The 51,220-nt window shown below is 67.6% G+C and carries 55 protein-coding genes and 2 tRNA genes; 12 read left to right on the top strand and 45 right to left on the bottom strand.

Translation table 11 applies throughout. The features are described 5' to 3' along the window. Together WB461_RS06215 and WB461_RS06210 are read right to left on the bottom strand one after the other, a co-directional pair. The coding region (locus WB461_RS06215; RefSeq protein WP_423851851.1) for a hypothetical protein at positions 1 to 429 on the bottom strand (429 nt) is incomplete at its 3' end. Positions 430 to 628: 199 nt separating this feature from the next. Continuing rightward, positions 629 to 1,099: a cupin domain-containing protein gene (locus tag WB461_RS06210; RefSeq protein ID WP_423851850.1), complete on the bottom strand. Its 471-nt coding sequence runs from the start codon at positions 1,097 to 1,099 to the stop codon at positions 629 to 631. Between the two features lie 63 nt (positions 1,100 to 1,162). Here WB461_RS06210 and WB461_RS06205 point away from each other — a divergent pair, with 63 nt between their 5' ends. Continuing rightward, positions 1,163 to 1,819, top strand: a complete 657-nt coding sequence (locus tag WB461_RS06205) for a TetR/AcrR family transcriptional regulator (RefSeq protein ID WP_423851856.1) — start codon at positions 1,163 to 1,165, stop codon at positions 1,817 to 1,819. Here the strand turns inward: WB461_RS06205 and WB461_RS06200 are convergent. After that, the gene (locus WB461_RS06200; RefSeq protein WP_423851849.1) at positions 1,785 to 3,185 is read right to left on the bottom strand and encodes a cytochrome P450; all 1,401 of its coding nucleotides are present in this window, start codon (positions 3,183 to 3,185) and stop codon (positions 1,785 to 1,787) included. The genes WB461_RS06205 and WB461_RS06200 overlap by 35 nt on opposite strands. A gap of 77 nt (positions 3,186 to 3,262) precedes the next feature. On the opposite strand from WB461_RS06200, the gene WB461_RS06195 reads away from it, so the two are divergent. Then, a complete protein-coding gene (locus tag WB461_RS06195) occupies positions 3,263 to 3,880 on the top strand; it encodes a TetR/AcrR family transcriptional regulator (protein ID WP_423851848.1) in 618 nt (205 codons plus the stop codon). Here the strand turns inward: WB461_RS06195 and WB461_RS06190 are convergent. The 4 genes from WB461_RS06190 to WB461_RS06175 all read right to left on the bottom strand — a co-directional run bounded on the left by WB461_RS06190 (position 3,877) and on the right by WB461_RS06175 (position 8,335). Next, positions 3,877 to 4,695 carry an SDR family NAD(P)-dependent oxidoreductase gene (locus WB461_RS06190; protein ID WP_423851847.1) on the bottom strand — a complete coding sequence of 273 codons (819 nt, stop codon included), beginning with the start codon at positions 4,693 to 4,695 and terminating at the stop codon, positions 3,877 to 3,879. The two genes, WB461_RS06195 and WB461_RS06190, sit on opposite strands and share 4 nt — an antisense overlap. A 62-nt stretch (positions 4,696 to 4,757) precedes the next feature. Continuing rightward, positions 4,758 to 6,701: an ABC transporter ATP-binding protein gene (locus tag WB461_RS06185; RefSeq protein WP_423851846.1), complete on the bottom strand. Its 1,944-nt coding sequence runs from the start codon at positions 6,699 to 6,701 to the stop codon at positions 4,758 to 4,760. Between the two features lie 30 nt (positions 6,702 to 6,731). Beyond that, positions 6,732 to 7,652, bottom strand: a complete 921-nt coding sequence (locus tag WB461_RS06180) for a pirin family protein (RefSeq protein WP_423851845.1) — start codon at positions 7,650 to 7,652, stop codon at positions 6,732 to 6,734. Then, a complete protein-coding gene (locus WB461_RS06175; RefSeq protein WP_423851844.1) occupies positions 7,649 to 8,335 on the bottom strand; it encodes a tyrosine-protein phosphatase in 687 nt (228 codons plus the stop codon). The genes WB461_RS06180 and WB461_RS06175 overlap by 4 nt, the downstream gene beginning before the upstream one ends. A gap of 85 nt (positions 8,336 to 8,420) precedes the next feature. On the opposite strand from WB461_RS06175, the gene WB461_RS06170 reads away from it, so the two are divergent. After that, the gene (locus tag WB461_RS06170) at positions 8,421 to 9,347 is read left to right on the top strand and encodes an SGNH/GDSL hydrolase family protein (protein ID WP_423851843.1); all 927 of its coding nucleotides are present in this window, start codon (positions 8,421 to 8,423) and stop codon (positions 9,345 to 9,347) included. Between the two features lie 88 nt (positions 9,348 to 9,435). Here the strand turns inward: WB461_RS06170 and WB461_RS06165 are convergent, their stop codons facing one another. The 6 genes from WB461_RS06165 to mobA form a co-directional block, all read right to left on the bottom strand. Beyond that, positions 9,436 to 10,275 carry a Bax inhibitor-1/YccA family protein gene (locus WB461_RS06165; RefSeq protein WP_423851842.1) on the bottom strand — a complete coding sequence of 280 codons (840 nt, stop codon included), beginning with the start codon at positions 10,273 to 10,275 and terminating at the stop codon, positions 9,436 to 9,438. 85 nt (positions 10,276 to 10,360) lie between these two features. Further along, a complete protein-coding gene (locus tag WB461_RS06160) occupies positions 10,361 to 10,558 on the bottom strand; it encodes a hypothetical protein (protein WP_423851841.1) in 198 nt (65 codons plus the stop codon). A gap of 189 nt (positions 10,559 to 10,747) precedes the next feature. Further along, entirely contained in the window at positions 10,748 to 11,137 is a 390-nt protein-coding gene (locus tag WB461_RS06155; RefSeq protein ID WP_423851840.1) for a hypothetical protein, read from the bottom strand. 256 nt (positions 11,138 to 11,393) lie between these two features. Beyond that, complete coding sequence (gene fdhD, locus WB461_RS06150) at positions 11,394 to 12,221, bottom strand: formate dehydrogenase accessory sulfurtransferase FdhD (protein WP_423851839.1); 828 nt, start codon at positions 12,219 to 12,221, stop codon at positions 11,394 to 11,396. Continuing rightward, positions 12,222 to 12,476 (bottom strand): DUF6457 domain-containing protein, encoded by a 255-nt coding sequence (locus WB461_RS06145; RefSeq protein WP_423851838.1) that lies wholly within the window; start codon positions 12,474 to 12,476, stop codon positions 12,222 to 12,224. It lies immediately after the preceding gene. Next, positions 12,430 to 13,026 carry a molybdenum cofactor guanylyltransferase gene (mobA, locus tag WB461_RS06140; RefSeq protein ID WP_423851837.1) on the bottom strand — a complete coding sequence of 199 codons (597 nt, stop codon included), beginning with the start codon at positions 13,024 to 13,026 and terminating at the stop codon, positions 12,430 to 12,432. The genes WB461_RS06145 and mobA overlap by 47 nt, the downstream gene beginning before the upstream one ends. 98 nt (positions 13,027 to 13,124) lie before the next feature. On the opposite strand from mobA, the gene trmB reads away from it, so the two are divergent. Then, entirely contained in the window at positions 13,125 to 13,835 is a 711-nt protein-coding gene (trmB, locus tag WB461_RS06135) for a tRNA (guanosine(46)-N7)-methyltransferase TrmB (protein WP_423851836.1), read from the top strand. 9 nt (positions 13,836 to 13,844) lie between these two features. Next, the gene (locus tag WB461_RS06130) at positions 13,845 to 14,231 is read left to right on the top strand and encodes a hypothetical protein (protein ID WP_423851835.1); all 387 of its coding nucleotides are present in this window, start codon (positions 13,845 to 13,847) and stop codon (positions 14,229 to 14,231) included. 3 nt (positions 14,232 to 14,234) lie between these two features. Here WB461_RS06130 and WB461_RS06125 read toward each other — a convergent pair whose 3' ends face one another. From WB461_RS06125 to WB461_RS06115, 3 genes are read right to left on the bottom strand one after another with little or no spacing between them, the layout of a single operon-like run. Next, positions 14,235 to 14,690, bottom strand: a complete 456-nt coding sequence (locus WB461_RS06125; RefSeq protein ID WP_423851834.1) for a GNAT family N-acetyltransferase — start codon at positions 14,688 to 14,690, stop codon at positions 14,235 to 14,237. Further along, a complete protein-coding gene (locus tag WB461_RS06120) occupies positions 14,687 to 15,025 on the bottom strand; it encodes a hypothetical protein (protein ID WP_423851833.1) in 339 nt (112 codons plus the stop codon). Before WB461_RS06120 ends, WB461_RS06125 begins: the two co-directional genes overlap by 4 nt. 22 nt (positions 15,026 to 15,047) lie before the next feature. Then, positions 15,048 to 17,420: an acetyl-CoA acetyltransferase gene (locus WB461_RS06115; protein WP_423851832.1), complete on the bottom strand. Its 2,373-nt coding sequence runs from the start codon at positions 17,418 to 17,420 to the stop codon at positions 15,048 to 15,050. An 88-nt stretch (positions 17,421 to 17,508) separates the two neighbouring features. Between WB461_RS06115 and WB461_RS06110 the strand changes: the two genes are divergently transcribed. Then, on the top strand, positions 17,509 to 18,087 hold the full coding sequence (locus WB461_RS06110; protein ID WP_423851831.1) for a TetR/AcrR family transcriptional regulator: 579 nt from the start codon (positions 17,509 to 17,511) through the stop codon (positions 18,085 to 18,087). On the opposite strand, the gene WB461_RS06105 is transcribed toward WB461_RS06110, so the two are convergent. From WB461_RS06105 to WB461_RS06065, 9 genes are all read right to left on the bottom strand, one after another. After that, a complete protein-coding gene (locus WB461_RS06105; protein ID WP_423851830.1) occupies positions 18,058 to 19,038 on the bottom strand; it encodes an aldo/keto reductase in 981 nt (326 codons plus the stop codon). The two genes, WB461_RS06110 and WB461_RS06105, sit on opposite strands and share 30 nt — an antisense overlap. Positions 19,039 to 19,063: 25 nt before the next feature. Next, positions 19,064 to 19,357 carry a putative quinol monooxygenase gene (locus WB461_RS06100; protein WP_423851829.1) on the bottom strand — a complete coding sequence of 98 codons (294 nt, stop codon included), beginning with the start codon at positions 19,355 to 19,357 and terminating at the stop codon, positions 19,064 to 19,066. 74 nt (positions 19,358 to 19,431) lie between these two features. Beyond that, a tRNA-Leu gene (locus WB461_RS06095) sits at positions 19,432 to 19,508 on the bottom strand. Between the two features lie 51 nt (positions 19,509 to 19,559). After that, a complete protein-coding gene (locus WB461_RS06090; RefSeq protein ID WP_423851828.1) occupies positions 19,560 to 20,486 on the bottom strand; it encodes an exopolyphosphatase in 927 nt (308 codons plus the stop codon). Positions 20,487 to 20,519: 33 nt separating this feature from the next. Next, complete coding sequence (locus tag WB461_RS06085; RefSeq protein ID WP_423851827.1) at positions 20,520 to 21,032, bottom strand: DUF501 domain-containing protein; 513 nt, start codon at positions 21,030 to 21,032, stop codon at positions 20,520 to 20,522. Next, entirely contained in the window at positions 21,029 to 21,433 is a 405-nt protein-coding gene (locus WB461_RS06080) for an FtsB family cell division protein (RefSeq protein WP_423851826.1), read from the bottom strand. Before WB461_RS06080 ends, WB461_RS06085 begins: the two co-directional genes overlap by 4 nt. A gap of 160 nt (positions 21,434 to 21,593) precedes the next feature. After that, entirely contained in the window at positions 21,594 to 22,871 is a 1,278-nt protein-coding gene (eno, locus tag WB461_RS06075; RefSeq protein WP_423851825.1) for a phosphopyruvate hydratase, read from the bottom strand. Positions 22,872 to 23,024: 153 nt separating this feature from the next. Next, a complete protein-coding gene (locus WB461_RS06070; protein WP_423851824.1) occupies positions 23,025 to 23,876 on the bottom strand; it encodes a MazG family protein in 852 nt (283 codons plus the stop codon). Continuing rightward, a complete protein-coding gene (locus tag WB461_RS06065; RefSeq protein ID WP_423851823.1) occupies positions 23,876 to 24,523 on the bottom strand; it encodes a hypothetical protein in 648 nt (215 codons plus the stop codon). The genes WB461_RS06070 and WB461_RS06065 overlap by 1 nt, the downstream gene beginning before the upstream one ends. 104 nt (positions 24,524 to 24,627) lie before the next feature. On the opposite strand from WB461_RS06065, the gene WB461_RS06060 reads away from it, so the two are divergent. Next, positions 24,628 to 25,188: a 1-acyl-sn-glycerol-3-phosphate acyltransferase gene (locus WB461_RS06060; RefSeq protein ID WP_423851822.1), complete on the top strand. Its 561-nt coding sequence runs from the start codon at positions 24,628 to 24,630 to the stop codon at positions 25,186 to 25,188. 10 nt (positions 25,189 to 25,198) lie between these two features. Here the strand turns inward: WB461_RS06060 and mfd are convergent, their stop codons facing one another. The 6 genes from mfd to WB461_RS06030 form a co-directional block, all read right to left on the bottom strand. Further along, positions 25,199 to 28,717 (bottom strand): transcription-repair coupling factor, encoded by a 3,519-nt coding sequence (mfd, locus tag WB461_RS06055; RefSeq protein ID WP_423851821.1) that lies wholly within the window; start codon positions 28,715 to 28,717, stop codon positions 25,199 to 25,201. A gap of 37 nt (positions 28,718 to 28,754) precedes the next feature. Then, positions 28,755 to 29,357: an aminoacyl-tRNA hydrolase gene (pth, locus tag WB461_RS06050; RefSeq protein ID WP_423851855.1), complete on the bottom strand. Its 603-nt coding sequence runs from the start codon at positions 29,355 to 29,357 to the stop codon at positions 28,755 to 28,757. Beyond that, positions 29,332 to 29,991, bottom strand: a complete 660-nt coding sequence (locus WB461_RS06045; protein WP_423851820.1) for a 50S ribosomal protein L25/general stress protein Ctc — start codon at positions 29,989 to 29,991, stop codon at positions 29,332 to 29,334. Before WB461_RS06045 ends, pth begins: the two co-directional genes overlap by 26 nt. A 199-nt stretch (positions 29,992 to 30,190) precedes the next feature. After that, on the bottom strand, positions 30,191 to 31,159 hold the full coding sequence (locus WB461_RS06040) for a ribose-phosphate diphosphokinase (protein ID WP_423851854.1): 969 nt from the start codon (positions 31,157 to 31,159) through the stop codon (positions 30,191 to 30,193). Between the two features lies 1 nt (position 31,160). Continuing rightward, entirely contained in the window at positions 31,161 to 32,624 is a 1,464-nt protein-coding gene (glmU, locus tag WB461_RS06035; RefSeq protein WP_423851819.1) for a bifunctional UDP-N-acetylglucosamine diphosphorylase/glucosamine-1-phosphate N-acetyltransferase GlmU, read from the bottom strand. 30 nt (positions 32,625 to 32,654) lie between these two features. After that, positions 32,655 to 32,736 (bottom strand) — tRNA-Gln (locus WB461_RS06030). A gap of 577 nt (positions 32,737 to 33,313) precedes the next feature. Between WB461_RS06030 and WB461_RS06025 the strand changes: the two genes are divergently transcribed. Together WB461_RS06025 and WB461_RS06020 are read left to right on the top strand one after the other, a co-directional pair. After that, positions 33,314 to 33,916 carry a hypothetical protein gene (locus tag WB461_RS06025; protein WP_423851818.1) on the top strand — a complete coding sequence of 201 codons (603 nt, stop codon included), beginning with the start codon at positions 33,314 to 33,316 and terminating at the stop codon, positions 33,914 to 33,916. Further along, positions 33,913 to 34,413, top strand: a complete 501-nt coding sequence (locus WB461_RS06020; protein WP_423851817.1) for an RNA polymerase sigma factor — start codon at positions 33,913 to 33,915, stop codon at positions 34,411 to 34,413. Before WB461_RS06025 ends, WB461_RS06020 begins: the two co-directional genes overlap by 4 nt. Positions 34,414 to 34,574: 161 nt before the next feature. On the opposite strand, the gene WB461_RS06015 is transcribed toward WB461_RS06020, so the two are convergent. Beyond that, positions 34,575 to 35,912 carry an amidase family protein gene (locus tag WB461_RS06015; protein ID WP_423851816.1) on the bottom strand — a complete coding sequence of 446 codons (1,338 nt, stop codon included), beginning with the start codon at positions 35,910 to 35,912 and terminating at the stop codon, positions 34,575 to 34,577. Positions 35,913 to 35,981: 69 nt separating this feature from the next. Here WB461_RS06015 and WB461_RS06010 point away from each other — a divergent pair, with 69 nt between their 5' ends. Then, positions 35,982 to 36,470 (top strand): MarR family winged helix-turn-helix transcriptional regulator, encoded by a 489-nt coding sequence (locus tag WB461_RS06010; protein WP_423851815.1) that lies wholly within the window; start codon positions 35,982 to 35,984, stop codon positions 36,468 to 36,470. A gap of 79 nt (positions 36,471 to 36,549) precedes the next feature. Then, positions 36,550 to 38,334, top strand: a complete 1,785-nt coding sequence (locus WB461_RS06005; RefSeq protein WP_423851814.1) for an ABC-F family ATP-binding cassette domain-containing protein — start codon at positions 36,550 to 36,552, stop codon at positions 38,332 to 38,334. Between the two features lie 13 nt (positions 38,335 to 38,347). On the opposite strand, the gene WB461_RS06000 is transcribed toward WB461_RS06005, so the two are convergent. The 6 genes from WB461_RS06000 to rsmI all read right to left on the bottom strand — a co-directional run bounded on the left by WB461_RS06000 (position 38,348) and on the right by rsmI (position 44,695). Beyond that, complete coding sequence (locus WB461_RS06000) at positions 38,348 to 39,265, bottom strand: 4-(cytidine 5'-diphospho)-2-C-methyl-D-erythritol kinase (protein WP_423851813.1); 918 nt, start codon at positions 39,263 to 39,265, stop codon at positions 38,348 to 38,350. Positions 39,266 to 39,333: 68 nt separating this feature from the next. Beyond that, the gene (gene rsmA / locus WB461_RS05995; RefSeq protein ID WP_423851853.1) at positions 39,334 to 40,227 is read right to left on the bottom strand and encodes a 16S rRNA (adenine(1518)-N(6)/adenine(1519)-N(6))-dimethyltransferase RsmA; all 894 of its coding nucleotides are present in this window, start codon (positions 40,225 to 40,227) and stop codon (positions 39,334 to 39,336) included. Beyond that, a complete protein-coding gene (locus WB461_RS05990; RefSeq protein WP_423851812.1) occupies positions 40,203 to 41,327 on the bottom strand; it encodes a transglycosylase family protein in 1,125 nt (374 codons plus the stop codon). Before WB461_RS05990 ends, rsmA begins: the two co-directional genes overlap by 25 nt. A gap of 61 nt (positions 41,328 to 41,388) precedes the next feature. Next, entirely contained in the window at positions 41,389 to 42,255 is an 867-nt protein-coding gene (locus tag WB461_RS05985; protein ID WP_423851852.1) for a TatD family hydrolase, read from the bottom strand. After that, positions 42,255 to 43,835, bottom strand: a complete 1,581-nt coding sequence (gene metG / locus WB461_RS05980) for a methionine--tRNA ligase (RefSeq protein WP_423851811.1) — start codon at positions 43,833 to 43,835, stop codon at positions 42,255 to 42,257. Before metG ends, WB461_RS05985 begins: the two co-directional genes overlap by 1 nt. A 32-nt stretch (positions 43,836 to 43,867) precedes the next feature. After that, entirely contained in the window at positions 43,868 to 44,695 is an 828-nt protein-coding gene (rsmI, locus tag WB461_RS05975) for a 16S rRNA (cytidine(1402)-2'-O)-methyltransferase (protein WP_423851810.1), read from the bottom strand. Between the two features lie 34 nt (positions 44,696 to 44,729). On the opposite strand from rsmI, the gene WB461_RS05970 reads away from it, so the two are divergent. Beyond that, a complete protein-coding gene (locus WB461_RS05970) occupies positions 44,730 to 46,292 on the top strand; it encodes a dolichyl-phosphate-mannose--protein mannosyltransferase (RefSeq protein ID WP_423851809.1) in 1,563 nt (520 codons plus the stop codon). Between the two features lie 6 nt (positions 46,293 to 46,298). Here WB461_RS05970 and WB461_RS05965 read toward each other — a convergent pair whose 3' ends face one another. From WB461_RS05965 to WB461_RS05935, 7 genes are all read right to left on the bottom strand, one after another. Next, positions 46,299 to 46,913, bottom strand: coding sequence for a TetR family transcriptional regulator (locus WB461_RS05965; protein ID WP_423851808.1), 615 nt, complete (start codon positions 46,911 to 46,913; stop codon positions 46,299 to 46,301). Next, a complete protein-coding gene (locus tag WB461_RS05960; RefSeq protein ID WP_423851807.1) occupies positions 46,910 to 48,121 on the bottom strand; it encodes an NAD(P)/FAD-dependent oxidoreductase in 1,212 nt (403 codons plus the stop codon). Before WB461_RS05960 ends, WB461_RS05965 begins: the two co-directional genes overlap by 4 nt. 5 nt (positions 48,122 to 48,126) lie before the next feature. Continuing rightward, positions 48,127 to 48,294 (bottom strand): rubredoxin, encoded by a 168-nt coding sequence (locus WB461_RS05955; protein WP_309967252.1) that lies wholly within the window; start codon positions 48,292 to 48,294, stop codon positions 48,127 to 48,129. Further along, positions 48,291 to 48,536, bottom strand: coding sequence for a rubredoxin (locus WB461_RS05950; protein WP_423851806.1), 246 nt, complete (start codon positions 48,534 to 48,536; stop codon positions 48,291 to 48,293). Before WB461_RS05950 ends, WB461_RS05955 begins: the two co-directional genes overlap by 4 nt. Then, complete coding sequence (locus tag WB461_RS05945) at positions 48,533 to 49,735, bottom strand: alkane 1-monooxygenase (protein ID WP_423851805.1); 1,203 nt, start codon at positions 49,733 to 49,735, stop codon at positions 48,533 to 48,535. Before WB461_RS05945 ends, WB461_RS05950 begins: the two co-directional genes overlap by 4 nt. 186 nt (positions 49,736 to 49,921) lie before the next feature. Beyond that, positions 49,922 to 50,818, bottom strand: a complete 897-nt coding sequence (locus tag WB461_RS05940; RefSeq protein ID WP_423851804.1) for a type II secretion system F family protein — start codon at positions 50,816 to 50,818, stop codon at positions 49,922 to 49,924. Position 50,819: 1 nt separating this feature from the next. Then, positions 50,820 to 51,220: type II secretion system F family protein (locus tag WB461_RS05935; RefSeq protein ID WP_423851803.1), on the bottom strand; the 401-nt coding region annotated here is incomplete at its 5' end.

The following is a 51,220-nucleotide window of genomic DNA, read 5'->3' as shown; positions in this document are numbered from 1 at the left end:
GAGCAGGACCGTGCCAATGACGTGGGCAGCGACGAATACGCCGAGCCCGACGTCGTACGCGGGGTGCACATTGTCCAGCAGCCTGCCGGTCGCCACCGGTCCGAGTCCCTGCTTCGTACCCGCCCACAAAGCCATGTCTCCGACCAGCACGATCGGCAAGCTCAGGTAGCCGATCACGGTCAGGCTGAATCCCCACCTTGCCAACTGGCTCGTGGGTAGGGCGTCCCTGACGGCGTACAGCCCCGGAGCAAGAGTCAGGCTGGCTGCCAGACCCAGCCACAGGACGGCGCTCTCCCTGCCGAGGTGCTCGCCGACGGCCCGCGCGGCGGCAGTGCTGTCGGATGCCGTGTAGTACGGGAGCACAAATCGCAGGAAGGCAACGCAGAGCGGCCCGACCACGGCCAACGCCAGCGTCGTGACGCGGTTCATGACGTGGCTCCTGAGGCTCGGACCGGGCGGGCGTCCAGCACGACGCCGATCCCGGTCAGGCACGCACTCCTCGCCATCAGAACAGGAGCTGTCGCAGGTGCTTTGATCTTGACCATCTTTCCTCCTGGATGTCGCCGGCTGTGAACTCGATTCGAACGGGAGAGTCCGTCGAAATCGTCGTCCCGGCCCTGGACGCTGGCTAGAACGGCGGTGGACCGAGAACCTTCATGGTTCCTGTTGCTCGCGCTGATTCCCTGATCTGGTCGAAGTCGACCGGGAGCTGCGGCTCGCCTTCGACGACTTCCTTGCTCGCCTGCCGGTAGAAGTCTTCGCCGCCGCCGGGCGTGTGCAGGCACAACATCCGAGCGCCATCGGGGCCGGCGAGAAATGCGTGCGGCACGTCGCGTGGAACGACCGCGACCCCACCTGCTCGAACTTCCGTTTCGAGACCGTCCAGGTGCAACAGCATGGATCCTGCAAGAACGTAGAAGGTCTCCTCTGCGCCCGGATGGGTGTGAAGCGGTGTGCACTTGGCTGGCTCTACGTCGTCCTCGAAGAGCAGAAAATTCCCGTCAACCTCGCCCTGTCGCACGAGCCAGGTATGCAATCCGCCGCCAAAGAACCAGCGGCGCTCGGCGTCCTCGACATTGCGAACTATTGCTGTTTTCATCCCGACTCCTTTTATGGGACTTGAGTACCATAACGACACTAAGGTACCGTGAATGTCGTGTCAATGGATTACGAGAAGGTCGGTCGCACACGCCAGAAGCAGCGGACGAGGGCGGCCCTAATCGCCTCCGCCCGCGATCTGGTGGCGCGCGGAGGACGCCCGCCCACCGTGGCCGAGACAGCTGAGGCTGCCTCGATCTCGCGCACCACGGCCTACCGATACTTCCCCTCGCAGAACTCATTGCTCTTGGCTGCGCACCCCGAGATCGCCGCAACCTCGATGTTGCCATCAGACATCGGAGACGATCCCGAGGATCGGCTCGAGGCTGCGGTGCGCGGCTTTCTGGTGATGGTGGTCGACACCGAGTCTCAGCAGCGCACGATGCTCCGACTTTCGCTGCAGGCCGATGCCACGACGCGAGCGCTGCCACTACGCCAAGGACGCGCCATCGGCTGGTTCACCGAGGCGCTCTCCCCCCTCGCCCCCCAGTTCGACGAGCAGGCGATCCGTCGACTCGCCGTGGCAGTACGAGCCGTCGTTGGCATCGAAAGTCTGATCTGGCTCGTCGATGTCGCCGGCATGTCGAGGGACGAAGCAATCGAGCAGATGACGTGGTCGGCGATCGCCCTTCTCCGCCGCGCCGTTGCACCGTCGACGAGTCCGGCCGGGTCGCAGTCGACCCGACTCAGGCAGACTGACGGGGCGTCATCTTCAGCGTGAACCCCTTGGGCATCAGCGTCAGCCGTTCGGCGATCTGGAGCTCGTAGTCCGGATCGCCCACGACGTCGTATCGGTGCAGCAATCGTGCCAGCACCAGGATCGCCTCGTGCAGGGCGAACTGCCGCCCGATGCATGATCGCTCCCCCGTGCCGAACGGCTTGTACGAATGCGGCTGGCGTCCGCGCGAGCGTTCGGGCAGGAACCGGTCCGGGTCGAACTGGTCTGCGTCGTCGCCCCAGACGGCCGGATCGCGGTGCAACATCGGCAGGATCACGATGGCCCAGTCCTCGGGCCGCATCGTGTGCCCCGAGCTGAGCACCGTGGTCTCCCGTGGACTGCGGGTGAACGCCGGTGCGGTCGGCCACAGTCGCAAGCCCTCGTCGAGCACCCGGCGCAGATAGCGGAACTTGGCGACCTGCTCGAACGTCGGCTCGGCGTCTCGGTCACCACCCAGGATCAGATCGACCTCGGCCTGCGCTTTCGCGAGAATCTCGGGATCGCGCGACAGGTAGTACAGCGCGAATGACAACGCACCCGACGTGGTCTCGTGCCCGGCGACGAGGAAGGTCAGGATCTGGTGCCGGATGTTGAGGTCGTCCAGACGCGCTCCCGTCTCGGGATGAGGCGTGTGGAGCATGATTCCCAGCAGATCGCTCTCGTCGACCTCATCGGACGACCTCCGCGCGGCGATGATGCCGTCCAGCAGCGAGTCGACGTATTCCTGGTGGTGCGCATTGACCTTGTTGATCCGCTTGGCCATCAACGATGCACCGGGCATCGAGTTGAGCACGCCCTTGCGCTGTCCGGCCTTGAGCGCGGCGATCATCGCCGGAATGAAGGGATGTGGCTCGCTGCGGCTGAACGAGCCGAAGTCGGTGCTGAACGCCGTGCGGCTGATCGTCTCCAAGGTCAGCTTGGTCATGTCGGCCGAGACATCGACCGGGCCCTCGCGGGTGTCCCACAGGTCGAACAGCTCCTGGGCCGCGGCCAGCATCACCGGGTGATATCGCCGCATGGCGTCCTTGGTGAAGGCCGGACGAAGCAGATCGTGAGCCAGCGCCCAGTTCGTCTCGTCGTTGTACGCGGTGAACAACCCCTGACCGGCGAACTCTCGCAGCGCGACAAGCGCCGGTGACAGGCCCTTGACGAATCGTGACTCGTCGGCGAGCTCGGCGGCCAGCTCGGCCCCCACGACGAAGACGAACTTCTGGTCGAACACCTTTAGCTCGAACATCGGACCAAGGCCTGCCCCGCGCCGCATCGTGTTCTGCAGCGGGGTCGGACCCGCCGACCCCAGCGCGTCGCCGACCACAGGCTTGCGCCCCGGAGGGTGGGGAAACCTCTGGCCCGACCAGTCGTTCTGCACCGAAGCTCCTTATTAGACTGAAATTCAGTAGGGTCAGCCTAGCCCCTGCTGAATCGATGTCAAGTAGTGTGGGCGGCATGGCCACCCGCACCCGCATGAGCCGCGAGGCCCGTCAGGACCAGCTCCTCGACCTCGGCGCCGAACTGTTCGCCGATCGTTCGTACGAGGACGTCCACATCGAAGAGCTCTCCGAAGTCGCCGGCGTCTCCCGCGGCTTGCTCTACCACTACTTCCCGACCAAGCGGGCCTTCTTTGCAGCGATGGTCCGCCGTGAGTCAGGCCGCATGGCCGAGCTCACCACGACCGACCCGGCGCTGCCGGTCGTCGATCAGCTCAACCAGGGCATCGAGATCTACCTCGACTACTGCAAGGACCACAAGCTCGGCGTCAAGGCAATCTTCCACGGTGCTGCGTCCGCGGACCCGGAGATCCAGGACATCATCGAGCACGACCTGCGCGTCCATCACGACCGCATCGTGGTGCTGATCGAGCCGGGCGGGCAGGCCAGCGAGCTGATGCGCATCGCCGTACGCAGCTGGCTCCAGTTCATGCGCAGCGCCTGTCACCAATGGCTGGACGCGCAGGACACGACCCGCGACGAGGTCCGCGACCTGTGCGCCCAGACATTGCTGGGCGCGCTGCTGGCCCTGCCGGAGGGCTCACGTCCCTCCGGCCTGGCCGGCTTGGCTGACTAGAGGCCGTTGCGCTTGCTGAATGCCGTCGTCAGGCGCTGGTAGCCGGAGCCGCTGATGCGGACGACCTTGTCGAGCACCCACGCATCGCCGCCGATCAGGACCCGGGCCTTGTTCTTCTCGACGCCCTTGAGGATGACCTCAGCGGCCTTCTCGGGGGACGTCCGAGCCATCTTGTCGAAGGAGCTGGCCAGCTCATCGTGGTCGCGTCCCTCCACCTCACCGCCGTTGCGGGCGATGTTGGTCTTGATGCCGCCGGGGTGAACGCACGTCACCTTGACCGGACGTCCGTCCGTGATCATCTCCTGACGAAGCGCCTCGGTGAATCCGCGCACCGCGAACTTGGCCGCGTTGTACGCGCTCTGTGTCGGAACCGAGAACAGGCCGAAGATGCTGGAGATGTTGATGATGTGGCCATCGCCGGATGCCACAAGGTGGGGCAGGAAAGCCTTGGTGCCGCTGACGACGCCCCAGAAGTCGACATCCATGACCCGATCGATGTCCTTGAAGGACATCTCCTCGACGCTGCCGGTGAAAGCGATGCCGGCGTTGTTGAAGACCATGTTGACTCGGCCGAAGTGCGCGGCGACGTCATCGGCGTAGGCCAGCACGAGCTCGCGCTGCGCGACGTCGAGGTGATCGGCCCTGACCTCGCCGCCGACGGCCTTGATCAGCGCCTCGGTCTCGGCCAGGCCGTGCGTGTCGACGTCGCAGATCGCGAGCTTCGCGCCTCGGCGGGCGAGCTCGACGGACAAAGCGCGGCCGATTCCGGAACCGGCGCCGGTGACGACGGCGACCTTGTCGGTGAAGTGAGTCATGGAGGTCCTCTCGCGATTCAGATACCCAGAGTATCTCAAATTGAGGCTAACAGATTCTCCCGCTAGCCAGCAGTGGGCTGGTCGATCGGATCGGTCTGCCCCTGGTCGAACTGTGTACGGTGCAGCTCTTCGTAGCGGCCTTCCTGCGCCAGCAGCTCAGTATGGGTGCCCTGCTCCGCGACGCGGCCGTCCTCGATGACCAGGATGCGATCGGCGGCCCGGACGGTCGACAGCCGGTGCGCGATGACGACCGAGGTACGACCTTCCAGCGCAGCTGCCAGCGCCTCCTGGACCGCCGACTCCGACGTCGAGTCGAGGTGGGCCGTCGCCTCGTCGAGGATCACCACCCGAGGATGCGCCAGCAGCAGCCGCGCAATGGTGAGCCGCTGACGTTCGCCACCAGACAGCCGGTAGCCCCGCTCCCCCACGACCGTGTCGAGGCCTTCGGACAGCGAGCCGACAAGATCGTCGAGCCGGGCGTCACGCAAGGCAGTCCAGAGCTCCGCGTCGGTGGCTTCGGGCCGGGCGATCAGCAGGTTCTCCCGAATCGACTCGTGGAACAGGTGCCCGTCCTGAGTCGCCATGCCGAGCGTCCCGCGCAGCGACGCCATCGACAGGTCGCGCACGTCGACGCCGCCGAGCTTCACGCTCCCCGAGTCGACGTCGTACAGCCTCGGTATCAGGCTCGCGATGGTCGACTTGCCAGCACCCGAGGTGCCGACCAGGGCGACCATCTGGCCCGGCTCGACCGTGAACGAGATGTCGTGCAGGACCTCGACGCCACCGCGGTTGTCGAGCAGGGCGACCTCCTCCAGGGACGCCAACGACACCTTGTCGGCGGAGGGATAGGCGAAGGTCACGTGCGAGAACTCGACCGACACGGGGCCGGCAGGTACGTCGACCGCACCCTCCTTCTCGCGGATGAGGGGCTGCAGGTCGAGCACCTCGAAGACACGCTCGAAGCTGACGACGGCACTCATGATCTCGACCCGGGCGCTGGCCAGGGCGGTCAACGGTGCGTAGAGCCGGGTCAACAGCAGGGCCAGCGACACCACGGCACCTGGATCCAGCGAACCCTTGAGCGCATAGAAGCCACCCAGTCCGTAGACCACGGCGAGCGCGAGCGCGGAGACCGTCGTCAGCGCCGTGACGAAGACCGACTGCAGCATCGCTGACCGGATGCCGATGTCCCGCACCCGACGCGCCCGAGCGGCGAACTCGACCGACTCCTCGCCGGGCCGGCCGTACAGCTTGACCAGGGTCGCACCCGGAGCCGAGAAGCGTTCGGTCATGCGCGTGCTCATGACCGCGTTGTGGTTGGCCGCCTCGCGGGACAATGCCGCCAGCCGGCTGCCCATGCGGCGCGCCGGAACGACGAACACGGGCAGCAGCACCAGTGCCACGGTGGTGATCTGCCAGGAGATGCTCAGCATCACCACGAGAGTCAGGGTCAGCATCACGAGGTTGCTCACCACCCCTGACAGGGTGCCGCTGAAGGCACGCTGTGCACCGAGGACGTCATTGTTGAGCCGGCTCACCAGTGCTCCGGTACGGGTGCGGGTGAAGAAGGCGATCGGCATCCGCTGCACGTGATCGAAGACCGTCGTGCGGAGGTCGAGGATCAGCCCCTCACCGATCGTCGCGGACAGCCAGCGGGTCCAGATGCCGAGGGCCGCGTCGGCGAGCGCGATCAGCGCGATCAGTCCCGCGATGCCGAACACTGTGCTCCGGGAGTCACCGTCGACGATCGCGTTGACGACACGACCGGCCAGCACAGGCGTGGCGACGGCGAGAGCCGCCGACACCACGCTCAAGATCAGGAAGTGGACCAGCTGCCGCTTGTGGGGCGCGGCAAACGAACCGATCCGGCGCAGCGTCTCCTTGGTGAGCTTCTGCGGTCCGGTCTTGGTGGTCATGACGCGATGGAGCGATGTCCACGCGGTGACGTCCATGCTCATGGCGTCCTCCTGGATCGACTTGGCCTGCCAAGTGTCCACCCGGGGCATGACAAACCTGGAACCAAGCCACGGTCGAGCTCAATCGTGCGAGGACGATCCATCGATCGTGCGTCGTCTGGACCGCAGCCTCACCTGCGGCAGCGGCGGCGCCGGGATCCGCTTGCCAGCGTGTCCGGCGACTTCGCCGAATCGCGGCGAGGCGGCCTGCCACTGGTCTCGCGCCTCGACGATGTCCTCGTGCGATCGGCCGATGAAGTTCCACCACATCACGAGCTGCTCCTCGAATGGGGTGCCGCCGATCAGGAGCAGAGTCGTGGCTGCCGGGACGCGGAGCCGCACCTCGGCGCGTCCCGGCGCGAGGTAGCGCATCTGCCGTGCGGCGATCTCGATGCCGTCCACCAGCGTCGCGCCGTCGACCGCGAGGATCGCGTGCTCGAAGTCGGGCCGCAGCGGGATCGTTGCTGTGCCCGCAGCGATCCTCAGCTCGGCACCGACCATCGGCGAGTGTGTCGTGGCCGGCGACACCACGCCGTCGATCTCCCCCATCAGGACCGTGGCCGTCCAGGTGCGACCTTCGACCGGGGGCAGATCCGGGTGGTGCTCGAAGGCGGCCTCGGCCGCAAGCTGCCCGCCCGGGAGCGCGACCCAGAGCTGCAGACCGCTGATCGGCTGGGTGATGTCGCCGACGGAGAACTCCGAGTGGGCGACACCCCGCCCGGACGTCATCAGGTTGAGCTCACCGGGCCGTAGCACGACATCGCTGCCGAGGTTGTCCCGGTGGCGGATCTCGCCGGCCAGCGGCCAAGTGACGGTCTGCAGTCCAGTGTGCGGGTGCGGCAGCACCGCCATCGGCTCGGTTGTGGGTCCGAACTGGTCGACGAAGCACCATGGGCCCACCGTCGGGAGGCCCCGCTGAGGCAGGGTCCGATGCACGGTGATGCCTCGCAGGCCGCCGAGGGGGACCTCACGGGAGTCCAGCGTCAGGTCTGGCGAGGTCATTGCAGCAGCGTACGACGCAGCTGGTCAACCTGGGCCTCCGTTCCGCCGATCGCTCGGAACCAGCCGTGCACGCCCCCGTCGTGGGTGTCCCACACGTCCAGCACCCCGTCGATCGCCTCGACCGGTACGGCGAGAAACTCCCGAGGCAGGGTCGCCCGGTGACGGCGGCCCGGGGTGATCCGGAGTCGCGCGGCAATGGCACGCTCGGCGTGCAGGGTCAGGAGGTAATCGGCGACGATGTCATCGCGTGACGCCCCCAGGAGCCGCAGCACCAGCGCGACCGAGACGCCTGTGCGGTCCTTGCCGGCGGCGCAGTGGATCAGGGTCGGACCGCGGCACAGGCTGACCTCCTCGACGAGCTCGACGAAATGGCTCGAGGCGTGGTCGAGCAACAGAAGATAGAGCGCCGCGAGATCGCGAGCGGGTGCCGCATCGGGGCGGAGCGCACTGAGCAGCGGCAGGTTGACGATGCGCGCTCCGGTGCCGGCCAGCGGATGGACCTGCTCGGACTCACCCGGGGATCGCAGGTCGAGCACCAACGAGGGCGGCCACGCCATGCCCGGTGGAGCATCATCGAGGTGGGACGGTGCCGCGCTGCGCAGGACCCGGCCCTCCACGACCCGGCTGCCGTCGGCGGTACGGACGCCGCCGATGTCACGCAGATTCGGGACGAGTTCGCTCACGCCCACACCCTAGATGCAAGCAAGGACACACTCCTGGTCAGCGGCCACGGTACGAACGGGTCTCGAGGGGTCGTAAAATGGCCGCGTGCCCCGCTCCCGAAAGACCGCCACGAAGGCGCTGATCGGCGGCGGCGCAACCCTTTCGGGCTTCTACGGATTTCTGGTCGGCGAGGCACTGCTCGCGCGTCGCGCGATCGGCACGACCGACGACCGCCCCCCGTCCCCCGATGGCGTCTACGGCGATGATCTCCCCGGCCGCCCGATCCGGGTCCTGGTGCTCGGCGACTCTGCGGCGGTCGGCTATGGAGTCGATCGGGCCGATGCCACCCCGTCAGCCCTGATCGGCCTGGGCCTGGCTCATGTCGCTGATGCCCCGGTCGAGATGCAGTGCCGAGCAGTTGTCGGCGCTCGGACATTCGATCTGAACGGCCAGATCGACCTTGATCCCCACTGGCACCCCGACGTGGCGGTGATCGTCGTCGGCATCAACGACCTGACCCATCAGGTGACTCCTCGTGCATCCGCTCGGATGCTCGCCGAGGTCGTCCGGCGCCTGGTCGCCGAGGACTGCGCTGTCGTGGTCGGCACCTGTCCCGATCTGGGCACGGTGCAACCGATCCTGCAGCCGCTTCGGTCGATCGCGCGACGGCTGAGCAGATCACTGGCGCGCAAGCAGACCATCTCAGTCGTCGAGGCCGGCGGTCGCGCGGTGTCGCTCGGCGACCTGCTGGGCCCGCTGTTCGCCGAGAAGCGAGAGCTCATGTTCGGCGCCGATCACTTCCATCCCTCCGCGACCGGTTACGCGAACATGGTCTCAGTCCTGATCCCCGCGGTCGCGGCATCACTGCGACAGAAGCAGGTCAAGGTGGAGTATGCGGGCCACTCTCGCGATCTCACCTCGGTGGCCGACGCCGCAGCGGTGTCGGTCCGGCATCCCGGCACCCAGGTCGTTCGCGATGCGGGCCCCGGCGGCCGATTCGCCTCGGTCCTGCGCCGGCGCCGCACCTCCTGACTGCCGAGTCATGGGTGCGTCAACAGCTCGGACATGACGATGGCCGGCTCGCAGGAGCCGGCCATCGTCATGTCGTACGGGTCAGTGATCAGTCTCCACGCAGGATCGCGAGGATGCGCAGGATCTCGATGTAGAGCCACACCAGGGTGACGGTGAGACCGAACGCCGCACGCCACGCTTCCCTCTCGGGGATGCCCGCAGCGACGCCCTGCTCGATGAAGTCGAAGTCCAGGATCAGGAAGAACACCGCGAGGACGACCAGTGCACATGACACCAGCAGACCCAGGGTGTTGAAACCGCGCAGTCCGCCATTGTCGAAGACTCCGGTCAGGCTGAGGATCCAGTTGAGGACCAGCACGCCGACCACCGTGAATCCGGCGATCGTGACGACGCGTCGGAACTTCGGCGTGACCTGGATGTCGAAGAACTTGTAGGCGGCGAGCGTGCCACCGAATGCGAAGACCGTGCCGAGCACAGCCTGGAAGACGATCGACGGCTCACCGACGTAGGACGCGATGACCTTGGAGAAGGCTCCGATGAACACGCCTTCGACCAATGCATAGGCGATGACCAGGGCCGGGCTGACGACCTTCTTGAAGGAGTTGACCATCGCGAGGACGAAGCCGATCAGGGCGCCACCCATCGCGAAGGCGTACGCCGTGCCCTGAGCCGCGTCTGCCTTGGAGATGTCGGCGTCGTTCAGGTCCCCGATCAAGAACCACGTCACGGCGGCCGACAAGGTCAGCAGGCCCAGCGTGATGGCGGTCTTCTCGACGACCGTGTCGATGGTCATGCGGCCGGTGCCGCGCTCGGTGTGTGTGGGCGAACCGTTCAGGTCCACCTGCCACTGGGACGGGTCGTTGGCGGTCGCGCCGCTGCGGCCGTTGAACTCGGCGCTGCGGGCGAAGACGGGGTTGCTGCTTTTCATGATTCCCTCCGTGGGAGTCGGCTCTCAGATGGAGTCGTTGTACCTCACTGTATCCAACGCTGCAGCACGCCGGTTTGATCCCACCTCAGTCGTTGGACTTGGCAACCTTTTCGGGGCTGACCAGCGCAGGAACCCGCTCGAACGGCGAGACCCACTTGCGCGGCGAGGCACCCGGAACAGGCTTGAGGGTGCCGTCGTTCTCGCTGTAGCGCGCCTGGATCATTCGCATCGGGAAGACATTCCACGCCACGACCCCGTTGCGCAGCGTCGACGGAACCCACATGGCTCGCCTCCGAGCACTCGAACCTGATCGGCTCGAGACGTCCGTGCCCGCTTCGTGGATCACCCCTGGCTCTTCGGCGTGATCAGCGCCAGCTCTTGTGTGGGCTTGCTCGCGACCGGTCTGAAGGCCCTGACCACGGCGAAGATCCAGCCATGGATCAAGTCGTGATGAGGGCCTTCGACGTCGAGATCAGAACGAGACGCACTGCTCGAAGTACGTCTGGATGTTGGTTACGCCTCGGCATGGCGGACCATTGACCTGCGCCTGATGGGGCAGCTCGCTTTCCGGACCCGTGATGTAGATGGAGATGTCTGCGACGTTGTCACCGTCCATGTCGAAGCCGACCAGGCCATGGAATCCGTCCCCCGTGTTCGGGTCGACCAAGCCCCGGTCGAAGCGACTCTGCAAACCTTTCGAGACGTACACAACCTCGTCATACTGGTTGAAGACGATCTGTACCCCGGCGGCTGGGTTCTTGCTCGCATTGACGCATTCATGAGCCGAGGCTGGTCCTGCGGCAAGAACGCCTGCCGCGACTACTCCCAGCGATCCCATGACCATTCGTGAAATTACGTTCATTGTTCCTCCAGAGCGTCCAGCCCAATCTGCTGGCCTGTATCCCCGATGGCCCAATATCTTCCTCGCCCCTGACGGCGGCTCGCAGCCTTTTCAGAAATTCATGTCGAATTGCTGTCCCGGCTCGCCAGCCGGTCGGCGCACGGTGCATCGATGCACCCGTTGGCTCCAGAAAATGGCTGTGGCTCAGCTCCGCGAGGAAAGCTGCAGCCGTGGAGAGTGCCGGACTGCGCCGGATCGCACCGGATGGGACAGCAGGTCAGGAGATTCGTTGCGAGCCTGCGTAGACGTTGAACGAGCCACCACGGCTGAATCCCAGCAGAGTCATGCCCGCCGACTGGGCGTGCTCCACCGCGAGCGAGGACGGCGCAGACACGGCGGCGAGGACCGGGATGCCGGCCATGTGCGCCTTCTGGACCAGCTCGAAGGAGGTACGCCCCGAAACCTGGAGAGCCGTCCCGGCCAGCGGCAGCCGACCCTCGCGCAGCGCCCACCCCACGACCTTGTCGACCGCATTGTGCCGGCCGACGTCTTCGCGTAGGCACAACAATGTGCCCGAACTGTCGAACAGTCCGGCCGCGTGCACCCCTCCGGTGCGGTCGAACACCTTCTGCCCCTCCCGCAGCCGGTCCGGCAGCGAGCCGAGAAGATCCTGGCTCCATGCCGATTCGTCGTCGAGCTGACCGAAGTGAGCGGCCTTGTGGACCGCATCGATCGAGGCTGTGCCGCAGATGCCGCAGGAGCTGGAGGTGAACACGTGTCGCTCGAGCGACACGTCGGGCGGCGGGGTGTCCGCGCTCAGTGCGGCGTCGACGACGTTGAACGTCTGCAGCCCGTCGTCATCGGTGCCGGCGCAAAACCGCATCGAGGTGAGCTGGTCGGCCGCGTGGATGACACCCTCGGAGACAAGGAATCCCGCGACCAGGTCGAAGTCGTCACCGGGTGAGCGCATCGTGACCGACAGCGACCTGCCGTTGATCCTGATCTCGAGCGGCTCCTCGACCGCCAGCGAATCCTCACGGACCGTCGGCGGTCCGTCGGCACCGTAACGGGCGACCTGGGCGCGCCGGGTGAGTCTGCCTGCCACTCAGGAGCCCTCCTCGACTCGCTCGCACAACGCAGTCGCGACGTCGATCGCTGCACGCAGGTCCGCCGTGGAGCCGCCCGCGAGTCCGGCCGCCAGACCCGCCACGAAGGTGGTCAGCGGGGCGGCGGGACGCACCACGGAGTGCGCTGCAACGGCGGCCAGGTCCAGAACCAGCTCGGGGTCGAGGTCGAGCTCGGTGATGCCGAGCTCATCGGCGACTGTCGCCATCCAGTCCGCCAGAGAGATCCCCGTCATCGTGTCCTCCTCGCTCGAGCGCCTCGTCACGATCGTGCCACGTGTCGATGTCCAGTGCCGCCCCGGCAGGGATCGCGACCTCCACGAGCACCAGCGGAGCCAGCAGAGCGCGGACCGAGAGGTCGGTGAGCGTTGGTTGCGCCGCGACCGCCGATCGCAACGCAGCGGTGTCCACCACGCTCATCAGGTGCTGCCGCCGGCCGACCTGGTCGACCGCGATCGCGCCGTCACCGGCGGCCGCATCGAGGAGGAGCGCCACGACGTCACCGAGGAAGGGCTGATCGCAGGCCGCCAGGAGGACCTGCGGTGCTCGCACCTCAGCCAGCCCCGCTCCGATCGCTGCGGCGGGTCCGGCGAAGCGCGGTCGCTCCTGCACCACGATCGCGCCGGGTGCCCGGACGTCGCCCACCACGACGATCCGGCTGGCTGGCGCAACGGCACGCAGCGTGCCCTCCAGCAGCGTCTGGCCTGCCAGCTCCAGCGTGGCCTTGTCGATCCCGCCGAGACGTGATCCCCTGCCGCCAGCGAGCACGATCGCGTCCCAGGTCATGGGAATCTCTGCCATCGTGCAGGGCGGTGGGCCGCGTCGGGCACCTCGGTCCAGTCCTTCGTGTCGGGCTCGATGTCCACGCGTCTACGCTAGCGCGAGTGGAGCAGCCGACGTACCGGACCGAGCCGGTCTCATTCGCTCGCCGTGGCGGGCGACTCACCGATCGGCAGCAGACGGCGTGGGACGCCCTCGCTGGAAAACATGTCCTGGAGGTTCCGCGACACGGGACCAACACCTCGGTCGACCCTGACTACGTCCTGGACACATGTGCCGCCTTCGGGCGCCAAGCGCCGCTGGTCGTCGAGATCGGCAGCGGCCGCGGCGAGGCCCTGGTGCATGCCGCGGAAGCCCATCCTGAGCTGAACTTCCTGGGTCTGGAGGTCTACATCCCGGGTGTCGCGCAGACCCTCGTCACGATGCGTCACCACGGCGTCACGAACATCCGGCTCGTGATCGTCAACGCTGCTGAAGCGCTCACGACCATGCTCGAGCCAGCCTCGGTGCACGAGCTCCGGGTGTGGTTTCCCGATCCATGGCACAAGAAGCGGCACCACAAACGTCGGCTGGTGACGGCATCTTTCGCTGCATTGGCGGCGCGGGTGCTCGAGCCCGGCGGCCGCTGGCGGCTCGCAACGGACTGGGAGGACTACGCCGAGCAGATCCGCTCGGTTGTGGACGCCTCGCCAGACTTCGACGGCGGACAGTGGTCACCACGCTTCGAGGGGCGCCCGCTGACCCGGTTCGAGGACAAGGGCATGCGAGTCGGTCGAACGATTCGCGACGTCGAAGCCATCCGACGATCCCCCTAGGATGGACCGATGATCGAGACCAGCAACGCCGAGAAGCTCCACATCAGCGACGGCTTCGTCGTCTGGGTCGTCGGCGCCTCGGTCGAGGAGACCTCGCTGCTCGACCCGCTGCCCGAAGGCGCGGTGACGATCGAGGAACGCGACGAGGAGCAGCTCCAGACCCCCGACGCCGCGATCATGATCACCGACAACCGGACGGCACTGGCCGACGACTTCGACGAGGTCCTCCCTCGGCTGGGCTCGATTCCCGTCGTCTGGATCACGTACCCGCTCGACGGTCACTCCGATCTCGACGAGGACACCCTGCAGAGCCTGCTGTCCGATTACGGCTGGGGAGCCATCGAGAGCATTGCGCTCGACGAGACCTGGGCCGCGATGCGGATCCAGCAGTCGTAGGCCTCAGGCCGCGTGGCGGAACCGGGTGATCCAGATCCCCGGTGGAATCTGTTCGTCGCTCTCGGCCCGGAAGCCGTGCTTGGCGTACAGCGCCACGGCCGGCTGGTTTGCCCGGCCGGTGGCAGCCGCGACAGGACGGCCCGAGGCGCTGGCGAGGACACGGGACAGCAGCGTGCTGGCGATGCCGCGCCGCATCGCCGACGTGCTCACCATGACGCGATGGATCTCGACGGCGTCATCGGTCTCCCACCAGGCGATGGCTCCGACGAGCTGGACGCCGTCCCACGCCATGAGCCACCGGCCACGCCATGCCGTCAGGCCGATCTCGTCCTCCAACAGCGGCGAGATGCGCTCGTCTCCCACCAGCACGGCCTCGCGCGCATAGGAAGTCCGCTGCAGGCGCAGCAGAGCAGCAGCGACATGCGGATCAGCGGCAGGATCGGGCGAGGACAGGATCATCGCGAGTCGTCCCGCATCGCGTCCAGACCAGCCGCGGCGAGCCGCCGCCAGGAGTCGGACTGCCCAGCCGGCACCATCACCCAGTCCTTGAGCGGGCGACCCTTGCCGGACGGGTCGAACGGCTCTGCGCCGGGTAGCGCCAGGGCCTCGGAGTGCGGGGCGGTGTCGGCGTCCAGCTTGACCGCCATTCGCTCGCGGCGGAAGCTGGCGAACGCCCGTCCCTCGTAGGTCAGCGAACGGCTGCCGAACAGTGCGCCGGGCAACGCGCCATGCGGTGCCAGCTCGTCCAGGATCTCGTCGAACCGGGCCTCTGCGTCCATCCTCACCTCGCTCATGGCAGCCTACTCCCCGAGTGTCTCAGCGATTTCTCCACTCTGGCGCGCGTTTCTCCGCGAACGCCATGACGCCCTCCAGCGTGTCCTCGCCGATCAGCAGCTGATCCATCGCGTCGGTGGGATGGCGAACGGCGGCGACATCGTCCGCCATACCGCGGGTGCTCTCCATCACCTCGAGAGACAACCGTACGGAGCTGGGTGAGACCGCCACGATCTCGGCGGCGAGCTCTCGCGCCGCCTCCAGCGCACTGCCGTCGGGCACGACCCGGCTGACCAGACCGAGTCGCAGCGCCTCGGCCGCATCGATGGCCCGCCCGGTGAGGATCAGGTCGTGCGCGATCTTGGTCGGGATGGCACGGGGCAGACGCACCACGCCACCGGCGGCCGCGAACAGTCCGACCTTGACCTCGGGCAGGGCGAATCTGGCGGACTCTTCGGCCACCGCGAGCTGACAGGCCAGCACGATCTCGAATCCACCGCCCATGGCGGCGCCATTGACCGCAGCGATGATCGGTTTGCGCACGTGCTCGCGCGAGGTGAGCCCACCGAAGCCGCTGTCCGGGAACCACGGAAAACCGCCGCCCTCAGTCGTCGTGGCGGTCAGGTCGTTGCCCGCACAGAAGGCGTCATCTCCCGCGCCCGTGATGATCGCGACCCAGAGATCGGGATCGGCCAGGTACGCGTCGAAGATCCCGTCGAGCTCGACGTGCGCCGCTGCGTGCAACGCATTGCGTACGTGCGGCCGCTGCAGCGTCACCTCCAGCACATGACCGTCTCGGTGCACCGAGACGTGCTCGTAGTCCTCACGCAGTCCCACGGCCGGACGCGGCAGCAGCTCGTCCATCCGCTCCCGGGTGAGCGTGACCCGATTGCCGTAGCCGAACGATCGCGCGTACACACGTGAGCCGATCGGTTCGGCCGGTCCGGTCAGAAGTGCCACGACGTCGTCGTCACCTGCCGCGGTGGTAGCGAGGAAGCGTCGCCCGTCACCCAGCCGACCCATCACGATGCCGGTTGCGCCGGACCGGGCGTGCTGAACGGTGTAGGTCTCGACCGTCGCCCAGCCGTCCGCCGCGGCCGCGGTGGCGGCCGGTTCCGGCCTGTCCAGCGCGTCCTGCAGCTCCGCCTCGTCGACGTGTGGCCACGCAGCGGGGGTCGACGCGTAGATTCCTGCCGAGTACTTCGACAGGATCCCGCCGTTGGCCCCGACGAGCCCGTAGGTCCCGGGCTCGTGCCGAACCCGGTCCACGATCTCTGCGATGGCGTGCATCGAGTAGTTGTTGCCAGCGCCACCGAAGAACGGCAGACCTCCGGTGACCGTCAGTCCACGCGGATCATCGGCGGCGAGATCAAGGCCGTCACACACCGCAGACACCGCGATCGGATAACAGCTGTACAGGTCCAGATGCGTGACGTCGGCGATGCCGATGCCGGCCACCCGGAGCGCGTGCCGCACAGCTAGAACCGCAGCCGGACTCGCCCCGAGATCGGGCCGCTCGATGATCGACCGTTCCGTGGTGTCGGCCCGTCCGTGGACGAAGGCCCAGCGGTCCTCGGGCACACCGAGTCGACGAGCGGCCGCGACTGACATCATCAGGACGGCGGCACCCTGGTTGACCTGGTCGCGCGCGATGACGTACCTCGGGTAGGGATCGGCGACCATCCGGTTGCGATCCGTGACCGCCACGAGCTCCTCAGCCGTACGCCGTGTGGGCGCCGCCGCCAGCGGATTGGCTGCGGCCACGTCGGTGAACGGCGCGAACAGCTCACCCATCGTGCGGGCGTAGGCCTCGCGATCCAGTCCGAGATGCGCCCGCCGAGCATGCTCCAGCAGTCCGTACTGGGTGGTCGCATCAGTCAGCCCGTGACGCACCTGCTCCAGCGTCACGACGCCGCGCAATCCGTAGCCGCGGTCCTGCACCGTGCCGCCGGGATCTTCGCTGAAGTCCGGCGCGTCGTCCGATCCAGCCAGGTGCCGGGCCGTGGAAATCGCCTCGGACCCCACCAGGAGCACCACCTCGGCCCGTCCCGCGGCAATCTCCTCCCCCAGTTCGGAGACCAGGTGCTGCGGTCCCTGCCCGCCGGTGACCTCAAGGATCGCGCGAGCCGGATCGGCACCGATCAACCGTGCGATGGAGCGAGCGACATTGGTGGAGCGACCCAGCGGCGCATGGCCGATGGGGGTCGAGATCTCGAACTGCCGGATCGCTGCGATGGTGTCGATCGCTGCAGCGATCTGAGCGCCGGCTGCGTCGTCCAGGGCATTCTTGGCGGCCCAGGCGGCCAGTCCGACAGCGGACAGTCCGCGATAGTCCGGTTCGTCGACCCGTTCGGCGCACTGGCCGACCCCGACGACGACCGGTGTGCAGGGGTCCAGATCTTCCAGCGATGTCATGCCGGCCACTATACTGACGACTACCGTTCAGTATCTGGAGAGGCCGATGGAACTCACTGCGACCCGAGGGCGCCCCCGCGATCCGAAGATGGAGAGACGCGTCCATCTCGCCGCCTGCGGGGTGTACGGCCGGCATGGGTGGGCCGGGTTCAGCATCGAGGCGGTGGCCCGCGACGCAGGAGTCGGCAAGGCTTCGATCTACCTGCGGTGGAGCGACAAGAAGCCGCTGCTGGTCGATGCGCTCGTCACGACGCTGATCGGTGTCGACGACGTCGACACCGGGTCGCTGCGGGGCGACCTCATCACCCTGGCGCGGCACCACGTCGGCCACTACGTCGGCGACCTCAAGGATGCAGCGCTGCGGATGACGACCGAGGCGCCGCTGACGCCCGAGCTGCGGCCGACGTGGGAGATCTGGCGCGAGTCACAGGTCCGTGCGGCACGGGCGACCGTCCGCCGCGGCATCGCGCGCGGCGAGCTCGCTGCCGACGCCTCGGTCACCCTGCTGCTCGACACTCTCTTCGGCGCAGCGCTCATGCACGCTCTCGTCACGCCGGATGCGCTGGCGCTGCGCAACACGTCCGACATCGACGAGTACGCCACGACACTGGCTGACTTCGTCCTGGCCGCCGCCTCGCTACCAGCGGGGGTGGATCGCCTCACGTAGCCGGCGGTCGTAGATGTCGTGGACCGTCGAGTTGAAATCCTCGGGCAGCGTCACCGCGGCGGCTTCGCCGTTGGATCGCGCCTGGGCGACATTGCGTGCGCCGGGGATCGCAGCAGTGATCCCGTCCTGGGCCAGAATCCACGCGATCGCGGCCTGGGCCGGACGCACTCCGTCGGGCACGGCGGCGGCGAACTCCTGCGCCGCGGCGACACCGGTCTCGAAGTCGACGCCCGAGAAGGTCTCTCCCACGTCGAAGGCCTCGCCCGACCGGTTGTAGGTCCGGTGGTCGTCCGGCGCGAACGTGCTGCTGGTCGTGTAGCGGCCCGACAGCAGGCCAGAGGCCAGTGGCACCCGCGCGATGACGCCGACTCCGGACTCTCGGGCTGCGGGGAGCACCTCGTCGAGCGGCTTCAGCCGGAATGCGTTGACGATGATCTGCACGCTGGCGACGTGTGGCCGTGCGATCGCGGTCAACGCCTGGTCGACCGTCTCGACACTCACGCCGTACGCGGCCATCACACCCTCCTGCACGAGCAGGTCGAGCGCCTCGTACACGGCGTCGTCGGAGAAGACCGAAGCGGGCGGGCAGTGCAGCTGGACCAGATCCAGTGTCGCGACCCCGAGATTGGCGCGGGATCGATCGGTCCACCGCCGGAAGTTGTCGAGGGTGAAGTGGACCGGATCCTGCTCAGCACGGCGACCCATCTTGGTGGCCACGAAGATATCGAGATCGGGCCGGCCCCGAAGATACTCTCCGATCAGCTGCTCACTGCGTCCATCTCCATAGACATCGGCGGTGTCGAAGAAGGTCACGCCGCCGTCCACGGCGGTGTCGAGCACCGCCATGGCCTCGGCGTGCTCGACATCGCCCCAGTCGGCGCCGAGCTGCCAGGTGCCGAGCCCGACGATCGAGACCTCGCGGCCGGTGCGGCCCAGGGTTCGGGTGTCCACGATTCTCTCCCTCGTGACGATCAGGCTAGGAGGCGATGGGCGTCAGGGGGTGGATCGCCGGTGCGACAGCCAGCTCGCTGCCCAGGACCGACAGCGCGGACTGGACGTGCGGCGTCTCCAGGTGCGAGTCGAGGTTTTCCGGCCCCTCCCACTCCTCGACCGTGATGAACGTGCCGGGCGCGACCGACGACTCCGAGAGCACGTAGGCAATGCAACCCGACTCGTCCCGAGTGGGTGCCACGAGTGCGGTCAGGGCGTCGCGCACGACGTCCTGAGAACCGGGCTTGGCGGTGATGACGGCGACGACGTGGATGCTCACGATTCCTCCTGGGTGGACTCGCCACGATAGGCCAGATCGCCGACGTCGGCCTGCTGGAGAGCGCGCGCCGGTGGTGGTGCTCCCGGTGGGGATCGAACCCACACTGTGACGGGTTTAAGCCATCTGCCTCTGCCGGTTGGGCTACGGGAGCGCAGCCGTCAGCCTAGTCGCGCCCGTGCCAGGTCGCGGGACGCCCGAGCCATCAGCCGGGCACCATGTCCCACGCGATCCCATCGAGGATGTCGTGCTCGCTGACCACCATCGTGTCGGTCTGCAACGGCAGCAGATCGACCAGCCGGTCGAGGATCAGCGCGCCCCCGCCGATGACGTCAGCGCGACCCGGGTGCATGAACGGCAGCGCCCGACGGTCCGCGACGGACATCTGGACCAGTGACAGGCAGGCCGCCCGGACATCGTCCAGCCACAGCCGGGCCCCATGGATCGTCGCCGAGTCGTACGACGGCAGCGCCAACGAGTGCGCCGCAACCGTCGTGACGGTCCCGGCGACGCCCACGAAGGCGCCGACTGGATCGATTTCGGCGACAACCGGGGCCAGCACGCTGTCCAGGTGATTCATGCAGGTGATGACCTCGGACACGGAGGCTGGGTCGCTCGGCAGAAAACGTTCGGTCAGCCGCACCGAGCCGATGTCGAGCGAGACCGACCACTCGACCTCCTCCCCCGTACCGACGACGATCTCGGTCGACCCGCCACCGATGTCGATCACGAGGGTGCGCGCGGTCTCCAGGTCGCGCGTCGCCCCCAGGAACGAGGCCCGGGCCTCGTCCAGTCCAGCGAGAACGATCGGTCGCACACCGAGAATCTCCTCGATCGCGTCTTCGAAGTCTGCCGCGTTGTCAGCGTCGCGCACCGCCGAGGTGGCGCAGAAACGGACCTCCGTGGCCTCGAACATCTCGATCATCGCGGCAAATTCACGAGTCACCTGGACTGCGCGCTCGATGGCCTCCTCGGCCAGATGACGCGTGCGATCGACGTCCTGCCCGAGTCGCACGATGCGCATCTCCCGAAGCAGATCGGTCTTGCTCCCGTCCGCGATGTCGCTGATCAGCAGGCGGATCGAATTGGTCCCGCAGTCGATCGCGGCCACACGGGCTGGATGCTCAGGCATTCGTCGAGCGTACCGAGCCGAGCTACCGACAGGTCACTCCGCCTCGTCCGGCGGGACCCAGTCCGGGCCGCATGCATTGCCTGTCCACCAGTCACCCAACAGAGCGAGGGCCTCGTCGCCCAGCGGATTGACGCTGCGACCCTTGGCGAGGGAGTGCGCGACCAGCACGTGCAGGCACTTGACCCGCGTCGGCATGCCCCCAGCCGTGATGCCGGCGATCTCGGGTACGTGCCCGATCGCCTCCCGCTCGGCAAGGTAGGACAGATGGGCCTGCTGATAGGCCGCAGACAGATCCGGATCACTCGCGAGCCTGGAGCTCATCTCGCGCATCAATCCCGATGCCTCCAGCGTGCCGATCTCGGCGGCCAGGCGATCGCAGGTGAGGTAGAACATCGTCGGGAACGGCGTGCCGTCGTCGAGTCGGGGCTCGGTCTTCACGACATTGGGGTGGCCCGACGGGCAGCGGGACACCACCTCGAGGATGCCCCGCGGCGGGCGGCCGAGCTGCTCGGCGACCGCGTCGAGGTCTGCTTGCGGAACCGTCACTTGCTCTTCAGCACCTTGTTCGGATCGGTCGTCGGTCTGGTGGGCTTGGGCGTCTTGCCGGACTCCTTGACGCTGCCCCACAGCTTGTCGTACCACTGCGTCGTGACCGCCTGGGGCGGCGCATCGAGGGTTGGGACGTCGCCCTTGACCGTTCCATCGCTGCCGATCACCCGGTAGCCGACCTCGCCGGGGGTGACCCAGCCGAAGCGTTGCTTGGCCTGCTGCTTGACGTAGGCCGGGTCGTCCCAGCGCGCCTTCTGATCCTCGAGAGCGGCGATCTGCTGCTTCTTCATGACGATCTCGGCCCGGGTGGACTGGATGTCGCCCCGTTGGTCCCACCAGGCGTGCAACGTTGAGGTGTACGACGCGATGAGCAGCAGCACGACCGACAGCAAGATCACCGCTCGGGTGGTGAGCTGTGGACCTGTACCGGCCGCGGAGGTCGGCTTCTTGGGCGTACGCGCACGGGGGGCCGGCCGCCCGCCACGCTGCCCGGACGGCCGACGCCCACGGTCGGGCGGCTTCCGTCCCGGGCCGCGCGAAGGACGCTGTGCCATGGTCCTAGAGCGCCAGCCGCGGGAAGGCGGACGCGCCGGCGTAGGTCGCAGAGGCCCCGAGGGCCTCCTCGATGCGCAGGAGCTGGTTGTACTTCGCCACCCGATCCGAGCGGGCGGGCGCGCCGGTCTTGATCTGACCACAGTTCGTCGCGACGGCGAGATCGGCAATCGTGGTGTCCTCGGTCTCGCCCGAGCGGTGGCTCATCATGCAGGCGAAGCCGTGTCGGTGGGCGAGCTCGACCGAGTCGAGCGTCTCGGTCAACGAGCCGATCTGGTTGACCTTGACCAGCAGCGCATTGGCCGCGCCCTCGTCGATGCCACGGGTCAACCGTTCGACGTTGGTCACGAACAGGTCGTCGCCGACGATCTGGACGGTGTCGCCGATCGAATCGGTCAGGGTCGTCCAGCCGGCCCAGTCGTCTTCGTCGAGCGGGTCCTCGATCGACACGATCGGGAAGTCGGCCGCGAGCTGTGCGTAGTACGCCGACATCTGTTCGGCAGACTTCTGCTGGCCCTCGAACGCGTAGGAGCCGTCGGCGAAGAACTCCGAGGCTGCGACGTCCAGAGCAAAGGCGATGTCGGTGCCGACCGTGAGGCCGGCGGACTCCACGGCGACCGTGATGAGCTCGAGCGCGGCACGGTTGGAGTCCAGGTTGGGGGCGAAGCCGCCCTCGTCGCCCAGTCCCGTCGAGAGCCCCCGCTTGTTGAGCACGGACTTGAGCGAGTGGTAGACCTCGGCACCCTGCTGCAGCGCCTCGGAGAACGAGCCCGCGCCGATCGGCGCGATCATGAACTCCTGGACGTCGACGTTGGAGTCGGCGTGGGAGCCACCGTTGAGGATGTTCATCATCGGGACGGGAAGGACGTGCGCGTTGGGACCGCCCACGTAGCGGAACAGGGGCAGTGCGGCCGACTCCGCCGCTGCCTTCGCCACCGCGAGCGAGACACCCAGGATCGCGTTGGCGCCGAGCGTGGCCTTGTTGTGCGTACCGTCCAGATCGATCATCGCCAGGTCGATCGCGCGCTGGTCGTCGGCGTCGAAGCCAACCAGCGCCGGCCCGATCTTGTCGTTGACCCCGGCGACGGCCTTGAGCACGCCCTTGCCGAGGTACCGCTTGCCGCCGTCACGGAGCTCGACGGCCTCGAACGCGCCCGTGGAAGCGCCGGACGGCACCGCAGCGCGGCCGATCGTGCCATCGTCGAGGGCGACCTCGACCTCGACGGTCGGGTTGCCCCGTGAATCCAGAATTTCCCGTGCGCCGACGGCGTCGATGCGTGCCAAGAGACTGCTCCTCGTAAGTGAACGAACCTGCGGGGACAGCCTAGTCCCGACGCCCCCGTGCCCGTACGCGCCTCGCTCTCGCGCGCGCCAGTGTCCCGGGGTTCACCCCACAGCAGAGTCTGGACGCGGCCGCCCCGGCAGCAGCACAGGCGCCTAGCCCAGCAGTCGAACGGCCTGGCGGAGCACTTCTTCGGCGTCCTTGCCATGCGCCCGCGCCTCCGCCACGAGCGCGAGCAGGCGCGAGCCGAGATCGTCACCCGTCACCTCGAGGATCTCGAGTCGTCCCATCACCTTGTCGGCATATGCGAGGGCTGGCAAGGTCGCCGGGATGCCGTCGAAGACCGACGTCCGCTGCTTCTCGATCGCCTTCAGGCGTTGCCAGTTGGCGTCGACCTCATCGGCGCTGCTGACCGTGACATCGCCGAAGACGTGCGGATTGCGATGGACGAGCTTGGTTGCGATCCCCGCCGCCACGTCATCGATGTCCCAGCCCTGTCCCTCGGCCGCGATCCGGGCGTGGAAGACGATCTGCATCAGCAGGTCGCCGAGCTCCTCGCGCAGGTGGTCGTCATCACCGCTGTCGAGGGCCTCGAGAGTTTCGTGGGCCTCCTCCAGGAGGTAGTGACTCAGCGACGCGTGCGACTGCTGCGCGGTCCATGGACACTCGCGGCGCAATCGGTCCATCACCTCCACGACGTCGAGCAAGCTGGAGCCCGGCAGGTCGTAGGAGCCGAAGATCACCTCGACGTCGGCAGCGTCGCCGGACATGAGTTCGTCCGCCATGGCGCGAGCCCACGCAGCGTCGCCGGTCGGGGCGATCCACACCGTCCGCGGCTCGTGCGACGTCAGCTCGGCGATCTCGACGGGTATGCCCGAGGACACGATCGCACGGACGTGTGGGTCATCGACCGACGCGCGGACGGTTGCGGCCGAGCGCAGCACGTCCCAGGCCTGCAGCGTCAGGATCCCCGGCGCGACGCGGGGGCTGATGACGAGGATCTGCATCAGGAGCAGCGTTGCGCCGCGGGGAGCTGATCGGACTCCGCCGCTCCGAGATCCGCCGCCGGCACCGACAACGAGCCCGTGGGGGCGATCTGCCGGGAGCCGCCAGTGAGTCCGAACCGCGGTGCGAACGTGACGTCGTTGTCCGCGAAGGCACCGATGATCTGGTTCTGCCCCAGCTCGGCGAGCTGCGCCTCGGTGGTGCTGGTGCTGAGCTGGCCGGTGGACTTCTCCCCGAGCGCGACCGCGATGGCCGAGATCTCCTGGCTGTCCTCGATGGCCCTGCCGATCTGCTCGACATCGCCGTCGGGAAAGGCCTTCGCGATCTGATCCTGCTGGTCTGCGGTCAGCTTGTACTCACTGGGCCGCGGCGTGACGCCGGCGTCCTCGGCGAGGCGCCGCGCCACGACCGTCGAGACCAGCGAGGTGACTGCCTGGCGGCGAAGATCGGCGTTGTCCGGCACCGAGGCGCCCTGGGCTTCAGCCGAGCTCAGCGTGAGGGTGCAGTAGACCTCAGCGGTGTCGTTGAGCGCCTTCATCGAGATGGTCTTGCCGTCGACCACGGCGGCGGCACCGGGATGAACGCTGCCACAGGCAGTCATCGTGAGGGCGGCAACGGCGAGGACGACAGCACGTGCGCGGGTGAGCATGGTCACAGATTACCCACGCCCCGCGCGACGCCTCACGGCGTCCCTCACTCGCGGTCACGGGGGCGTCGAGGCCGGATTGGGCCACACGGCTCTAGGCTCGACCCATGATGCGTCAACGGCTGGCCCGCGCCATCGTCCGGGCCAAGGGCTTCACGATGGTCGGCGAGGTGCCCGAGAGCGGGATCCTGGTCGGCGCACCGCACACGTCGAACTGGGACTTCATCACGATGCTCCTGGTGATGTGGCACGACGGCGCCCACCCCCGGGTGCTGGTCAAGAAACAGCTTTTCAAGGGACCACTCGGCTGGTTGCTGCGTTCGTTCGGCGGGGTGCCGCTCGATCGCGAGGACGCCAGCAGCGTGGTGGGCGACCTGGCCCGCGAGGCCAGGAATGGCGAACCCTTCCGTTTGATCCTCGCGGCGGAAGGCACCCGCTCGAAGGGTACGTACTGGAAGTCCGGATTCCTGCGGTTGTCGAAGGACACCGGTCTTCCGATCACCTTGGCGTTCTACGACCCGCCGACCAAGACCATGGGCTTCGGTCCCACGTTCCACGCCAGCGACGACGTGCGAGCGGACATGGACATCGTCCGCGGGTTCTTCGCGGACAAGTTCGGCATCAAGCCGAAGAACGCCACTCCGCCCCTCCTGCGCGAAGAGGAGTGAAGCCGCGCCGCTAGGCCGGGACGAGCGTGTCGATGACGGTGCGCGTCCAGTCCAGCAGCTCCCGGCCGACCAGTGGCGAGCCGCCCACCGGTGCCGTGCGGGGACGGGGCACGAGCGCGACCTCGGCCGCCATCTTGTAGGTGCTGCGGGGGTAGATGCGCTGCAGGCGCATCTGCGCCGAGTCGGGCAGCTTGAGCGGGGAGAAACGCACATTCGGTCCCGCTGCGGTGACCTCGGTCAGGCCGGCATCCCGTACGCGAACACGCAGTCGGGCGACGTCGAGCAGCGTCTCCACCGCTTCGGGCGGCTCGCCATACCGATCGACGAGCTCGGCGCGGAGCTCATCGACGTCGGACAACAGCCGGACGTCCGCGAGCCGCTTGTACATCTCGAGGCGGAGCCGCTCGCTGGGGACGTACTCGTGCGGCAGGTGTGCCGCGATCGGCAGCTCGATCTTGACCTCGCGCTCGGGTTCGGCGTCGCCTCGGAACTCCGCGACTGCCTCCCCCACCAGGCGGACGTACAGGTCAAATCCGACGTCGGCGATGTGGCCGGACTGTTCACCACCGAGCAGGTTGCCGGCACCGCGGATCTCAAGATCCTTCATCGCGACTGCCATGCCGCCGCCGAGCTCGGAGTGCTGGGCAATCGTTGCGAGGCGATCGTGCGCGGTCTCGGTGAGCGGCTTCTCCGGCGGGTACAAGAAGTAGGCATAGGCGCGCTCGCGCGAGCGGCCGACACGGCCGCGAAGCTGGTGCAGCTGCGACAGTCCGAGGGTGTCGGCGCGCTCGATGATCATCGTGTTGGCGTTCGAGACGTCCAGACCGGACTCGACGATCGTGGTGCAGACCAGGACGTCGTAGCGCTTCTCCCAGAAGTCCACCATGACCTCCTCGAGCTGGTGCTCCGCCATCTGGCCGTGTGCTGCTGCGACGCGCGCCTCGGGCACGAGCTCCTTGATCTTCGCGACGGTCTTGTCGATGGTCTGCACCCGGTTGTGGATGAAGAAGGCCTGCCCCTCGCGCAGCAGCTCGCGGCGGATCGCGGCGATCACCTGCCGGTCCTCGTACGGCCCGACGAACGACAGCACGGGGTGGCGCTCCTCCGGCGGCGTCGCGATCGTCGACATCTCGCGGATACCGGTGATCGCCATCTCGAGCGTACGAGGAATCGGGGTCGCCGACATCGACAGCACGTCGACCGCCGCACGCAGCATCTTGAGCGCTTCCTTGTGCTCGACTCCGAAGCGCTGCTCCTCGTCGACGATCACCAGGCCGAGGTCCTTGATCTTCACGCCGGGTTGCAGCAGGCGGTGCGTCCCGATGACCAGATCGATCGTGCCGTCGGCCAGACCCGCGAGCGTCTCCTTGGACTGCTTCTCGGTCTGGAAGCGCGACAGCGGCTTGATCGTCACCGGGAACTGTCCGAATCGCTCGGCGAACGTCGCGTAGTGCTGCTGCACCAGCAACGTCGTGGGGACCAGCAGGATGACCTGCTTCCCGTCCTGGATCGCCTTGAATGCGGCCCGCACCGCGATCTCGGTCTTGCCGTAGCCCACGTCGCCGCACACCAACCGGTCCATCGGGACGGTCCGCTCCATGTCGCGCTTGACCTCGTCGATCGTGACCATCTGGTCCGGAGTCTCGACGAAGGCGAACGCGTCCTCCAGCTCGGCCTGCCACGGGGTGTCCGGGCCGAAGGCGTGACCCTTGGTCGCCTGACGCGCGGCGTACAGCTTGATCAGCTCACCGGCGATCTGACGGACGGCCTTGCGGGCCTTGTTCTTGCGGTTGGTCCAGTCCGAGCCGCCGAGCCGGTCCAGGGTCGGCGACTCACCGCCGACGTAGCGACTGATCTGATCGAGCTGGTCCATCGGGACGAACAGCCGGTCGGCGGGTTGCCCGCGCTTGGAGGGGGCGTACTCGACCACGAGGTACTCGCGGGCCGCGCCCTGCACGACGCGCTGCATCAGCTCGACGTACCGACCGAGCCCGTGCTGCTCGTGCACGACGAAGTCGCCCATCTTGAGCTCCAGCGGGTCGACCTGCTTGCGCCGACGCACCGGCATCTTGCGCTCGGACCGGTCGGCTGCCCGCTGCCCCACCAGGTCGTCGTACGTCAGGATCACCAGGCCCAGCGGTGTCGAGATCAGTCCGTGGTCGAGCTCCCCACAGCTGATGTGCACGACACGCGGCGACGGCCCGGTGACCTCGTCGTCGAGCGCCGCGGCGACATCGTTCTCGGCGAGCCACTCCAGGGTGCGCTGGGCCTGGCCGTGGCCTGGCGCGACGAACACGACCCGCATGTCGTCCGCAACCCACGCCTTGATGTCGGCGAGGGCAGCCGCGGTGTCGCCGCGGTAGGCAGGTGCTGCCTCGAGGCTGACAGTCCGTGACTTCTCGTCCAGATCCAGCCCGAACGGCGACTGGGTGAACCACGTGTGGCCCAGGCCGAGGGTCGCGAGCCGCACATCGTCCAGCGCGTGGAACGCGGCAGACCCCAGGTCGATCGGCGCCTCGGCCCCGGTCGCTGCGGCGGCCCACGATGCCTGCAGGAACTCCTCGCTCGTCGCCACCAGGTCGGCCGCCCGGGCCCTGACTCGCTCGGGATCCATGACCAGGATCGCCGACCGTGGCGGGAAGAGGTCGACCAGGCTCTCCATCTCGTCGGTCAGCACCGGCGTCAGCGATTCCATGCCCTCGACGGCGTGTCCCTGCGAGATCTTGGTGAAGATCTCCGCCAGCGAGGGGTGCGCGACCGCGAGCTCGGCAGCCCGCGCGCGGACGTCGTCGGTCAGCAGGAGCTCGCGGCACGGCGGCGCCCAGACGTGCGGGACCTCCTCGAGCGTGCGCTGGTCGGCGACCGCGAATCGGCGGATCTCGTCGACCGTGTCACCCCAGAACTCGATGCGAAGCGGGTGCTCCTCGGTCGGCGGGAACACGTCGATGATCCCGCCGCGCACCGCGAACTCGCCGCGGCGCTCGACCAGGTCCACGCGGGAGTAGGCCGCGTCGGCCAGCTGTCGGACCACGTCGTCGAGCGGGATGTCGTCGTTCTTGTGCAGCTCGACCGGCGTGAGGTCCGCGAGACCTTTGACCTGCGGTTGCAGCAGGGAGCGCACGGGGGCGACGACGACGCGCAGCGGTCCGGTCGCAAGCGTGGAGCTCGTGGCAGGGTCAGCGTGGTTCTGAACGGGGTGCACCAGCCGGCGCAGTACCGCCAGCCGCCGGCCGACGGTGTCCGAGCGCGGTGACAGGCGCTCGTGCGGAAGCGTCTCCCAGGCCGGGAAGTAGGCGACCGAGTCGGCGCCGAGCAGCTCGCCGAGCTGCGTCGTCAGGTCCTCGGCCTCGCGAGCCGTTGCGGCGACGGCGAGCACCGTGGACTGCTGGGCCAGTGCGTACGCCACGAAAGGACGCAGCGGCTCGGGCGCCTGCAGGTCGAGCTCCTGCAAGCCGTCCTGCCGGTCCGCCAGTGCCTGCACGAGGGTGGGCTCGGCGGCGACGAGATCCGCGAGGGGCTGCAAGGTCATGACCTGTCCAATCTATCGGTGCGCGGCACAGCAGCGATCAGCGGTTGAACTCACCTTGCGTCTGCTGAAGTCCCACCGTGATGAGGCTCTCGACGGCGTCCGCGGCCTCCTCGACGTAGGTCGGGAGATCCTTGCGCTCGACTGACGTGTAGGGCTTGAGCACGAAGTCATGGACGCTCTGACGGCCCGGCGGTCGGCCGATTCCGACGCGGATCCGGTGGAAGTCTCCCGTGCCGATCGACTGTCGGATCGACTTGAGCCCGTTGTGGCCGTTGTCGCCACCGCCGAGCTTGACCCGCAGCATGCCGAAATCGATGTCGAGCTCATCATGAATCACGATCAGGTTGGCCGGCTCGACGCCGAAGAAGGTCAGCAGCGTCGAGACCGGGCCACCGCTCTCGTTCATGTACGAGCGCGACCGGCCCAGGACAGCGCGCTCGCCAGCGAGCCGACCCTCCACGACGTCGGCACGCCCGGACTTGTGCTTCTTCCACGAACCACCGGCGCGAGACGCGAGGACGTCCGCGACGAGATACCCGACGTTGTGCCGGGTGCTGGCATACGTCGGGCCCGGGTTGCCGAGCCCGACGATCAACCAGGTCACTCGACCACGATCATTCAGCCGAGTCGCTCTCCGCATCATCGGCGGGAGCCGCGGCCTCTTCGGCGTCGGTGGCCTCGTGCTCGATGCCAGCCTCAGTCTCGGCGAGCAGCAGCTCGGCCTCGACCTGCGCCTCGCTGGGCGCTGCGACGATGTTGACGATCAGCAGCTCGGCATCGACCGCGAGCGACGATCCGGACGGCAGCTCGATGTCGCTGGCGTGGATCTGCGCGCCGCCGTCGAGTCCCTCGACCGAGACCTCGAACGACTCGGGGATGTGGGTCGCCTCGGCCTCGACCGAGATCGTCGCGTTCTCCAGCATGACCAGGTTGCCGCTGATGGCTTCGCCGACCAGGTTGATGCGGACGTCGACGACGACCTTCTCGCCCTTGCGGACGATCAGGAGGTCGGCGTGCTCGATGAATCCCTTGAGCGGGTCGCGCTGGACCTGCTTGGGGATCGCGAGATGCTTCTCGCTGCCCAGGTCGATCGTCAGCAGCGCGTTGGAGTTCTTCAGCGCCAGCATGAGCTGGTGTCCCGGCAAGGTCACGTGGACCGGGTCGGTGCCATGTCCGTAGAGGACTGCAGGCACCTTGTCGTCGCGACGGATCCGGCGGGCGGCGCCCTTGCCGAACTCAGTACGTGTCTCGGCGGGGATCTTGATCTCGGCCATGGGAAAATTCTCCTGGGATTGGTGCGTGAATCGAAAAATGGGTGGTCATCCCTGGCGGGCGCTCAACACAGCACTCCTGTGGAGCACCCTGTCGATCACGGTCCGATGGACCCTCGCCGAGGCAACCGGGTAAGTCTATCGCAGCGGCCCGGGCGGACGAAATCCGTCGGCGCCGCCCTGCACGCACCGTCCGACCGCCTCAGGACTTGAACAGGGAGGTGACTGAGCCCTCTTCGAAGACCGCGGCCGTGGCCTGGGCCAGCAGCGGCGCGATGGAGAGGACGGTGAGCTTGTCGAATCGCTTGTCGTCCTCGATCGGGAGCGTGTTGGTCACGATGACCTCGCACGCCGTGGAGTTCTTGAGCCGGTCGACCGCCGGCCCGGAGAAGACCGCATGCGTCGCGACGATCACGACGTCCGCGGCGCCGTTGGCCATCAACGCCTCGGCAGCCTGCACGATCGTGCCGCCGGTGTCGATCAGGTCGTCGACCAGGATGCAGACCCGGCCCTCCACCTCGCCCACGACACGGTTGGCCTTGGACTCGTTGGGCTTGCGGGGGTCGCGCGTCTTGTGGATGAAGGCCAACGGCGCCCCGGAGAGAGCCGCGGCCCAGGACTCGGCGACCTTGATGCGGCCCGCGTCGGGCGAGACGACCGCGAGCGGCTTCTTGCCGTACTTGCGCTTGACGTGACGAGTCAGGATCGGCATCGCCAGCAGGTGGTCCACCGGGCCGTCGAAGAAGCCCTGGATCTGGGCGGTGTGCAGGTCGACCGTCATGAGTCGGTCGGCGCCGGCGGTCAGGAACAGATCGGCCATCAGTCGGGCCGAGATGGGCTCACGACCCAGGTGCTTCTTGTCCTGACGCGCATATCCGTAGAACGGAAGGATCACCGTGATGCGCTTGGCGGAAGCGCGCTTGAGCGCGTCGATCATGATGAGCTGCTCCATGATCGCCTCGTTGATCGGTGCGGCATGGCTCTGCAGGACGAAGGCGTCGCAGCCGCGCACCGATTCGTCGAAACGCACGTAGATCTCGCCGTTGGCGAAGTCGTACGCCGTCGTGGGGACGACCTCGATCTCGAGGAGGTCAGCCACCTCCTGCGCCAGGGTCGGGTGCGAGCGGCCGGAGAACAGCAGCATGTTCCGCGTCGGCGTGCGTTTGGACAGGCTACTCACCGGGGGCCTCCACAGTTGACTTCGGCTCGGCGTCGCGCGCGGCCTGGGCTGACGGGGTGTCGGGCCGTCTGGCCTTGACCCACCCTTCAATGTTCCTCTGTGCTCCGGCACTGACCGCCAGCGCCCCTGCCGGGACATCCTCGCGGATCGTCGCGCCGGCCCCCGTGAACGCCCCGTCACCGACTGTGACGGGTGCGACGAAGGTGTTGTTGGAGCTGGTCTTGGCGTGCCGGCCGATCGATGACCGATGCTTGTTGACCCCGTCGTAGTTGGCGAAGATCGTGCCGGCGCCGATGTTGGCACCGGCGCCGATGTCCGCGTCACCGACGTAGGACAGGTGCGGCACCTTGGCGTCCTCACCGATCGTCGAATTCTTGATCTCCACGAACGTGCCGATCTTGCCCCCAGCCCCGAGCTCGGCACCTGGACGCAGGTACGCGTATGGGCCGACCGTCGACCGGTCGCCCAGGACGGCGTCCGAGCCGTGCGTGCGGATCACCGTCGCCTCGCTGCCCACCTCGACGTTGCGCAGTGTCGTGTCAGGTCCGATGGTCGAGCCCGGACCGATCACGGTCGCACCCAGCAGCTGGGTGCCCGGCAGGACAGTCACGTCACGACCCAGGGTCACGGCCGAGTCGATCCAGGTCGTGGCCGGGTCGACGATCGTGACTCCTTCGGACATCCAGTGCTCGGTGAGCCGGCGGTTGAGCTCACGGCCCAGCCGCGCAAGCTGGGCCCGGTCGTTGACGCCCTCGGTCTGCCACACGTCCTCGAGCACGTGCGCGCCGACCGGCCGGCCCTCACGGACAGCCTTGCCGACGATGTCGGTCAGGTACAGCTCGCCCTGGGAGTTGTTGGCCTCCAGGCTCGCCACGGCGTGGATCAGGAAGTCCGCGTCGACCGCGAGAATGCCGGAGTTGATCTCGCGAATCCCACGCTCGTCATCCGTCGCGTCCTTGTGCTCCCGGATCGCGGCGACCGACCCATCGGCCTCCCGCACGATGCGGCCGTACCCGGTCGGATCGGCGACTTCGGCGCTGAGGATCGTGACACTCCGGCCAGCTGCACGATGGTCGACCAGCAGCTCCGAGAGCGTCTGGGCCGACAGCAGCGGAACGTCGCCGTAGGTCACCAGCACCGTGCCGCTGGGCCGCTCGGTCAACGACTCCAGCGCCACGCGCACGGCGTGACCCGTACCGTTCTGCTCCTCCTGGACGGCCTGGACGATCGCCGGGTTGTGGGCTGTGATGGCCGCAGAGACCTGCTCGCGATCATGTCCCACGACAGCGACCGTCGTACGCACTCCGGCGCCCGAGACGGCAAGGAGCGCGTGCTCGAGCATGCTGCGGCCGGCGATCTCGTGCAGGACCTTCGCCCGTGCCGACTTCATCCGGGTGCCTGCGCCTGCTGCCAGCACGATCGCGGTGACCAGGGATGGGTTGGAGTTGGTGCTCACCGGGCTCCTTCGTCGACGTGGCACATGTGCTGGCTCCCCGGGTAGGAGTCGAACCTACGTCGCTAGTCCGCATTCAAAGTGCGGCGGGCCCTGCCGGCAGACCAACCGGGGATCGTGCGTTCCCCGACGGGGTCGCCCCACCAGCGTACCGGAGCCAGGCCTCGCGGCGGGCGACGGCAAAGGTCCGGGTGAACGGCAGGATCGTCCCCCACGGACGTGCGGGTCAGGCCTGACGGAGCGCGGCGACCCCGAGCAACTGTTCGTCTGAACCGACCTGTATCGGACGACACTTCGTCGCTGCTCACATTCGACGCCTTTGCCGTTGCACGGGACGGGTTGTCGTGTCACTGTCAGTCATCACTGCAATCCAGCCTCAGGAGCCCTACGTGCCGGAGTCACTCATCCAGCGTTCGTCGCTGCTACGACGACCGTAGCTCCATCGCCGAGCTGGGCGACGGGCCCGGGCTCGGCCATTCGCCGGTCACTGGGCCCCCGGACCGTGGCCACGACAGGCGGCTTCGACCTCGTGCGCCCGACTCGCCGCGGCGATCCGCTGTCGTCTCACCCCGACTCGGTCATTCAGACTCACGAGGCTGAACCACACCCCAGGCCCAGCAGATCGGGATGGACGCAGTCGACACTTCGGGACATGTACTGGGTGAACCAAGCCCACACATGAAGGAGTCATCATGGACCCTCTCGACCAGCATCTCGCCGATTCAGCCCTGCCGGTCCCTATCCGATCGGTCCAGCTGCGCCGCGAGATCGACCTGGTCATAGCCGAGGCCGAACGGCTCGCTCGACCGAACAGCCAGCAGCTGCGTCGCCGCCTCGGCGTGAGCTGGCTGGCCGCGATTGGAGCGCTCACCGTGGGTGCGGCCGCGGCTGGCGCCGGTGGGATCCTGCCTTGGTACCAGGATGCGCCGCTCAACGGCTCGATCGTCACGTCGACGGGTTCGACGTGCGCGTTGACCTTCGGCATCAAAGGCGTCGAGGTCGGCAACAGGCCGGTCGCAGATGCGACGCGCGCGTCGGCGGTAGCGGTGGCCGAGCAGTATCTGGCTGACCTCGACGTGTCGAGCATCGACGTCGCAGCGGCCACCGCGAAGCTACCGCCGCGGGTCACCGAGAACTCCGAGGAGGCAATGGCAGAGACCGTGGACGACTACGAGGCGCGAGCGGTTCAGGCCGCGGTGCAGCGCGGTGTCGACGCCGAGCTCGACGCTCGCAGCCTGCCCACCTCGGCGACGTCGGTGTCAATGGCCAGCTCCTGTGAGGGCGGTGACGAGTGAACGCCGACGAAACTGCCGCCGCGCGCGCTGCCCTGCGTGCGACCTCATCAGACCTGTTGACCTATCTCGTGCGGCGGGTCCCCTCACCTGAGGACGCCGCTGACCTGCTGGGCGAGACCATGCTGACGGCCTGGCGCAAGATCGAGTCGATGCCAGAGGACCCTGAGCGGCAGCGCATGTGGTTGTTCGTGATCGCGGCGAACCTTCTGCGCAACGACCGTCGCCGATCCCGGCGGCGCCTCGAGCTCACCGATCGGCTGCGTAGCGTGCTCTGCACCACGCCTACCCCGCCGGATGACCAGGAGACCCACGCCGTGCGTGATGCGGTGCTCCGCCTGCCCGCCCAGCACCGCGAGCTCGTCATGCTGGTGCACTGGGACGGGTTCAGCATTGCCGAAGCAGCCGAGCTGCTGAGTCTGAACACGTCCACAGCACGCAGCCGGTACGCCGCGGCTAGAGCCAGCCTGCGCGAGGTCTTGATCGACGTACCCGGCTGAGGGTCTTCGTCCGTGATGTTGCAGCGCCCATGGCGGGGCCGACCCGATCTGCGTGGAGACTTTGCGTCTAGGCCGCCGCAAGCACCTCACCAGCTCGACATACGGCCGTGAGCGGTCGTCGACGAACTGCTAGGAGCGATCGGGGTCCCACGCCGCCGGCGTCACCGGGCCGCTTCGAGCTGTCCCGCCAGCGACATCAGCCGGGCGTCATCGCCGGTGCGGGCAATCAGCTGGACGGCCAGCGGCAGGCCGTCGACGGTGCTGCCGGCCGGCATCGACACCGCCGGTACGCCGGCATGGTTCCACTGAGCGGTGTACGGGTAGAACGCATTCATCGACAGCACCGTCGCGAGACCGCCCTTGCCACGCCAGTGCTCGACCGGCACGGCAGGTCCCGACATGACCGGGGTCAGCAGGACGTCGACACCGAGGCTGTCGTGCAGGCCGTCACCGAATGCCGCGCCCTGCCGTTTGGCCCAGGCGACGGCTCGTCGCCCGAACGGCCGCCCCAGTCGCACGATCGCCTTGGTGCGGCGCTCGAGCAGGGAGGGGTCATCCGTGCCGTCGGCAGCCTCGGTGATGCCGGCCAGGTATCGGACCGTCAAAGCCTTGGAGTCGAGCTTGTAGGGGATCTCGACCTCGACCACGGTGTGGCCGGCCGCACGGAGGGTCTCGGCTGTCTCAAGCAGGGCCGCACGGATGCGGGGGTCCAGCGGAGACGGCTTCGTCGCGGCCGCGGCGCTGAAGGACAGACCGATGCGCAGCGGTGCGGGATCGGTGACGGCCGCCTCGCTCAGCGACGAGTCGAACGAACCGAAGGCGTCCAGGAACAGGGCGCTGTCGGCCACCGCGGCCGCGACGCAGCCCTGGGTCGAGAGATCGTGCCAACCACCCGAGCTCGGCATGCTGCCCTGGGTCGGCTTGAAGCCCACCAGGCCGCAGCACGCGGCCGGGATACGAATCGAGCCAGCGCCGTCCGACGCCGTCGCGATACCCACCGCGCCGGATGCGACGAGCGCCGCCGAGCCGCCGGACGATCCGCCAGGGGTGTGCCCCAGGTGGCGTGGGTTGCGCGTGATGCCGTGCGCATCGGACTCGGTGAATCCGAAGATCGCCAGCTCCGGCAGGGCCGACTTGGCCACGATGACCATGCCGGCCGACCGCATCGCGGCGACGAGCTCGGTGTCGTCCGCAGCAGGGCGAGACATCGCGTTGCTGCCCTTGCCGGTGACGGTGCCACCTATGTCCATGTCGTCCTTGACCGCGATCGGAATGCCCAGCAGCGGCCCGAGCTCGCCGGCGGCACGTCTGCGGTCAGCCTCGTCGGCCGCAGCCAGCGCCTGGTCGGAGTACACCGCGACGCTCGCATTGATCGCCAGATCCGCGACGCGGATCGCCTCGAGCGACGCCTCGGTGAGCTGGCGCGAAGTGACCTCGCCTGAGGCGAGCGCCTCGCTCTGGGTCGTGGGTCCGGCGGCGAGCAGCTCTGTGGGGGTCATGTCCGCGAGCCTACGTGCGTGCCGCCAAACAATCTCGACATCAAGAATCTTGACACCTACGATGGGAGCGTGGAAGACGATGTCGATCGGCTGATCGCGGCGTGGCAGCGGGAGCGTCCCGACATGGACGTGTCCCCGATGCACGTGCTGAGCCGCATCACCCGACTGGCGCTCCACCTCGACCGGGCTCGTAAGCAGGCCTTCGCGGACCACGACCTCGAGACGTCCGAGTTCGACGTGCTGTCGGCACTGCGTCGCTCCGGCGAGCCGTACCAGCTGTCCCCGGGGCAGCTCGTCCAGGAGACGCTGGTGACCAGCGGCACCGTGACCAACCGGGTCGATCGGCTCGTCGGCAAGGGCCTGGTCCAGCGCCTTCCCGATCCCGCGGACCGACGCGGCGTCCAGGTCAGGCTGACCGGGCCGGGGCGCGTCGCGGTCGATGGAGCTCTTGATGCGCTGCTCGCGCACGAGCAGGACCTGCTGGTGGGCCTGTCCCGCGAGGACGCCGCCACTCTCGCGCAGTCGTTGCGTGTCCTGTCGCACCCGTTCGACCACTGAAGCAGCTCCGCCACCGCCATCTGTGCGCACACAGGGACACGTGGTCAATCAGATGCGCGAAGCCGCCTAGACTTCTTCGGTGGCACATCTACTCGGCGTCGAATCCATCGGCCTGGACTTCCCTACCAAGACCGTCTTCGAATCCGTGACGATCGGCATCGACGAGGGCGATCGGATCGGCATCGTCGGTCGCAACGGCGACGGCAAGTCGACCCTCCTGCGCATCCTCGCCGGTCGCATGGAGCCAGACTCCGGCCGCGTCACGACCCGTGGCGGCGTCCACATCGGCATGCTCGACCAGACCGACACGCTCGACCAGACGCAGACCGTCGGCCACGCCATCGTCGGTGACATGGAGGACTACGAGTGGGCCGGTGACGCCAAGATCCGCGACGTCATCGCCGGCCTGGTCTCCGACATCGCGTGGGACGCGACGATCGGCAACCTCAGCGGTGGCCAGCGTCGGCGAGTCGCGCTGGCCGCGCTGCTCGTCGGCGACGACGACGTCCTGTTTCTCGACGAGCCGACAAACCATCTGGACGTCGAGGGCATCACGTGGCTCGCGGGACACCTGCGCACCCGGTGGTCGGCCAATGCCGGCGGCCTGCTGGTCGTCACGCACGATCGCTGGTTCCTCGACGAAGTGTGCAATGCGACCTGGGAGGTCCACGACGGCATCGTCGAGCCCTTCGAAGGCGGTTACGCCGCGTACATCCTGCAGCGCGTCGAACGCGACCGGCACGCCTCGGCGACCGAGTCCAAGCGACAGAACCTCATGCGCAAGGAGCTGGCCTGGCTGCGGCGAGGTGCACCCGCCAGGACGTCCAAGCCCAAGTTTCGGATCGACGCGGCCAACGAGCTCATCGCGAACGAGCCGCCCCCGCGCGACCCGATCGTGCTGAAGCAGATGGCGACCTCACGCCTGGGCAAGGACGTGGTCGACATCCTGGACGTCAGCGTCTCGTACGACCACGAGGTGCTCCGGCACGTCGAGTGGCGGATCGGACCGGGCGAGCGCACCGGTGTCCTCGGCGCGAACGGTGCCGGCAAGTCGACGCTGCTGGGCCTGGTCACCGGCAAGGTCGAGCCGACCACGGGGCGGGTCAAGCGCGGCAAGACCGTCAAGGTCGTCACGCTGACGCAGGAGCTCGACGAGCTCAAGGACGTCGGATCCGACCGGGTCAGCGACGTCGTGGGACGCCAACGTACGGCCTACGTCTCCGGTGGCAAGGAGATGACGCCGAGCCAGCTGCTGGAGCGACTCGGCTTCTCCAACGAGCAGATGGCGACGCCCGTCCGTGATCTGTCCGGCGGCCAGAAACGTCGACTCCAGCTGCTGCTGATCCTGCTCGACGAGCCCAACGTCCTGGTGCTCGACGAGCCCACCAACGACCTCGACACCGACATGCTCGCCGCGATGGAGGACCTTCTCGACTCGTGGCCCGGCACGCTGCTGGTGGTCTCGCACGATCGCTACCTGCTCGAGCGCATCACCGATCAGCAGTACGCGATCCTCGACGGACACCTGCGTCACCTGCCCGGCGGCGTCGACCAGTACCTGCGGCTGCGCAAGGAGCAGGACACCCCTGCCGCCTCCAACCCCTCCACCGCGGGTCACACGGCCTCCGCATCGAAGCTGTCGAGCGCCGAGCTCCGCAACACCAAGAAGGAGATCGCGTCGATCGACCGCAAGATGGAAAAGCTGTCGGCCCGCATCGACGCACTGCACGTGGAGATGGCTCAGCACGATCCCACCGACGGTCCAGGCCTGCTGGAGCTGACCCGGTCCGTCCAGGAGCTCGAGGCCCAGGTCTCCGTGCACGAGACGCGCTGGATCGAGCTCAGCGAGCTCGTCGACGGCTGACCGCCTCGGCGGCTCAGATGATCCGGGCGCCGGGCACGGGCCCGCGGGACTGGACCACGTCCGCACAGCCCGAGGCGCTGCTCAACGCGATCGCGATGTCGAGGCTGTGCTGCTCGTCCGAAGCGAGGAACAGTGCCGTGGGACCGGAGCCCGAAAGAATGGCCCCGAGGGCGCCCGCCTCGATGCCGATCTCAAGGGTGTCCTGCAGCTCGGGCCGCAGTGACAGGGCGGCCTCGGTCAGATCGTTGGACAGCGCGTCGCCCAGCGCTTCGGCGTCTCCGGCGCGGAGCGCGGCCAGCAATGCATCGGGAACGACCGGCTCGGGCACCCCGGGTCCCTCGTTGATCCGGTCGAACTCGGCGTAGACCGCCTTGGTCGACAGTCCTTCATGCGCCATCGCGAAGACCCAGTGATAGGACCCGCGGGCCAGGACCGGGCTGATCGTCTCACCGCGACCCCCGCCGATCGCGTTTCCGCCGTGCAGCAGGAAGGGCACGTCACTGCCCAGGTGGGCGGCGATGGGCTCGAGGTCGGCGCGGGACAGCCCCGTGCCCCACAGGTCGTTGCATGCCACCAGTGCAGCGGCTGCATCGGCCGAGCCGCCGGCCATTCCTCCCGCGACGGGGATGACCTTGCGGATCGCGAGATCGACCCCCGCAGTCGCTCCGGTGGCCTCGCGCAACAGGCGGGCGGCGCGCACCGCCAGGTTGTCGTCGTCCTCGGGGACGAAAGCCATCTCGGCATGGACGTCGAGCTCGCTGTGCACCGCGACGACGATCCGGTCGTCGTCGCGCACAGTCGCCCGCACCTCGTCGTGCAGGTCGACGGCCTGGTAGACCGTGGCGAGGTGGTGGTACCCGTCCGGGCGGACGGGGCCGACACCGAGGCACAGATTGATCTTGGCGGGGACCCGGACGGCGGTGGTGCTCACGCGTTCAACCTAGTGGCACAGGCGCGAGCGTGGGACACCCCGGCTGAACTGCCTGCGCGGCGACCGCCTCAGGCAGGCGTGAGCGTCTGGCCCAGCCGGAAGAACTCCTCGACACCGAGCTGCTCGCCCCGGGCCTGCGGTGAGATACCTGCTGCCACGAGAGCTGCTTCGGCGGCCGGGCCCGATCCGGCGAGCTCGGCGAGGGCTGCACGCATCGTCTTGCGCCGTTGTGCGAAAGCGGCATCGACGACCGCGAACGTCCGTAGCCGCTGCTCCTCGTCGCCGGGTGCCTCGCGTCGCGTCCAGGCCACCAGAGCAGACTCGACGTTCGGCATCGGCCAGAACACGTTGCGGCCGATCGAGCCGGCAAGTCTGACGTCGGCGTACCAGGCCGCCTTGACGCTCGGGACACCGTACGTCTTGGTGCCCGGCCCGGCGGCGAGCCGGTGCGCGACCTCGGCCTGGACCATCACGAGTCCCGTGGCGATGGTCGGAAACCGCTCGAGGAAGGTCAGCAGCACCGGGACCGACACGTTGTAGGGCAGGTTGGCCACCAACGCTGTCGGAGTGGGGCCGGGAAGCTCGGTGACCCGCATCGCATCGGAGATCACCAAGTCGAAATGAGTCACCTGATCGGGCGCATACTCCGCGATGGTCGACGGAAGCTGAGCCGCGAGCACCTCGTCGATCTCCACTGCCGTGACGTGCGCCGCGACCTCCAGCAGACCCAGGGTCAAGGAGCCGAGGCCGGGGCCGATCTCGACCACGACGTCATCGACGCCGACACCGGACGTGCGCACGATGCGCCGCACAGTGTTGGCGTCGATGACGAAGTTCTGCCCGCGCTGCTTGGTCGGACGGATGCCGCACGACTCAGCCAGGCGTCGGACATCAGCGGCTCCGAGCAGCCTGCCGGGCTTGGGCGTTGGCGAGTGCGTCAGTTGAACCTCGCGTGGGCACAGCCCCACTGGCCCCAGCCCGAGCGGGCCTGCAGGATCTTGGCGTACTTGATCTGGGTCTCGCGGCTGTTCTGGTGCGGGAGACCCGGACCGCCGACGCTGTGCCAGGTCGCGGCACTGAACTGCAGACCGCCGTAGTAGCCGTTACCGGTGTTGATGCTCCAGTTGCCACCAGACTCGCACTGGGCGATCTTGTCCCACACGCTGCCGGACGGGACGGAGTTGGTGCCGTGCTTCTCGATCTGCGGGCGCGGGTCGGACAGCGATCGGGAGACCAGCACGATGCGCTCGCGTACCTTGCCGTCGGCGTAGACGAGCGTGACCTTCTCGGACTTCTCGCCGGGCTTGCCCGCCTGCACGATCGTCTTCTCACCCCGCGCCGCGCTGGGATCCTTCTGGACCCTGACGGAGTATTTGATCGGCACCGTCACGGTCTTCGTGACCTTCTTGATGCGAACGACCCGCAGGTCGGAGTCGGGCTTGACGAAGGCGTCCTTGCCGGGCTTGACCTCGTCATCGGAGTCCATGCTGACGTTCGCGGATTCCAGCACTCCGGCGACGGTCGGCTTGGCGGACGTGACGGTCTTCTTCTTGCCGTCGGCGATCACGGTCAGCGACTTGGGGCTGCTGACGACGAGCTCCATGCCCTCACGCGGGATGACGGAGCCACTCTTGGCGGAGATGTACGCGTCCTTCTGCGGCTCGACGCCGAGGGTGTCGAACGTGTCGGCGACGGTCCGGTCGTAGACCGTGTGCTCGGTGACGGTGCCGTCAACGGCAAGGGTCACTGGCTTGGCGTACGACACGGTTATCTTGTCACCGTCGGAGAGCGCGGCCGATGCGGGCTTGCTCAGTCGGTCGCCGGGGTGGACCGTGACGTTCTTGGCTTCCAGGACGTCGGAGACCTTGTCCCCGAACGTGCGGATGGTGTCGCTCTTGCCGTCGACCGTGAGGGTGACGGTGTGGCTCAGCACGCCGTAGGCGGCGGTACCTCCAGCGACGATGAGAACGATCGCGAGGTTGAGAGCGATGAGCGGCAACGACTTGCGGTTGCGGCGTTTTCCGGAGATGGACGGGGTGTTGTCAGTTGAAGCTGAAGGCACAGAATTCCTTGACAGTCGGTGACGGGGCCGACTTTCAACCATAACGACGCCCTTTCCTAGGTCAAATCCTCTGGGGCCAGGCACCTCCGAAGGCGCGATCGGTGTTGGCATCGATCGCCCGGCACATCTCATCGACCGTTTTGCCTGCAATTCCAGACATGAATCGCACCGTGAGCGGGATCAGAAATGAAGCATTTGGCTGCCCACGGTGCGGCACGGGTGTGAGGAACGGCGCATCGGTCTCGACAAGGATACGGTCGATCGGGGTGACTCGGAGCGCTTCGCGCAGGTTCTCAGCATTCTTGAAGGTGACGGTGCCGGCGAACGACAGATAGGCCCCGCGGTCCAGACATTCCCGGGCGAAGACCGCATCCCCCGAGAAGCAGTGCATGACCACCCGATCCGGGACGCCCTCGTCGTCGAGCACCGCCAGGATGTCGTCGTGCGCATCCCGGTCGTGGATCACCAGGGTGCGGTCGTGTCGCTTGGCCATCTGGACGTGCGCCCGGAACGACTCGTGCTGAGCCTTCCGGCCGTCTTCGCCGGTGCGGAAGTAGTCGAGCCCGGTCTCGCCGACCGCCCGCACGTACGGAGACCGAGCCAACGCGTCGATCTCGGCCAGCGCGTCATCCAGCTCGCCCCGTTCGTCCAGGCCGGGGGTCTCGTTGGGGTGCAGCGCGACCGCCGCCACGACCGAGTCGTACGCCGCGGCGGTCTGTACCGCCCAGCGAGAGCTCGCCAGATCGCAGCCCACCTGGACCGTACGGGTGACTCCCACCGCGGCGGCGCGGTCGAGCGCCTCGTCGACCGGAATCAACAACCCCGACTCGACCCCCTTGGCGTACGCCGGGTGGTCGAGGTGGCAGTGGTTGTCGACGACCGGAGAGGGCAGGGCCTCGGGGGTCGCGGGCCAACCCTGCGTCAGCATCACTCGGCCGACGCCTCGATGCGCGGGAACAGTGACGCCGGCTTGGTGATCGTGGTGCCTGCCGGCAGCTGCCCCCACGCCGCGACCCTGTCGATCCGCTGGTCGGCGAGCTCACCGAGCACTGGTCCGGCCCCGAGCGAGCCCCACAGGACATTCGAGGCCTTGGGCATGATCGGGTTGAGCACGACGGCGAGCACGCGCAGCCCCTCGGCGGCGGTCGCGAGTATCGTCGCAAGTCGATCACCGGCGGCCTCGTCCTTCGCGACCTGCCACGGCGCCTGCTCGGTCAGGTAGCCATTGAGCTCGTCCACGATCCGCCAGATCGCGGCCAACGCATCCTGCGGAGCGACCGCCTCGATGGCGGCGTCGGCCTCGGCGACGGCCTCGGCCACGACATCGACGACCTTCTGCTCAGCGGCCGTGCGAGCACCTGCAGCCGGGAGGACCCCGCCGAAGTACTTGCCGATCATCGCGGCGACTCTCGACGCGAGGTTGCCGAAGCCGTTGGCCAGCTCGGAGTGATAGCGCGCGCTGATGTCCTCCCACGAGATTGATCCGTCGCTGCCGAAGGTCAGCGCTCGCGCGAAGTAGTAGCGGTAGGCATCCGATCCGAAGGTGTCGACGATCTCGTCGGGACGGATGCCATTGGCCTTGGACTTGCTCATCTTCTGTCCGCCGACCAGCAGCCAACCGTGCGCGAAGACCTGGTGCGGCACGGGCTGCCCGGCGGCCATCAGCATGGCTGGCCAGATGACTGCGTGGAACCGGGCGATGTCCTTGCCGACCAGGTGGATGCTGGCTGGCCACACCGCCTCGAAGCGCTCCGGGTCGGTGCCGTACCCGATAGCGGTGGCGTAGTTGAGCAGGGCCTCGACCCAGACGTACATGACGTGCTGGTCGTCCCACGGGACGCCAATGCCCCAGTCGAAGGTCGACCGTGAGATCGACAGGTCGCGCAGGCCGCGGCTGACGAAGGAGATGACCTCGTTGCGTGCCGACTCAGGCTGGATGAAGGTCGGATTGGCCTCGTAGAAGTCCAGCAGCCGCTGCTGGAAGTCGCTGAGCCGGAAGAAGTAGTTGTCCTCGGTCATGTGCTCGACCCGGCTGCCGTCGAGCTTGGAGACCTTGAAGCCCTCGTCGTCACCCTCGCCCTCGGCGACGTCGTCGTCGCCGACGAACTCCTCGCTGCCGACGCTGTAGTAGCCACTGAACGAACCCTGGTAGACCGCGTCGCGCTCGTGCAGGTCGGTCCAGAACGCTTTCGAACCATCGATGTGCCGCTGCTCGGTGGTCCGGATGAAGTCATCGTTGGCGATGTCGAGCGTGTCCAGGAGCGGCTTCCACTCCTCCTCGACGAGCCGGTCGACCCACGCCTGGGGTGAGACGTTGTTGGCCTGGGCCTTGCGGAGCACCTTCTGACCGTGCTCGTCGGTGCCGGTCAGGTACCAGACGTTCTCGCCGCGCTGCCGGTGCCACCGGGTGATGATGTCGCCCATGACCGTCGTGTAGCCATGCCCGATGTGAGGCGCGTCGTTGACGTAGTAGATGGGCGTGGTGACGTAGAACGTTTCGGCGGGCACGTCCTCAATCGTAGTGGTGGCGCCCCGGACGGTTACGAGTGCGCGGCGTCGTAGACGTCCTTGCGCCGGGTGCCGGTCTCGCCCGCGACCTGCTCGATCGCGTCCTTGCGGCTCAGGCCCTCGGACTGGCGGGCCGTCACCAGCGCGTGCAGGTCCTCGGGGGTGTAGGTCCGCGAGTCTGCCGCGGCTCCACCGACCACGATCGTGACCTCACCACGAACGCCCTGCTCCTGCCCGGCGGCCCACTCCACGAGCTCGCCGAGTCCTCCCCGGGCGACCTCCTCGTAGGTCTTGGTGAGCTCACGACACACCGCAGCCGGTCGTTCCGCACCCAGCACCTCCGCCATCGCCCGCAGCGATGCCTCCGTGCGGTGCGGCGACTCGAAGAACACCATCGTCCTCCGCTCGGCTGCGAGCTCGGTCAGCGCTCGGGTGCGCTCTCCGGACTTGCGTGGGAGGAAACCCTCGAAGCAGAACCGGTCGACCGGCAGCCCGGACACCGCAAGTGCCGTGAGTACTGCCGAGGGCCCCGGGATCGCGGTGACCGCGACGTCGGCCTGGATCGCAGCGACGACCAACCGATAACCGGGGTCGGAGACGCTGGGCATTCCGGCGTCCGTCACGAGCACGACGGTCGAACCGTCGACGAGCATCGCGGCGAGCTCAGGGGTGCGTCGCTCCTCGTTGCCCTCGAAGTAGGAGACGATCCGTCCGCCGATCTCGATCCCCAGCTCGGATGCGAGCCGCTTGAGCCGGCGAGTGTCCTCGGCGGCGACGACGTCGGCCGAGGACAGCACCTGAGCAAGCCGTCCGCTGGCGTCGGCGACCTGACCGATCGGCGTGGCCGCGAGGATGAGCATGCGGCCATCCTGTCAGGTCACCTAGGCTGTCGGAGTGTCACTGCTGGCGAGGGTCCCCGATCGCCTCGGGCGGGTCCCGGATCGGGCGTGGGGGTGGATCGGACCGGTCGCGGTCGCACTCCTGGCCTTCGGCCTGCGGATCTGGAACGTCGGCCGGCCCCGCATCCTGATGTTCGACGAGACCTACTACGCCAAGGACGCGTGGTCGCTGCTCCAGCACGGGTACGTGCGGGACTTCGTCGAGAACGCCAACGACAAGATCGTGGCCGGCGACACGTCCGGGCTGATGACGACCGAGCCGTCATGGATCGTGCACCCCGATGGCGGCAAGTGGGTCATCGCGCTCGGGGAGTGGGCGTTCGGGCTGGATCCGTTCGGCTGGCGCATCGCTGCCGTCGTGGTCGGCTCGCTGACCGTTCTGGTGCTCGCCCGGTTGGTACGCCGGATGACCGGGTCGACCGCCATCGGGTGTCTCGCGGGGCTGCTCCTGGCGTTCGACGGCCTGCACTTCGTGATGTCGCGCCTGGCCTTGGTCGACGTGTTCCTCGCCTTCTGGTTGGTGTGCGGCGTCGCGTGCCTGGTCGCCGATCGCGACTGGATCCGCGTCCGGCTGGACCGGTACCGCCTGGTTCGGCCGTGGCAGCTCCTGGCCGGGCTGAGCTTCGGAATGGGGTGCGCCACCAAGTGGAACGGCGTCTACGTGCTGGCAGCGTTCGGCGTCCTCGCCGTCGGGTGGGAGATTCTCGCCCGGCGCAACGGACCGCCGCGGGACGGGGTACGGCGCCACGGCTGGATCACCACGGCGCTCGTGGTCGGTGGCCCGGCGTTCATCTCGATCGTCGTCGTCGCCGGACTGGTCTATCTCGCGACGTGGACCGGCTTCCTGATCCACCACGACGCGTACGAGGCACGGTTCGGGCGCGGTTACGGCGACTACTCCGCGCCGTGGGGAGCGTATGTCGACAAGCCGACCACCGGCTTCCTCGGCGAGACGCGCGACGCCCTGCGATCGTTGTGGCACTTCCACGTCATGACCTATGACTTCTCCGCCCACGGACTGAACGAGGCCAAGCCGCACCCGTATCAGTCCAATCCGATCGGGTGGCTCGTGATGGAGCGTCCCGTCGGCGTGGAGTACACCGGAGACCTCCCTGCCGACCGGTGCGGCGCCCCGGCCAGCTCGACCTGTCTGCGCGAGGTGCTGCTGCTCGGCAACCCGATTCTGTGGTGGACCGGGCTGCTGGCCCTGCTCGCGGCGATCCCAGCGTGGATCCGCACCCGCCGCTGGCAGTGGGGCGTGCCGGTGGTGGGTGTCCTCGTCAGCTGGCTTCCGTGGTTCCTCAGCACGGGCCGGCCGATCTTCTCCTACTACGCCGTCGTGATGATCCCGTTCACCATCATCGCCATCGCTCTGGTCGTGCACGTGCTCTTTCGCGCCGCCGTGACAGCACGACACCGCTACGTCGTGTGGCTGTTCGCCGGATTCTTCCTGGCCGCTGTCGTGGTGGCGTTCTGGTACTTCCACCCGATCTACACCGGCAAGGTCATTCCGTACGACAGCTGGCACGACCGCATGTGGTTCGACCGCTGGATCTGATGCCGCTCAGGACGCCGGCTGGGCCTGGGCATCGGCCCCGGCCAGCGCCAGACCGACGATCCACGCGATGTCGGAAGCCGCCTCGACCGGCGACTTGGACGGCCGGGTGATCGCAGAGAGGACCAGCCGCACCACGACCTCCACGGCAGTGTCGAGCTCGGCGTCGGTCAGCGGAGTCGGCGGGTAGAGCTCGACCACGCACTGCTTGACGACCAGCACGGCAGATTCGACGATCTCGCCGGACTCGGTCGTCAGGATCTTGAGGAAGTCCGTGTCGTGCTCCTCGGGCAGTGAGCCGACGATCGTCCGGACCAGCAGGCTCTCCTCCCCCATCTGCAGGACGCCCTCACAGGCCGCGCGGATGCCCTCCACGATGCTGGTGCGGGTGGCCATCCGCTCGCGGACCACTCCGAGGAAGCGGTCCAGCTCACGGAGGGCCAGCTGCTCGGCCAGTCCGTGCTTGGTCCCGAACTCGTTGTAGACCGTCTGCCGGCTGACCCCCACCTTGTCGGCGATCCGCGACATCGTGACCGTCGACCACCCGGCGGCCTCGATCGTGTCCTGAGCCGCGTCGAGCAGACGCCCACGGACCGGGCCCGGCTGGCGGACGGTGGCGGTCACGTCGTCGGACCGCCTTCGAGTACAGCGTCGAGACGCTCGCCGGCGGCGATCCATGCCCGCGCCACGCGGACATCCTTTGGCCGGCCGATCGAGACGACCCCGCGGACCACACCGTCTCCCAGCAGGTAGGCCACGAAGTCACGGTCTGCGAGTGACCCGCGCACGACGAGCTCGTGCGAGGCCTCGGGCCAGCCGGCCACCTGGAGCGTGAAGCCGTACTGGTCCGACCAGCACCAGGGGACCTCGACGAACGGGTCGTCCCCGCCGGCCATGACCTTGCCGACCGCGGTCCCATGATTCTGCGCGCCCTGCCAGTGCTCGACCCGGTGTCGTCCGCCCAGGACACCATTGGGCTGGTTGGCGACGTCGCCGGCAGCGTAGATCCCCGGCACGGACGTGCGGCCGTGTGCGTCGACGATGATCCCACCGCCCTGTTCGGGCGGTGCGGTGTCGATGCCGGCCTCCGCTGCCAGCTCGACGTTGGGCTCCATCCCGACCGCCACGACGACAACTGGCGCGGACCACGTCCGCCCGTCGACTGCCCGCACGATGGTCTGAACGCCGTCAGGCTCGACCGCGGAGACCGCGACACCGGTGTGCAGGTCGGTGCCCTCGCTCTTGTGCAGCTCGACATACAGCTCGCCCAGCTCGGGCGGCAGCAGACGCGGCAGCGGCAGCGAGGCGGTCTCGAGCAGTGTCACCTCGGAACCGAGCCCACGCGCGCTGGCTGCGATCTCCGAGCCGATCAACCCGGCTCCGACGATGATGACGTGTCCGCCGGTCAGCTCGGTCTGCAGGCTCGGGACGTCCGACAGGTCTCGCAGCGTTCGCACGCCGGGCGCGTTCCACGGGTTGCGCGCGCGCCCTCCGGTCGCCAGCAGGAGCTGGTCGTAGTGGAGCGGCTTGCCGTCGACCAGCCGCACCACGTGCGCCTCGGTGTCGATCGAGGAGACCGTCACGCCAGTGTGCAGGTTGATCGACTGCTCGTCGTACCACTGCTGCTTCTTGATCCTGATCTCGTCAGCGGTCTTCTCGCCGCGCACGATCTCCTTGGAGACCGGAGGCCGGCGGTACGGAAGCTCGGCCTCCGCTCCCAGCAGGTCGATGTCCCCCTCGTAATCGCTGCTTCGCAGGGCCGCCGCTGCGCTGACGCCCGCGATCCCGGCGCCGACAATGACGGTCCGGTGCGTAGCAGGAGGATTTGTCACGTGGATCAGACCAGCTCGAGCATCGTGAAGTCGGCCTTGGCCGCACCGCAGTCCGGGCAGGTCCAGTCGTCAGGGATGTCCTCCCACTTGGTGCCGGGCGGGATGTTCTCCTCTTCCCAACCCTCGGCCTCGTCGTAGATGAATCCGCACTGCTGGCATTCCCAACGCTTCACGCGTCGTCTCCTCGTCCTCGGTCTTCTGCGGCAATGATGTTGCCGTCCTGGTCGTTGCGTTGAAACTCATCGATCGGCACGAAGTCGACTTGCTCGCGCACCCCGCAGTCGGGGCACGTCCAATCCGGGTCGATCTGGGCGAACGGCGTACCCGCCGGCCAGCCCTCCCGCGGATCGCCCTTCTCCTCGTCGTACACGTACTCACAGTTGGGACAGATGAACTGGTTGCCTCGAGTGCTCATGCGGCCTCCTTTGAGACCTGGCCGTACTTCCGCGCGTATCGCGCGGCCATGCGGGGGTGCACGTTGGCCAGACTCAGATCTCCCTCGTAGTGACGTACGACCCGGTCGTCCATGACCGAGCGCCAGACCTGCGGCACCCAGCTCAGCACGATCATGCCCGCATAGCCCGTCGGCAGCACCGGCGCCTGCTTGAAGTCACGCAGCGCCTGGTACCGACGGGTCGGGTTGGCGTGATGGTCGCTGTGGCGTTGCAGGTGATAGAGCAGCACGTTGGTGCCGATGTTGTTGGAGTTCCAGCTGTGGCTCGGGTTGACTCGCTCGTAGCGGCCGGACTCCAGCTTCTGGCGCTTCATGCCGTAGTGCTCCAGGTAGTTGACCGACTCGAGCAGCCAGATGCCGGCGATGGCCTGCAGCACGAGGTACGGCAGGATCTGCCAGCCGAACGCCGCGATCAGGCCGCCCCACAGGACCAAGGAGAACGCCCAGGCGTTGAGCACGTCGTTCTTGGCCGACCAGTGAGTCTTCTTCTGGCGCGCGAAGCGCTTCTTCTCCAGCTCCCACGCGCTGCGAAGGCTCCCCACCACGGTGCGCGGCATGAACTCCCAGACCGTCTCACCGATCCTGGCGCTCGCCGGATCCTCCGGAGTGGCGACGCGGACGTGATGGCCACGATTGTGTTCGATGAAGAAGTGGCCGTAGAAGGTCTGCGCCAGCGCGATGCGGGCGAACCAGCGCTCGTACTCCTCTTTCTTGTGTCCGAGCTCGTGGGCAGTGTTGATGCCGATGCCGGCCACCATGCCCAGGCCCAACGCCAGACCGATCTTCTGCACGATGGTCAGCGGGTCCTCGATGCCGGGGACCGTCCCGCCACCGAGCAGGAAGGCGCCCCACACGAGTCCGGCGATCTGGAGCGGGATGAAGGCGTACGTCACCCACCGGTAGTAGCGATCCTCCTCGAGCGCCTCGAGCACCTCGTCCGGTGGGTTGTCCGGATCCAGACCGGCGAGCAGGTCGGCGATCGGGACGATCACGAAGACGAAGAACGGTCCGAAATACCACGCGAGGCTCGAGCCGGTGAGCGCGAACAGCCCCCACATGCCCACCGGGATCAGGGGTACGAGCGCTCCGATGATCCACAGGTGACGCTTGCGATCGCGCCACTGGATGATCTCGCCGTCGACGGTTGCCTCGATCGTCATATTTCCTCCTGGCGCGCCCCAGGGAGGGCGCTTTACAGAAAGGTAGCAAATGTAAAGCCAAAGGGCAATGGGGAAATGGGCTGTGGCCCGCGTCTCGTACGGCGGCGACGCGTCGGTTGCGCCTGGGGACGCCAGCATTGCGTCCCGACCTCGTGGGTGACGCCGGTAAGGCGCCGGCTGAGAACTTCAGCCAATCGTCTTCGAGATGTTGATGATGGCTGGGGTCAGGACCACGATGAACAGCACCGGAAGAATGCAGACCAGCAGCGGGAACAGGATCTTCACCGGCACCTGCAGTGCCTTTCCCTCGGCCCGCGCCTTGCGCTTGAATCTGATCTCCCCCGCCTGTGTACGGACCACGGACGAGATCGAGATCCCGTACTGCTCAGCCTGCACGATGCTCTTGACAAATCGGCGCAGGTCGTCCACATCAGTGCGGTCAGCCAGGGCCTGGTACGCCTCGCGCCGACTCATCCCCAGGCGCATGTCCTGCACAGTTCTGACGACCTCTTCAGCCAGCGGGCCTGCCCGTCGTTCGCCGATGCGCGCGAACGCGCCCTCGAACCCCAGCCCGGACTCGATCGCGATACTGACCTGGTCGAGCACGTCGGGGAGCTCGCGTTGGATGATCTCCTGGCGGGCAGTCGCGCGATTCTGGATCAGCACACCGGGCGCTGCGAAGGCGACGAACACGAACACCACGCCAGTCATGAAGCGGACCGTCGTCGCGCCATCAGACACCAGTGCGAAGAAGATGAACAACGCGATGCCGACTGCGACCGTACGGATCGCGATGATCTTGGGTGCCGTCCACCCCTTTGGTCGACCGGCGAGCTGGATCGAGCGATCAAGCTTTGCCAATGAGCTCGGGCGAGCCAGTAGCCGGGTCACCCCTCCGATCGAGGAGTCGGCCCGAAGGGTCGGACCAGCCTCGTCGTCCGACCTCTGCACCGGGGTCGACAACTCGAGCCGCTCGCGGACCGCCTTGCTGGATGTCCCGACAACCTCGAGAGCGATCAGCAACGCGTACAGCGCGCTTGCGACGAACAGTACAGCGAGCAGGATCAGCAGGAGCGGCCCCATGTCAGTACTTCACGTTCGTGATCGCCCGCATCCAGAGACCGCCCACGACGTAGAGCAGCAGCGAGCCGATGAGCAGGACCCGGCCGACACTCGAGGTGAACATCGGCGCCATGTAGGTCGGGTTCAGGATGGAGTAAAAGCCGCCCACCGCAACCGGCAACAGCATGAGCACGACGGCGGAGAACTTGCCCTCCGAGGCGAGCGAAGCGACCTGCTGACGCACTTGATTGCGCTCGCGCATCGTCTGACCGACCCGGTCAAGCACTTCGTTGAGATTGCCTCCGGTGTCACGGTGGACGGCCACGGCCTCGCCGACCCAGAGGAAGTCCTCACTGTCCATGCGCTCGGCGGTCTGCTCAAGCGCCACGACGAGATCACGACCGATCCTGTGCTCGTTGATGA

The organism is Aeromicrobium sp. (assembly GCF_049587115.1).
Lineage (GTDB): Bacteria > Actinomycetota > Actinomycetes > Propionibacteriales > Nocardioidaceae > Aeromicrobium.
Note: the sequence above shows the minus strand (reverse complement) of the source record. Positions and strands in the feature narration are given on the sequence as shown.

Bases quoted from the DNA above. Each gene is read 5' to 3' on its own strand.
- WB461_RS06210 (WP_423851850.1), bottom strand. From the start codon at position 1,099: ATGAAAACAGCAATAGTTCGCAATGTCGAGGACGCCGAGCGCCGCTGG.
- WB461_RS06205 (WP_423851856.1), top strand. From the start codon at position 1,163: ATGGATTACGAGAAGGTCGGTCGCACACGCCAGAAGCAGCGGACGAGG.
- WB461_RS06195 (WP_423851848.1), top strand. From the start codon at position 3,263: ATGGCCACCCGCACCCGCATGAGCCGCGAGGCCCGTCAGGACCAGCTC.
- WB461_RS06190 (WP_423851847.1), bottom strand. From the start codon at position 4,695: ATGACTCACTTCACCGACAAGGTCGCCGTCGTCACCGGCGCCGGTTCC.
- WB461_RS06185 (WP_423851846.1), bottom strand. From the start codon at position 6,701: ATGCCCCGGGTGGACACTTGGCAGGCCAAGTCGATCCAGGAGGACGCC.
- WB461_RS06180 (WP_423851845.1), bottom strand. From the start codon at position 7,652: ATGACCTCGCCAGACCTGACGCTGGACTCCCGTGAGGTCCCCCTCGGC.
- WB461_RS06165 (WP_423851842.1), bottom strand. From the start codon at position 10,275: ATGAAAAGCAGCAACCCCGTCTTCGCCCGCAGCGCCGAGTTCAACGGC.
- WB461_RS06160 (WP_423851841.1), bottom strand. From the start codon at position 10,558: ATGTGGGTTCCGTCGACGCTGCGCAACGGGGTCGTGGCGTGGAATGTC.
- WB461_RS06155 (WP_423851840.1), bottom strand. From the start codon at position 11,137: ATGAACGTAATTTCACGAATGGTCATGGGATCGCTGGGAGTAGTCGCG.
- WB461_RS06145 (WP_423851838.1), bottom strand. From the start codon at position 12,476: ATGACGGGGATCTCTCTGGCGGACTGGATGGCGACAGTCGCCGATGAG.
- mobA (WP_423851837.1), bottom strand. From the start codon at position 13,026: ATGACCTGGGACGCGATCGTGCTCGCTGGCGGCAGGGGATCACGTCTC.
- WB461_RS06130 (WP_423851835.1), top strand. From the start codon at position 13,845: ATGATCGAGACCAGCAACGCCGAGAAGCTCCACATCAGCGACGGCTTC.
- WB461_RS06125 (WP_423851834.1), bottom strand. From the start codon at position 14,690: ATGATCCTGTCCTCGCCCGATCCTGCCGCTGATCCGCATGTCGCTGCT.
- WB461_RS06120 (WP_423851833.1), bottom strand. From the start codon at position 15,025: ATGAGCGAGGTGAGGATGGACGCAGAGGCCCGGTTCGACGAGATCCTG.
- WB461_RS06115 (WP_423851832.1), bottom strand. From the start codon at position 17,420: ATGACATCGCTGGAAGATCTGGACCCCTGCACACCGGTCGTCGTCGGG.
- WB461_RS06110 (WP_423851831.1), top strand. From the start codon at position 17,509: ATGGAGAGACGCGTCCATCTCGCCGCCTGCGGGGTGTACGGCCGGCAT.
- WB461_RS06090 (WP_423851828.1), bottom strand. From the start codon at position 20,486: ATGCCTGAGCATCCAGCCCGTGTGGCCGCGATCGACTGCGGGACCAAT.
- WB461_RS06070 (WP_423851824.1), bottom strand. From the start codon at position 23,876: ATGCAGATCCTCGTCATCAGCCCCCGCGTCGCGCCGGGGATCCTGACG.
- WB461_RS06065 (WP_423851823.1), bottom strand. From the start codon at position 24,523: ATGCTCACCCGCGCACGTGCTGTCGTCCTCGCCGTTGCCGCCCTCACG.
- WB461_RS06060 (WP_423851822.1), top strand. From the start codon at position 24,628: ATGATGCGTCAACGGCTGGCCCGCGCCATCGTCCGGGCCAAGGGCTTC.
- mfd (WP_423851821.1), bottom strand. From the start codon at position 28,717: ATGACCTTGCAGCCCCTCGCGGATCTCGTCGCCGCCGAGCCCACCCTC.
- pth (WP_423851855.1), bottom strand. From the start codon at position 29,357: ATGCGGAGAGCGACTCGGCTGAATGATCGTGGTCGAGTGACCTGGTTG.
- WB461_RS06045 (WP_423851820.1), bottom strand. From the start codon at position 29,991: ATGGCCGAGATCAAGATCCCCGCCGAGACACGTACTGAGTTCGGCAAG.
- WB461_RS06025 (WP_423851818.1), top strand. From the start codon at position 33,314: ATGGACCCTCTCGACCAGCATCTCGCCGATTCAGCCCTGCCGGTCCCT.
- WB461_RS06015 (WP_423851816.1), bottom strand. From the start codon at position 35,912: ATGACCCCCACAGAGCTGCTCGCCGCCGGACCCACGACCCAGAGCGAG.
- WB461_RS05985 (WP_423851852.1), bottom strand. From the start codon at position 42,255: ATGCTGACGCAGGGTTGGCCCGCGACCCCCGAGGCCCTGCCCTCTCCG.
- rsmI (WP_423851810.1), bottom strand. From the start codon at position 44,695: ATGCTCATCCTCGCGGCCACGCCGATCGGTCAGGTCGCCGACGCCAGC.
- WB461_RS05950 (WP_423851806.1), bottom strand. From the start codon at position 48,536: ATGAGCACTCGAGGCAACCAGTTCATCTGTCCCAACTGTGAGTACGTG.
- WB461_RS05945 (WP_423851805.1), bottom strand. From the start codon at position 49,735: ATGACGATCGAGGCAACCGTCGACGGCGAGATCATCCAGTGGCGCGAT.
- WB461_RS05940 (WP_423851804.1), bottom strand. From the start codon at position 50,818: ATGGGGCCGCTCCTGCTGATCCTGCTCGCTGTACTGTTCGTCGCAAGC.